Annotated in this window: 57 protein-coding genes, 1 tRNA gene and 1 pseudogene (2 of these 59 cut by a window edge); 37 read left to right on the top strand and 22 right to left on the bottom strand. The window is 63.2% G+C overall.

Going from position 1 to position 56,566, the window contains the following annotated elements; translation table 11 throughout:
- From ASR47_RS27570 to ASR47_RS27190, 13 genes are all read left to right on the top strand, one after another.
- Positions 1-87 carry the 3' portion of a hypothetical protein gene (locus tag ASR47_RS27570; RefSeq protein ID WP_171899013.1) on the top strand. It extends 57 nt beyond the left edge of the window, so only the last 87 of its 144 coding nucleotides appear in the window; its start codon lies beyond the left edge, outside the window; it ends in the stop codon at positions 85-87.
- Between the two features lie 112 nt (positions 88-199).
- Positions 200-388, top strand: coding sequence for a hypothetical protein (locus ASR47_RS21990; protein WP_065309912.1), 189 nt, complete (start codon positions 200-202; stop codon positions 386-388).
- A gap of 43 nt (positions 389-431) precedes the next feature.
- The gene (locus ASR47_RS21985) at positions 432-989 is read left to right on the top strand and encodes a PRTRC system protein E (RefSeq protein WP_065309911.1); all 558 of its coding nucleotides are present in this window, start codon (positions 432-434) and stop codon (positions 987-989) included.
- 13 nt (positions 990-1,002) lie between these two features.
- Positions 1,003-1,398 (top strand): PRTRC system protein C, encoded by a 396-nt coding sequence (locus tag ASR47_RS21980; protein WP_065309910.1) that lies wholly within the window; start codon positions 1,003-1,005, stop codon positions 1,396-1,398.
- 2 nt (positions 1,399-1,400) lie between these two features.
- A complete protein-coding gene (locus tag ASR47_RS21975) occupies positions 1,401-1,607 on the top strand; it encodes a hypothetical protein (RefSeq protein ID WP_065309909.1) in 207 nt (68 codons plus the stop codon).
- Complete coding sequence (locus ASR47_RS21970) at positions 1,604-2,662, top strand: PRTRC system protein F (RefSeq protein ID WP_150127918.1); 1,059 nt, start codon at positions 1,604-1,606, stop codon at positions 2,660-2,662. The genes ASR47_RS21975 and ASR47_RS21970 overlap by 4 nt, the downstream gene beginning before the upstream one ends.
- A complete protein-coding gene (locus ASR47_RS21965) occupies positions 2,659-3,408 on the top strand; it encodes a PRTRC system protein B (protein WP_065309907.1) in 750 nt (249 codons plus the stop codon). Before ASR47_RS21970 ends, ASR47_RS21965 begins: the two co-directional genes overlap by 4 nt.
- 14 nt (positions 3,409-3,422) lie before the next feature.
- Positions 3,423-4,214 carry a PRTRC system protein A gene (locus tag ASR47_RS21960; RefSeq protein ID WP_065309906.1) on the top strand — a complete coding sequence of 264 codons (792 nt, stop codon included), beginning with the start codon at positions 3,423-3,425 and terminating at the stop codon, positions 4,212-4,214.
- An 11-nt stretch (positions 4,215-4,225) separates the two neighbouring features.
- Positions 4,226-5,020 carry a PRTRC system ThiF family protein gene (locus ASR47_RS21955; protein WP_065309905.1) on the top strand — a complete coding sequence of 265 codons (795 nt, stop codon included), beginning with the start codon at positions 4,226-4,228 and terminating at the stop codon, positions 5,018-5,020.
- Positions 5,017-5,667, top strand: coding sequence for a carboxymuconolactone decarboxylase family protein (locus ASR47_RS21950; RefSeq protein WP_065309904.1), 651 nt, complete (start codon positions 5,017-5,019; stop codon positions 5,665-5,667). The genes ASR47_RS21955 and ASR47_RS21950 overlap by 4 nt, the downstream gene beginning before the upstream one ends.
- A 10-nt stretch (positions 5,668-5,677) precedes the next feature.
- Positions 5,678-5,920 carry a hypothetical protein gene (locus ASR47_RS21945; RefSeq protein WP_065309903.1) on the top strand — a complete coding sequence of 81 codons (243 nt, stop codon included), beginning with the start codon at positions 5,678-5,680 and terminating at the stop codon, positions 5,918-5,920.
- A 12-nt stretch (positions 5,921-5,932) separates the two neighbouring features.
- A complete protein-coding gene (locus ASR47_RS27645) occupies positions 5,933-6,952 on the top strand; it encodes a hypothetical protein (protein WP_065309902.1) in 1,020 nt (339 codons plus the stop codon).
- Positions 6,949-7,212, top strand: coding sequence for a hypothetical protein (locus ASR47_RS27190; RefSeq protein ID WP_150127917.1), 264 nt, complete (start codon positions 6,949-6,951; stop codon positions 7,210-7,212). The genes ASR47_RS27645 and ASR47_RS27190 overlap by 4 nt, the downstream gene beginning before the upstream one ends.
- A gap of 27 nt (positions 7,213-7,239) precedes the next feature.
- Here the strand turns inward: ASR47_RS27190 and ASR47_RS21935 are convergent, their stop codons facing one another.
- From ASR47_RS21935 to pepN, 5 genes are all read right to left on the bottom strand, one after another.
- Complete coding sequence (locus tag ASR47_RS21935) at positions 7,240-8,244, bottom strand: DUF4062 domain-containing protein (RefSeq protein ID WP_065309901.1); 1,005 nt, start codon at positions 8,242-8,244, stop codon at positions 7,240-7,242.
- A 30-nt stretch (positions 8,245-8,274) separates the two neighbouring features.
- Positions 8,275-9,237 carry a tyrosine-type recombinase/integrase gene (locus ASR47_RS21930; protein WP_065309900.1) on the bottom strand — a complete coding sequence of 321 codons (963 nt, stop codon included), beginning with the start codon at positions 9,235-9,237 and terminating at the stop codon, positions 8,275-8,277.
- 153 nt (positions 9,238-9,390) lie between these two features.
- Positions 9,391-9,466: transfer RNA gene (locus ASR47_RS21925), tRNA-Thr, on the bottom strand.
- A gap of 79 nt (positions 9,467-9,545) precedes the next feature.
- A complete protein-coding gene (locus ASR47_RS21920; protein ID WP_065309899.1) occupies positions 9,546-10,547 on the bottom strand; it encodes a class 1 fructose-bisphosphatase in 1,002 nt (333 codons plus the stop codon).
- Between the two features lie 140 nt (positions 10,548-10,687).
- Positions 10,688-13,342 (bottom strand): aminopeptidase N, encoded by a 2,655-nt coding sequence (pepN, locus tag ASR47_RS21915; protein ID WP_065309898.1) that lies wholly within the window; start codon positions 13,340-13,342, stop codon positions 10,688-10,690.
- Between the two features lie 256 nt (positions 13,343-13,598).
- Between pepN and ASR47_RS21910 the strand changes: the two genes are divergently transcribed.
- Entirely contained in the window at positions 13,599-14,204 is a 606-nt protein-coding gene (locus ASR47_RS21910; protein WP_245714441.1) for a DUF4136 domain-containing protein, read from the top strand.
- A 178-nt stretch (positions 14,205-14,382) separates the two neighbouring features.
- Here ASR47_RS21910 and ASR47_RS21905 read toward each other — a convergent pair whose 3' ends face one another.
- From ASR47_RS21905 to ASR47_RS21890, 4 genes are all read right to left on the bottom strand, one after another.
- Positions 14,383-15,372, bottom strand: coding sequence for a quinone oxidoreductase family protein (locus tag ASR47_RS21905; protein ID WP_065309896.1), 990 nt, complete (start codon positions 15,370-15,372; stop codon positions 14,383-14,385).
- Between the two features lie 20 nt (positions 15,373-15,392).
- Positions 15,393-15,788, bottom strand: coding sequence for a methylglyoxal synthase (locus ASR47_RS21900; protein ID WP_065309895.1), 396 nt, complete (start codon positions 15,786-15,788; stop codon positions 15,393-15,395).
- A 27-nt stretch (positions 15,789-15,815) separates the two neighbouring features.
- Positions 15,816-16,730 (bottom strand): DMT family transporter, encoded by a 915-nt coding sequence (locus tag ASR47_RS21895; protein ID WP_065309978.1) that lies wholly within the window; start codon positions 16,728-16,730, stop codon positions 15,816-15,818.
- 144 nt (positions 16,731-16,874) lie between these two features.
- Positions 16,875-19,352: an alkaline phosphatase D family protein gene (locus tag ASR47_RS21890; protein WP_065309894.1), complete on the bottom strand. Its 2,478-nt coding sequence runs from the start codon at positions 19,350-19,352 to the stop codon at positions 16,875-16,877.
- 144 nt (positions 19,353-19,496) lie between these two features.
- Between ASR47_RS21890 and ASR47_RS21885 the strand changes: the two genes are divergently transcribed.
- From ASR47_RS21885 to ASR47_RS21815, 15 genes are all read left to right on the top strand, one after another.
- On the top strand, positions 19,497-20,222 hold the full coding sequence (locus ASR47_RS21885; protein ID WP_065309893.1) for a YebC/PmpR family DNA-binding transcriptional regulator: 726 nt from the start codon (positions 19,497-19,499) through the stop codon (positions 20,220-20,222).
- 63 nt (positions 20,223-20,285) lie between these two features.
- Complete coding sequence (purD, locus tag ASR47_RS21880; RefSeq protein WP_065309892.1) at positions 20,286-21,554, top strand: phosphoribosylamine--glycine ligase; 1,269 nt, start codon at positions 20,286-20,288, stop codon at positions 21,552-21,554.
- 86 nt (positions 21,555-21,640) lie between these two features.
- Positions 21,641-22,387, top strand: a complete 747-nt coding sequence (locus tag ASR47_RS21875) for a hypothetical protein (protein ID WP_150127916.1) — start codon at positions 21,641-21,643, stop codon at positions 22,385-22,387.
- A 59-nt stretch (positions 22,388-22,446) separates the two neighbouring features.
- Positions 22,447-23,727 (top strand): hypothetical protein, encoded by a 1,281-nt coding sequence (locus tag ASR47_RS21870; RefSeq protein ID WP_065309890.1) that lies wholly within the window; start codon positions 22,447-22,449, stop codon positions 23,725-23,727.
- Between the two features lie 16 nt (positions 23,728-23,743).
- Positions 23,744-24,391, top strand: a complete 648-nt coding sequence (locus ASR47_RS21865) for a hypothetical protein (protein WP_065309889.1) — start codon at positions 23,744-23,746, stop codon at positions 24,389-24,391.
- A complete protein-coding gene (locus ASR47_RS21860; protein ID WP_065309888.1) occupies positions 24,388-25,182 on the top strand; it encodes a hypothetical protein in 795 nt (264 codons plus the stop codon). Before ASR47_RS21865 ends, ASR47_RS21860 begins: the two co-directional genes overlap by 4 nt.
- A 101-nt stretch (positions 25,183-25,283) precedes the next feature.
- On the top strand, positions 25,284-26,198 hold the full coding sequence (gene hemF / locus ASR47_RS21855; RefSeq protein WP_065309887.1) for an oxygen-dependent coproporphyrinogen oxidase: 915 nt from the start codon (positions 25,284-25,286) through the stop codon (positions 26,196-26,198).
- Positions 26,195-26,866, top strand: coding sequence for a nicotinate-nucleotide adenylyltransferase (locus ASR47_RS21850; RefSeq protein WP_065309886.1), 672 nt, complete (start codon positions 26,195-26,197; stop codon positions 26,864-26,866). The genes hemF and ASR47_RS21850 overlap by 4 nt, the downstream gene beginning before the upstream one ends.
- On the top strand, positions 26,867-27,553 hold the full coding sequence (gene rsfS / locus ASR47_RS21845; RefSeq protein WP_065309885.1) for a ribosome silencing factor: 687 nt from the start codon (positions 26,867-26,869) through the stop codon (positions 27,551-27,553).
- 6 nt (positions 27,554-27,559) lie between these two features.
- Positions 27,560-28,030, top strand: a complete 471-nt coding sequence (rlmH, locus tag ASR47_RS21840) for a 23S rRNA (pseudouridine(1915)-N(3))-methyltransferase RlmH (RefSeq protein ID WP_065309884.1) — start codon at positions 27,560-27,562, stop codon at positions 28,028-28,030.
- A gap of 15 nt (positions 28,031-28,045) precedes the next feature.
- The gene (locus tag ASR47_RS21835; protein WP_065309883.1) at positions 28,046-28,666 is read left to right on the top strand and encodes a Maf family protein; all 621 of its coding nucleotides are present in this window, start codon (positions 28,046-28,048) and stop codon (positions 28,664-28,666) included.
- 43 nt (positions 28,667-28,709) lie between these two features.
- Positions 28,710-30,173: a ribonuclease G gene (gene rng / locus ASR47_RS21830; protein ID WP_065309882.1), complete on the top strand. Its 1,464-nt coding sequence runs from the start codon at positions 28,710-28,712 to the stop codon at positions 30,171-30,173.
- A 2-nt stretch (positions 30,174-30,175) separates the two neighbouring features.
- On the top strand, positions 30,176-30,952 hold the full coding sequence (locus ASR47_RS21825; protein ID WP_065309881.1) for an AraC family transcriptional regulator: 777 nt from the start codon (positions 30,176-30,178) through the stop codon (positions 30,950-30,952).
- Between the two features lie 75 nt (positions 30,953-31,027).
- Positions 31,028-31,645, top strand: a complete 618-nt coding sequence (locus tag ASR47_RS21820) for a LysE family translocator (RefSeq protein ID WP_065309880.1) — start codon at positions 31,028-31,030, stop codon at positions 31,643-31,645.
- 103 nt (positions 31,646-31,748) lie between these two features.
- Entirely contained in the window at positions 31,749-33,485 is a 1,737-nt protein-coding gene (locus tag ASR47_RS21815) for a S41 family peptidase (protein WP_082989088.1), read from the top strand.
- Between the two features lie 57 nt (positions 33,486-33,542).
- On the opposite strand, the gene ASR47_RS21810 is transcribed toward ASR47_RS21815, so the two are convergent.
- The 8 genes from ASR47_RS21810 to ASR47_RS21780 form a co-directional block, all read right to left on the bottom strand.
- The gene (locus ASR47_RS21810) at positions 33,543-34,355 is read right to left on the bottom strand and encodes a c-type cytochrome (RefSeq protein ID WP_065309879.1); all 813 of its coding nucleotides are present in this window, start codon (positions 34,353-34,355) and stop codon (positions 33,543-33,545) included.
- On the bottom strand, positions 34,355-35,974 hold the full coding sequence (locus ASR47_RS21805; RefSeq protein ID WP_065309878.1) for a b(o/a)3-type cytochrome-c oxidase subunit 1: 1,620 nt from the start codon (positions 35,972-35,974) through the stop codon (positions 34,355-34,357). Before ASR47_RS21805 ends, ASR47_RS21810 begins: the two co-directional genes overlap by 1 nt.
- On the bottom strand, positions 35,961-36,518 hold the full coding sequence (locus ASR47_RS21800; protein ID WP_065309877.1) for a cupredoxin domain-containing protein: 558 nt from the start codon (positions 36,516-36,518) through the stop codon (positions 35,961-35,963). Before ASR47_RS21800 ends, ASR47_RS21805 begins: the two co-directional genes overlap by 14 nt.
- Positions 36,515-36,688 (bottom strand): hypothetical protein, encoded by a 174-nt coding sequence (locus ASR47_RS27565; RefSeq protein ID WP_171899012.1) that lies wholly within the window; start codon positions 36,686-36,688, stop codon positions 36,515-36,517. The genes ASR47_RS21800 and ASR47_RS27565 overlap by 4 nt, the downstream gene beginning before the upstream one ends.
- Positions 36,689-36,696: 8 nt before the next feature.
- A complete protein-coding gene (locus tag ASR47_RS21795) occupies positions 36,697-37,980 on the bottom strand; it encodes a c-type cytochrome (RefSeq protein WP_065309876.1) in 1,284 nt (427 codons plus the stop codon).
- An 8-nt stretch (positions 37,981-37,988) separates the two neighbouring features.
- A complete protein-coding gene (locus ASR47_RS21790; protein WP_065309875.1) occupies positions 37,989-38,723 on the bottom strand; it encodes a c-type cytochrome in 735 nt (244 codons plus the stop codon).
- Positions 38,724-38,955: 232 nt separating this feature from the next.
- Positions 38,956-39,495 carry a hypothetical protein gene (locus tag ASR47_RS21785; RefSeq protein WP_065309874.1) on the bottom strand — a complete coding sequence of 180 codons (540 nt, stop codon included), beginning with the start codon at positions 39,493-39,495 and terminating at the stop codon, positions 38,956-38,958.
- A 79-nt stretch (positions 39,496-39,574) separates the two neighbouring features.
- Positions 39,575-40,600, bottom strand: coding sequence for a LacI family DNA-binding transcriptional regulator (locus tag ASR47_RS21780; protein WP_065309873.1), 1,026 nt, complete (start codon positions 40,598-40,600; stop codon positions 39,575-39,577).
- A gap of 206 nt (positions 40,601-40,806) precedes the next feature.
- Here ASR47_RS21780 and ASR47_RS21775 point away from each other — a divergent pair.
- From ASR47_RS21775 to ASR47_RS21765, 3 genes and pseudogenes are all read left to right on the top strand, one after another.
- Positions 40,807-42,045, top strand: a pseudogene (locus ASR47_RS21775) (malic enzyme-like NAD(P)-binding protein); the annotation flags it as partial.
- A gap of 305 nt (positions 42,046-42,350) precedes the next feature.
- Positions 42,351-43,514, top strand: a complete 1,164-nt coding sequence (locus ASR47_RS21770; protein ID WP_171899011.1) for an O-antigen ligase family protein — start codon at positions 42,351-42,353, stop codon at positions 43,512-43,514.
- A gap of 144 nt (positions 43,515-43,658) precedes the next feature.
- The gene (locus ASR47_RS21765; RefSeq protein ID WP_082989086.1) at positions 43,659-44,759 is read left to right on the top strand and encodes a glycosyltransferase family 9 protein; all 1,101 of its coding nucleotides are present in this window, start codon (positions 43,659-43,661) and stop codon (positions 44,757-44,759) included.
- A 10-nt stretch (positions 44,760-44,769) separates the two neighbouring features.
- Here the strand turns inward: ASR47_RS21765 and ASR47_RS21760 are convergent, their stop codons facing one another.
- The 4 genes from ASR47_RS21760 to ASR47_RS21745 form a co-directional block, all read right to left on the bottom strand.
- Positions 44,770-45,378, bottom strand: a complete 609-nt coding sequence (locus tag ASR47_RS21760; RefSeq protein WP_065309869.1) for a response regulator transcription factor — start codon at positions 45,376-45,378, stop codon at positions 44,770-44,772.
- On the bottom strand, positions 45,375-46,964 hold the full coding sequence (locus tag ASR47_RS21755) for an ATP-binding protein (RefSeq protein WP_065309868.1): 1,590 nt from the start codon (positions 46,962-46,964) through the stop codon (positions 45,375-45,377). Before ASR47_RS21755 ends, ASR47_RS21760 begins: the two co-directional genes overlap by 4 nt.
- Positions 46,965-47,059: 95 nt before the next feature.
- A complete protein-coding gene (locus ASR47_RS21750; protein WP_065309867.1) occupies positions 47,060-48,472 on the bottom strand; it encodes a sensor histidine kinase in 1,413 nt (470 codons plus the stop codon).
- On the bottom strand, positions 48,469-49,134 hold the full coding sequence (locus tag ASR47_RS21745) for a response regulator (protein ID WP_065309866.1): 666 nt from the start codon (positions 49,132-49,134) through the stop codon (positions 48,469-48,471). Before ASR47_RS21745 ends, ASR47_RS21750 begins: the two co-directional genes overlap by 4 nt.
- Positions 49,135-49,301: 167 nt before the next feature.
- Between ASR47_RS21745 and ASR47_RS21740 the strand changes: the two genes are divergently transcribed.
- The 4 genes from ASR47_RS21740 to ASR47_RS21725 all read left to right on the top strand — a co-directional run bounded on the left by ASR47_RS21740 (position 49,302) and on the right by ASR47_RS21725 (position 52,216).
- Positions 49,302-50,120 (top strand): MipA/OmpV family protein, encoded by an 819-nt coding sequence (locus ASR47_RS21740; protein ID WP_065309865.1) that lies wholly within the window; start codon positions 49,302-49,304, stop codon positions 50,118-50,120.
- A 102-nt stretch (positions 50,121-50,222) separates the two neighbouring features.
- Positions 50,223-50,771, top strand: a complete 549-nt coding sequence (locus tag ASR47_RS21735) for a universal stress protein (RefSeq protein WP_150127915.1) — start codon at positions 50,223-50,225, stop codon at positions 50,769-50,771.
- A 41-nt stretch (positions 50,772-50,812) separates the two neighbouring features.
- On the top strand, positions 50,813-51,799 hold the full coding sequence (locus tag ASR47_RS21730; protein ID WP_065309863.1) for a DUF535 family protein: 987 nt from the start codon (positions 50,813-50,815) through the stop codon (positions 51,797-51,799).
- 186 nt (positions 51,800-51,985) lie between these two features.
- Entirely contained in the window at positions 51,986-52,216 is a 231-nt protein-coding gene (locus ASR47_RS21725) for a DUF6139 family protein (protein WP_065309862.1), read from the top strand.
- Positions 52,217-52,282: 66 nt separating this feature from the next.
- Here ASR47_RS21725 and dnaE read toward each other — a convergent pair whose 3' ends face one another.
- The gene (gene dnaE / locus ASR47_RS21720) at positions 52,283-55,831 is read right to left on the bottom strand and encodes a DNA polymerase III subunit alpha (RefSeq protein WP_065309861.1); all 3,549 of its coding nucleotides are present in this window, start codon (positions 55,829-55,831) and stop codon (positions 52,283-52,285) included.
- A gap of 125 nt (positions 55,832-55,956) precedes the next feature.
- Here dnaE and ASR47_RS21715 point away from each other — a divergent pair, with 125 nt between their 5' ends.
- On the top strand, positions 55,957-56,566 hold the 5' portion of the coding sequence (locus ASR47_RS21715) for a sulfurtransferase (RefSeq protein ID WP_150127913.1). The gene runs 281 nt beyond the window's last position; the window shows 610 of its 891 coding nt (coding positions 1-610); the start codon lies at positions 55,957-55,959; its stop codon lies off the right edge, out of view.

Raw genomic sequence — 56,566 nt, 5'->3', positions numbered from 1 at the left:
CCGGCCCTGGGCACCGACAGCGCCGCCGTGATCATGGCCGCCATCGACCGGTTTGGCCCGTGCGTCATTACCGCGAAACCGCGCTGAAAGCCCGGCATGCGCACCATTTTCAACCTGTTCAATTTTTACCGCCGCCGCGGCGCCGGCATCTACGTCGCCGCACGCCGTGCCCTGCACGTCTATCGAAACGGATTCTGACATGACCAAGATCGAACCCGACCGCGCCGCGCTGGAAATTGCCTACGGCCAGCTGCGCACCACCAGGCCGCTGGACGAGCTGCTGAAGGTGCCCAACCTGAAGGCCACGCTGTACGCGGTGGCGCGCCGCCACATGAAGCGCCGCGACCGGTTCGATCCGAAAAAAATGCAGGCGAACGACAACGATTAATTCGAGCAGTACCCACCTCTCCACCAACCACAGAAAGCACGCCATGTTTACAGCATTGCACGCGCTCGCCCAGAGCGCGACGCTGATGATCGTCATCACCGCCGAGGGCGACGATCTGCGCGTCAGCATCACTCCCACCCAGGCCGGCGACAAGACCAAGGCCCACAAATTGACGCCGCTGTCGCTGGTCGCCAGCCCGGCCGAACTGGACGACGGCTTCGCCGCCGCGATCGCCAGCTGGCAGGCGCCGAAACTGACGCTGCAGCAGCAGGTCGAGGCCGTGAACGCCGCAGGTGCTGAAGGCGGCGCGCCGGCCAGCAGCAAAGCCGCGCCGAAGGAATCGCCAGCCAGGCGCGCAGGCCCGGGCCGGCCGAAAAAGAACGACAGCGCAGCACCAGGTGGCGAAGGCGCAGCCGGCGCTGATAACGCCGGCCAGCAGGAAACCACACCACAGGGCGGCAGCGATGCCGGCGCCGCCGCGCCCAGCACGCCACCAACTGACGGCGCCGACGCCGAAGAGCCTGGAGAAATTGTGCCCGCGCCTACCGGCAACCCCGCCATCACCGCCGCCGTCGACACGGTAACCCTCGACCTGTTCTAAGAAAGCTACTGCCATGGCCTTGCAAATCGAAAAACTGATCCGCGAATTCCGCTACAACAGCGTGGTGCTGCCCGATCCGAACGGCACGTTCACGCTGGAGCAGGTGCGCGACTTCTATTCCACCGTGTACCCGGAAATCATCAGCGCCGACATCGAAGGCCCCGAGCAGCTGGGCGCCAAGTCGGTCTACGTCTTCCGCCGCGCCGTCGGCACCAAGGGCTGCGAACTGACCAGCCTGATCCGCGACGTCGGCGCGCTACTGCACGCCAACTGGCTCGACAGCGAAGACGCCGAATTCATCAAGGAACTGCAGGCGGCCGTGGGCCGCAACGAGGTAACGTACATCGACCACGATGCGCGCGTGCGCCTGGCCGAACTGCACGGCAAATACTGCAACGTGGCGGCCTGATCATGTTGACGCGCAAAACTGCAATCGAGCGCCTGCGCACGGTAGGCACGCTGCGTGACGGGCATGCGCCCGACAGCACGGTCAGCCTGGCCGACGCGACCGATCCGCTGGCGCGGCGCATTGCCACGGTGGTTATCAAGCGCTATCGCAATCCGGAACGCGGCCAGCGCATGCTGGCGCCGTCCACTGCCCATATGGTGCTGCCGTGATTTCGGCCGGAACACTCGCGCTGCCGTCCATGCATGCCGCTATTCCGGCAGCGCTGACGCTGCGCCAGTCCAGCCGTATCGACCAGCCGCTGGCCATCGCACTGCTCGAGGCCAACATCATCACCGACGCGATGCTGCAGCCTCGCCCGAATATGCCGCTGGTCGACGTGTTTCGCGGGCCGGACGAACGCGCCTTGTGCATAGAGGGCCTAAGCACCTGGTGGAATTCGCTGCAATATAAATCAATTTCAAGCATTTTCCACTGGAACCTGCACGTACAGGAACTGAATGACGGGGCTGGCACGTACCCGGAACTGGCAGGCCATCTGTGGTTTTGCATGACGCGTGACCAGAAAACGGAGATCCCGCGTTTTGAGCTGCACCAGCGCATCACGCAACTGGAAAACACCTTGCCCGGCTTTGGCCAGACGGTGATGGCGCTGCTGCGCGATGCCATCTTCCACCTGCCCACAGCGTTCGATCTGTGGTTTGCCGAAGATATCGCCCAGAATTGGCTTTGGCAGGACGCGACCTGTGACGAGGAACTACTGGAAAACGCGCGCGTCGAAGGCGGGTTCGAGACGGTGCAGGAGGTTATCGACAGCGGGCACGTCACCACCATGGCCGAATTTTTTCGCGACACCCCAGCCTGGGTGACGACGCCAGCACGTGCTTTATCCCGTAAAAAATTCCGGCGCGCCGCGAAAAGCGACTTCGAACTGGCCGTGGTTGCGGCGTGCAATGCAATTTCAGCTGTCACCAGCGCGCCCGGCTTCACGGTGAAATCGCATCAGGTCGGCTCCCATCAGGCCGATTGCGACAGCATTGATAGCTGCGCGGTCCTGCTGTGGCGCAAGGACAGCGAAGCCGTCCACGTTATTGATAATCACCTGGATGACATCGGCAATTCGGGCGAGTACACCGAATTTATCGACGCCGCACCTGTCGAGCCCAGCCACGCGGGCATTTTGGCCTACAAAACACGTACCGAAAACATCATGCGGTTGGCCCAAGCCACCGAACGCCTGCTCAATCTTGTAGGGGAACCATTTTGAAGACCGTTGATATCGTTTCCAGTGCCGATGCAACGCTGCACCTGACGCGCGCGATCCTGCTGTACCAGTCGTCGGGGGGCTACAACCACGTGTATGCCAGTACTCACCCGATCGATATCGATGCCAGCAATCCCACGCGTCGCGTCATTGGCGCCGGGGCACCGATGCAGCGCGCGGACCTGATCGACTTTGCCGCAGCCATCCACACCCAAACGGCGCACGCCGGGTTTGTTCCGGAGAACCTGCTTTATACCTCACCGAATTTAATGGCGTGGTGGGTGCCGGCTGCCGTCCGCATGACCTGGTTCAAAACGACATTGCCAGAAATCGGCACCGTCCACGGCCCGGCAGCGCACCCGGCCCTGATCTTTGTCGCTGGCCAGGGCGGCTGGCATGTGTTCGCGCTACGAGAATCCGCGCGGCCGACGCCAGATACCCCGCTGTATCACGCGCCTCACTTCAACGTTAACGACAGCGGTCGGATCTGCACCGGCAACGTCCAAATCCCCGACAACCTGGGCGCCGAGGCGATGGCGGGTTATGAAAATGCATTTTTCCGCAGCCACTTTACCCATACCAACCGCCAGAAACCAAGGGCGGTACGCAGCAAGGGTGGCCTTACCGCACTTTGGGTCAGCCAGCTGGCCAACCCCGATGCCGCCGCCATGCAGCGCGCGCTGGCGCCGGCAAAAGAAACGCTGCGCACGGTCATCAAGCGCATCACCCATTCCCACAACGACGATTAATTAAAAGGAAACATATGAACGGCCAAGAAATTACCATGAAATTCGATGAACTGCTGGACATCACCAAGCAGTCTTTTGCCACCTTCCTCGCGCACACCGAGCAGGCGATCCGCGAAGAGCGCCCGCTGCTGCTGGCCGTGGACGAGGAAGCCGTCGATCCAGACAAGCTGGCACTGGACGTCGCCCTGGTTCGCGCCGCGCCGGTGGCCGTGGTACCGATGCATAGCGAATTTCAGCCGCTGGAGCAAAGCGGCCACCGTTTCCTGATGGCGCGCGACGGCATGTACCTGGAGGTGCGCCGGCCTTGGCTGCACGTAATCCACCAGCTGGCCGCGCAGTCGGCGGTGCGCATGCCCTACGGCGCTATCGAGGCCAAGGTGGAATTCGGCTTCGGCAAGATCGGCACCTCGCTGGAGGAGTTGCGCGCCTTCGGCGAGATCGCGCGCCTCAAGTCGCCGATCGAGAGCGCGGCCAGCGTGATATGGAATGATGAAACGCGCGAATGGGCCATCCGCTACCCGCTACCGATCGGCGAGCCGACCACCGGCCACATCCAGTTTCAGCAGGTGCTGCTGGCCGAGCGCGAGCACCTGGCGATTGACCTGCACAGCCATGGCCAGGCGGCGGCATTCTTCAGCGACACCGATGACCAGGATGACGCCGGCGCCGTGAAAATCTCGGGCGTGTTCGGCAACTTGGACCAGCCGGTACCGACGGTGGCGTTCAGGCTTTGCCTGCTGGGGCTGTTTATTCCGATAACCGTGCCGGCCGCCAAGATTTTCGAAGCCGCACCTGCCACCGCTTAGGAGCCATCCACATGCCACATATCACCCCGGCCCGCTTCCTGGACCGAGTTGTCACCATCGCCCTGATCGGCTGTGGTGGCAACGGTTCGCAGATGCTTACAGGCCTGGCCCGCCTCAACCACGCGCTGTGCGCGCTGGGCCACCCCGGCCTGCACGTGTGCGCCTTCGATCCGGACACCGTCAGCGAGGCCAACATGGGCCGCCAGCTGTTCGGCGCCTTCGACGTCGGTTCGAGCAAGGCGCACGTGCTGGTCAACCGCATCAATGCCTTCTTCGGCCTGGAATGGCAGGCGCATTTCGGCCGCTGGGATACAGCCAAGGTACAGCCCGATATCCTGATCTGCTGCGTCGACAGCGCCAAGTCGCGCCACGAAATCATGCGCAGCTACGGCGACACCCGTGCCGCCTACATCATGGACATGGGCAACCGGGCGGCCGACGGCCAAGTGCTGTTCGGCGAGCCCGACGGCTACGGCTCGCGCGTGGTGGTGCCGCCCGGAAGCGCGCGCCTGCCAGATCCGTACCGCGTGCTGCCCGAACTGGTCGACCTGACGGCCATCGAGGACGACACGCCCAGCTGCGGCCTGGCCGAAGCGCTTGAGCGACAGGAATTATTCATCAACCAGGCCGTCGTCACGCCGGCGCTGTCGATCCTGTGGGAATTTTTCCGACACGGCCGCCTGACCTGGCACGGCGCCTTCGTCAACCTGCGCACCGGCAGCATGCGACCGCTGCTGGTGAAGGAGCCGGCGCCGGTACCGGAAGCGGCCGAAGTGGAAGAGCTGCGCGTGCGGGTGATGGCATGAAAGTAACTGGCATGCTCTTTAACGCTCCAATGGTGCGCGCGCTGCTGGCAGGCACCAAGACGCAGACGCGGCGCGTGATGAAGCCACAGCCTGCCCGCATCGGCACCACCACGATTCTCGAATATCGCGGCGGCCTGTATCAACCCGAAAAGCTGCCGGCCAACAGCAATTTGTTCAATCATTGCCCCTACGGCCAGCCCGGCGATCAAATTTGGGTGCGAGAAACACTCGGCCATGACGCCGATAAAGGCCACTACTACGCGGCCACCGGCATGCATGTCGGGCCGCTGCTCGACTACGAACTGGAGCCATCGCCATCGGTCGGCATTCCAGCAAGAACCATTCCGTCCATCCACATGCCGCGCTGGACCAGCCGCATCCTCTTGGAGATCGTGTCGGTGCGCGTCGAGCGCCTCAACGACTGCAGCGCTGCTGATACAAGGGCCGAGGGCGTAACACCTGACCAGGTGCGGCAAATTTCGGTGTTCGGCGCGAACGCTGTTGAGCGAGCAGCTATTTACCGGCTCGCCGCCATCAGGCCATACGAACGGCTTTGGGAATCCATCAACGGCGCCGGCAGCTGGGCCGCCAACCCGTGGGTTTGGGTCATCGAATTCAAGCGCGCATCACCGCAAAACCATGAGTAAAGGATAGGCCATGAACACCGACAACATCAAAATTTTCCAGATCGATGACTGGGCATACGTCGCCGCGGAAACCGAACAAGAGGCATGCGACTTTATTGCTATCGACGCGGCGCGACCGGACGATCCGGAGGACTGGGAGTGCAGCGAGATGACGCGGGGAACGCATGATGATCTTGAGAAACTCCTCGCGACGCACATCGAAAACGGCGGCACATTCCCCGACCTGATCGGCATTGACGCACATTACCAATAAGGGCATCCAATAATGACCACCTACCAAGAATTCTGCCGCCTGCGTGACCTCCATATCCCAGGCGTGAACGCCCCAAAACATACTGAGGCCGACGCCTTTTTTATGGCCGCTGCCCAGCTGGCCGTGCCCGACGGCTACAAGCTCGCACCGCTTGAGCCTACGCCGGAAATTATCGCCAGCGCTGCAGTGGCGATCTGGCCGACTGCCAGCCCGGCCGACATCGCGCTGGCACGCCTGGCGGCACCGATCGTCCTGATGCAGATGGATATGGCACCAGGAACGACGGCAGATGCGGTCGCCGGCATGCTGGCCACGATGGCGCCGGCATATCGGGCAATGCTGGCCGCGGCGCCGTTTCCGCCAGCGGCCGACCAGCACCCTGATGACGCCGCTGTCGATCGATTCGCCGCAGCGATGAAGGCGAAATTGGCCCTTGCCCGTGTTAAAGGCCGCAGCGGCTGGGACGATCCTGAGCAGTGCAGCGTCGATGACTTGACAGTCATGCTGCGCAACCAGGCGAACGGCGGAGATCCTGTCGACGCTGGTAACTTCGCAATGATGGTCCACCAGCGCGGTGGCAGCATCGCACGGCCGAGACATGCGCAGCTCGACGCCATTGAAGCTGCCGAGCTGCAAACGGTGTTGGCAGATACTTTTGCCCACTGCCGGCCTGAATACCCAGCCGGCATCACCGCCTGGGCCAAGGCTGCCTTGCTGGAAGTAAAGGATAGCATGCGCTACCCGGCCACGATGACGGCAGCGCTCGCCGACGTGCTGGGCCTGCCGAATTTTCGCACCGGCCCCATTGCCCATGTGTACCGCGCTGCCGGCGCCGAGATCCGCACCAAATGCGAGGACGAACAGGCTTTCGTGATCGACCGCTTCTTGCGCCTGGTGCTCGAGCATGATGACGACTGGCGCACGGCCGCCGAAGCCGATATCAAGGTGGCGTACACGCTGGCCGAGGCTAATAATGCGGTAGATTCGGCCAGTGACGCAAAAACGTTGGAAAAAACAGGAGAAAAAACATGACAGCCACCGAAACCGATATCCTGGTTAAGCTGGCCGAACTACTTGAGAAAATGCAGCGACCAGCGCACTCAATCTCAATTGCCCTGTGGGACACGAAAGAAATCGCGGCGTATTTACACCGGTCAGTTGACCGTGTGTACAGTGACATCGTGTGTCTTCCATCTTTCCCAAAACCTATTCGACTACCTGTTAAAGGACGTGCTCAGGCCCTTTACAAAGCTCGGGAAGTAATTACTTGGGCCGAAGATCTTCAGAAGTAAAGGATGATATTTACAAGAAGGGGTAGATCACTCAGCTACCCCTTTTAAAGGTTCGAGGTATGGATTGCAGTAAGATTCTTTAAGACTATTGAATCCAGAATGGAGATCATTGGAGCGACTCAAAAGACTAGTTAAAACGGGTGTGGGCACATTCGCACGCGTCATAAACTCTGAAGCGCTGTCACTAGCATCTAAGGCATGGTACAAATCCAGCGCGGTAGGAACAAAACCGCCCTCCATCACACGGCAACTATTTTGGATATATGTGATCATGGGCTCCTTCATGAATCGGAGCATTTTCCGGTTTAAATCGCGCTTAGATTCGATATCAATAGCAGCGCTGGCTGATTCAGGCGGCAATACCTTTTTCATAATTGTCTCAGTGTAAGACTTCATTGAGTTTGTCAGTTCGCTTAACTCCGCAAGTCTGTCTGCCATGCTTTTTATGGCGGCATGATCACGTCTACTCATCAACAAATCAGAATAAATACCGGCCCACTGCTCTTTAAGCCAGCTAGAAATGTCCTCAAATTTTTCAAATTCTTTAACGAAATTGTTATAGGATTGGTTAATAATATCATCCAACAAAAGAAATATGTTTACACTATCCACATGTGCATATCGGACCGTTTTGTTTTCACGATTTGATTTAAATGTCTCATATTCAGATCTAACATTTTTATCAACAAATATAAAAATTGGGATATTCTTATCTCTTGCGGTCTCGTATTCTCTCTTAGTTACCGAATTATAAGCGCTGTACATTTTCTCAATTACTTCTTCGGAAGCTTGCTCTTTGCGCTTTTCGTCAGCGCTCCCATATCGGCCACCTATGACCAAAACCAGCATATGGCAAGTCTGCACCTCGGCATAACATGCATCAGCCAGAGTCATGTCATGGTGAAACGCAATTCCGCCACTTTCAAATAGGACCGCTTCGTACCCCATTCCCTCCAAAAAGCTCTCCATACTGCTGCGAATATGCCGCAGATCGTAGTACGTCGAACTCACGAATATTCGAAGTCGGGCCATCAGGTACTCCTTGTTTTTAAGACAGTGTTTTTAGAGGCGAGCTGCTATATCCGCTGCCGTTTCATTGTAATACGTCTGAAGCTGTCGAATGTCGGAATGCCCGACCATCCTGGCCAAATCCAGCACGTGCAGCTTTTTGGCCAGCCGGGTGATCGCCTCGTGCCTGGTATCGTGAAAGGTCATCCCCTCGATGCCGGCTTTCTCCCTCGCTTTTCGGAACATGGCGTCGAGCGTCGCCGACGTCACGCCAAACCCCTCCGGCACCATCTGCCAAATTTCCAACGCCCGGGCCGACAGCGGTACATCGCGTGGCAATCCATTTTTGGTGATATGCAGCCTGGCCACCCGGCCGGTAACGTCGGCCTCCTGCAACGAGCATATCTCGCCAGCACGCATCGCGGTCTCGATCGCGAACAGGAACGCCAGGGCAATGCGCTGTTGTTTCGTAGTCGGCGCCACGCCAACCACATCATGCCGCCAGCCCAGGGCGACACAAATCGCTTCAATCTCTTTTTGCGAGACTAGCCGGTTACGCGCCGGCGGCGATTTCGGCCTGGCCACGTCGGTGGTGGGGCTTTCGGAAATCCACTTCCACTCCTTGCGCGCGACGGAGAACACGTGCGACAGCAGGTTCATCTCACGCGTCACCGACCCGGGCGCCACCTGGCGCAGGCGCTGGTCTCGCCAAGCCGCAACGTGGGTGGTACTGACGTCAGCCATCTTCACCTTGCCGAGGTCGGTCTCGGCCATGGCGGCCAGGCGCAGCGCTTCCCACCGGTACCCGCGCTTGGTCTTCGACACCTCCAACTCGTACTTTTCGAACGCGTCGGCGCAGGTCTTGGTGAGGCCGGCCTTGCCCTTGGGCGTGGTAACACGCTGCTCAGCCTCCCAGGCCAGCGCTGCCGCTTTGGTGTCGAAGGTGCCCGATACGCGCTTGCCGTCGACCTGAACCCGGTGAATCCACTTCGCGCCTAATTTTCTTGGTGCCGCCATTTATGCCATTTCCTATGCCATTTTCTGCCACATGGTATCAGGATAATGCAGGAAAACGCCGGTGCTTGCAAAATCGACGGACATAAAAAAACCGCCTCCCCTCTATGAAAACAGGGTAAGGCGGTTTTTGCCGGAACATGCCGGGATGTATCTTGGTGCCGCTTGCCGGAATCGAACTGGCGACCTTTTCATTACGAATGAACTGCTCTACCAACTGAGCTAAAGCGGCGAAGACCCACATTCTACAAACAATGCACAAAATTTGCTAGTGTCAACGCGAACTTTTTTGCAGAGTATGGGGAAAGCACTTACTCCTGGTGGTAGGCGGTCACGCGGGCCACTTCGTCTTTCGAGCCCAGGTAGACCGGCACGCGCTGGTGCAGCTTGTGCGGGGCGATGTCCATGATGCGCTGCTGGCCGTCGGTGGCGGCGCCGCCGGCCTGTTCGACGATAAAGGCCATCGGGTTCGCTTCGTACATCAGGCGCAGCTTGCCGGGCATGGAGGTGTCGCGCAGGTCGGCCGGGTACATGAAGATGCCGCCGCGGTTCAGGATGCGGTGCACGTCGGCGACCATCGAGGCGATCCAGCGCATGTTGAAGTTGGTGCCGCGCGGGCCGGTGTCGCCGGCCAGCAGTTCGTTGACGTAGCGCTGCACCGGCGGGTGCCAGTGGCGCGCGTTCGACATGTTGATGGCGAATTCCTTGGTGGTCGGCGGAATTTGCATATTGCTTTGCGTGAGCACCCACGAACCCATTTCGCGGTCCAGGGTGAAGCAGTTCACGCCATTGCCGAAGGTCAGCACCAGCATGGTTTGCGGGCCGTACACGGCGTAGCCGGCGGCGACCTGCTTGGTGCCGGCCTGCATGAAGTCCTGCTCGGTGGGCTGGGCCATGCCTTCCGGCGCTTTCAGTACCGAGAAAATGGTGCCGATCGAAACGTTGACGTCGATGTTCGACGAGCCGTCCAATGGATCGAACAGCAGCATGTATTCGCCCTTCGGATAGCGGTTCGGGATCGGGTGGATCGATTCCATTTCTTCCGACGCCATCGCCGCCAGGTGGCCGCCCCATTCGTTCGCTTCGAGCAGGATCTCGTTGGAGATGATGTCGAGTTTTTTCTGCACTTCGCCCTGCACGTTTTCCGTGTCTGCCGTGCCCAGCACCTCGCCCAGCGCGCCCTTGCCGACGGCGTGGCTGATGGTCTTGCAGGCGCGCGCGACGACTTCGATCAACAGGCGCAGTTCGGCCGGGATGCTGTTGTTCGAGCGCTGTTCTTCAACCAGGTATTGCGTAAGACTGATGCGTTTCATGACTTCCCTTTGGATGGTTATCTCGTTATTTTAAATATGTCTCGTGTGCTGTCGGCTTACGCGCCGTTGGCGCTAACCCGACCTACGAATCATCAGGCGCGTAGGTCGGATTAGCCCGCAGGGCGTAATCCGACACACCGTCAATTGGCCAGTGCCTTGGAAACAACTTCCATCACATCGTTCGACAAGCTGGCCTGGCCGGCGACCTGCTCCAGCGCGGCGCGCATCTGGGTTTGCAGGGCGGGCAGGTAGCGGCGCCAGCGGTCCATCGAGCGGGCCAGGCGGGCGGCCACTTGCGGGTTCAGGGCGTCGAGCGCGATGACTTGTTCTGCCCAGTAGGCGTAGCCGCTGCCGTCCGGCGCGTGGAACTGCGACGGATTGCCGTTGGTGAAATTGAAGATCAGGCTGCGCGCGCGGTTCGGGTTTTTCAGGGTGAAGGCCGGATGCGTCATCAGCTGGCGCACGGCCGCCAGGTCGGTGGTCGGTGCGGCCGCCTGCATGGCGAACCATTTGTCGACCACCAGCGCCTCGCCCTGGAAGTCGGTGTAGAAGCTGGCCAGCGCCGCTTGCGACGCTTGCTGCGCGCCCGAGTGTATCAGCGCACCCAGCGCGGCCGCGCGGTCGGTCATGTTGCCGGCGCTGTCGAACTGCTGCTGCGCCAGCGCCAGGTCGTCCGCTTCGGGCGCGATCAGCAGATAAGCGAGCGCCAGGTTTTTCAGCGCACGCTTGCCGGCCGACAGGGCGTCGGGGCTGTAGTCGCCCGGGGTTTGATTAGCGTGGTATTGCGCCAGCAGTTCCGGCTTCAGGGCGCTGGCAATCGTGCGGCGCATGAACTGGCGCGCCGCGTGGATCGCCTGCGGGTCGACCTGCGCCATGCGCTCGGCGATGATGGTCTCGGACGGCAAAATCAGGGCCAGCTCACGGAAGGCCGGGTCCAGCGTGTCATCGGCCAGCAGTACGCGCTGCGCTTCGATAAAGGTGTCGTCCAGCGCCAGCTCTTCGCCGGCGGCGACGGCGGACGTCAGTGTCAGCAGGCGCGCCATGGCCAGGCGCTGGCCCGCTTCCCAGCGGTTGACCGGGTCGCTGTCATGGCGGAACAGGTGCAGCAGTTCGGCGTCGGTGTAGGCGTATTCCAGCACCACCGGCGCGGAAAAGTCGCGCAGCAGCGACGGCACCGGCAGTTCTTCCACATTGATGAAGCGGAAGGTCTGCCAGCCTTCGGTCAGTTCCAGCACGGCGCTGGTACCGGCGAGTAGCTCGCCGCCTTCGAGCTGCAGCGGCAGGTCGCGGCCATCGGCGCCCAGCAACCCGACGGTGACGGGAATATGGAACGGCAGCTTGTGCGACTGCCCCGGCGTGGCCGGGCAGCTTTGCCGCAGGGTCAGCTCGAAGGTTTTTCCGGCGGCGTCGTAGCGCGTTTCGGCCTGCACGATGGGCGTGCCGGCCTGGCTGTACCAGCGTTCAAACTGGGTAAGGTCGCGGCCATTGGCGTCGGCCATGGCCGCGCGGAAGTCGTCGCACTGCACCGCCTGGCCATCGTGGCGTTCGAAATACAGGTCCATGCCCTTGCGGAAGCCCTCGCGGCCGACCAGGGTCTGATACATGCGCACCACTTCGGCGCCTTTTTCGTAGATGGTGACGGTGTAAAAATTGTTGATCTCGACGAAGGAGTCGGGACGCACCGGGTGCGCCATCGGGCCCGCGTCCTCGGGGAACTGCGCCTGGCGCAGGGTGCGCACCTGGTCGATGCGGGTGACGGCGCGGCCGGTGTCGGTGCCGATCATGTCGGCCGAGAATTCCTGGTCGCGGAACACGGTCAGGCCTTCTTTCAGCGACAGCTGGAACCAGTCGCGGCAGGTCACGCGGTTGCCGGTCCAGTTATGGAAATACTCATGGCCGACCACCGCTTCGATGCCGGCGTAATCGACGTCGGTGGCGACGCGCGCATTGGCCAGCACGTATTTGGTGTTGAAGATGTTCAGGCCCTTGTTTTCCATCGCGCCCATGTTGAAGTCGCCGACGGCGACGATCATGAAGCGGTCCAGGTCCAGCTCCAGGCCGAAGCGCTGTTCGTCCCAGCGGATCGAGTTTTTCAGCGACTGCATGGCGTAGTCGGTCTTGTCGAGGTTGCCGTCTTCGACCCATACCTGCAGCAGCACTTCGCGGCCCGATTGCAGGGTGTAGCGCTCTTCCTGGCAGACCAGGCGCGCGGCGACCAGCGCGAACAGGTAGGAAGGCTTCTTGAACGGGTCTTCCCACTTGGCGTAATGGCGGCCGTCGCCGAGGTCGCCCTCTTCGATCAGGTTGCCGTTCGAGAGCAGCACCGGATACTGCTGCTTGTCGGCGCGCAGCATGACGGTGTATTTGGCCATCACGTCCGGGCGGTCCGGGAAGTAGGTAATGCGGCGAAAACCCTCGGCTTCGCACTGGGTGAAGAAGTTATGGTTCGATACGTACAGGCCGGACAAGGACGTATTGTCCTGCGGCGCGAGGATGGTTTCGATATCGAGTTCGACCTCGTCGGGCGCCTTCGGGATCGTCAGCATGCCGGGCGTGAGCTTGTATTGCGAAGGCTTCAATACCTTGCCGTTCAGGCGTAGCTGTACCAGCTCGATATGCTCGCCATGCAGCTCGATGCTGCGGCTGGTGCTGTCGGGATTGTGGTGCATGCGGATCCGGCTCGCCACTATGGTGCGGGCGGGATCGAGATCGAAACCCAGTTCCACGGTGTCGACCAGATAGCTGGGCGGCGTGTAGTCCTGGCGGTAAATCGTCTGAGGGCTGTCTGTGCGCATAGGGATGGTTGGCGAGGGAAGGCAAAAGCCTATTTTACCAATACCAGCAGGCGCAGGGACTGATTTGGCTTGTATTTGCGCCAATTACGCCAATGAATATCGCTAACTGCGAGGCAGCGAACACACAGGGTAACAATCTGTAATAATAATCAGCACTATCGTGACGTAGTCTTAGACTGTAAAGCGATGCATTGCGTCCGCCACGTGGCGGCTCGCATATTGAGGAGATTCGGCAATGAGATACTTGGCCATATTCATGACTGCGCTGACGGTGCTGCTGACCGGCTGCGCCACCACCATTCGCAGCGACGTCACGGTTTTCCATGACTGGCCGGCCCAGCAACATGACAAATCGTATGTCTTCGTCGCGCCCCCTGCCGAGGAAGACACGCTGGAATACCGCAGCTACCAGAACCTGGTGCGCGCCGAACTGGCCAAGCACGGCTTTGGCGAGGCGTCGGGCCCGAACAGCGCCAAGCTGCGCGTGACGATGCGCTTTGGCACCGTGGATGTGCCTGAACGCGTGCTGCAGGCCACCGACCCGTTCTGGTATGGCCCCGGCTACTGGCCTGGCCGTTATGGCTACCGCTACGGCGCCTGGCCCGGTTATGGCCGCTTCGGCTACAGCCCGTTCTGGGGCGGTCCGATGGAAGTGGAAGAAAGCGTGCGCCATAAATTCGAACGCGAACTGCGCGTGACGATCAACGAAAACACGGGCAAGAAGCTGTACGACGTGACCGTCCATTCGACCAGCGGCAAGCGCGCCACGCCGCAAGTGATGCCGGCCATGGTGGCCAGCGCCTTTGCCGATTTCCCGGGCCGCAGCGGCGTGCCGCGCCAGGTGGAAATCCAGGTGCAATAAATCACCGGACCCAAAGAAAACCGGCTGGCGCGCACAAGCGGCCAGCCGGTTTTTTTACGTTCGCGTATTTACCTATAAAAGGCTTCGGTGGCGAACGTGATCGCGCCCACCAGCGCCACGGCCAGCAGCAGCACGATCAGCAGGCGGCCGAATTTCGGGTTGCCGTCGTCGCCCCCGCTCATGGCACGATGATGGTCGAGCCGGAGGTCTTGCGCCCTTCCAGGTCACGGTGGGCCTGGACGATGTCGGCCAGCTTGTAGCGCTGGCGCACTTCGACCTGCACTTCGCCGCTGCCGACCACGCCGAACAGCGAGGCGGCCATCTCTTCGAGCCTGGCGCGGTCCGAGGCATAACTGAACAGCGACGGGCGCGTGATGAACAGCGAGCCGCGCGACCCGAGTTCGGTCAGCGAAAACGGCGGCACCGGGCCGGAGGCGTTGCCGAAGCTGACCATCATGCCCAGCGGCGCCAGGCAGTCGAGCGAGCCCGTAAAGGTATCCTTGCCGATCGAGTCGTACACCACCGAGACGCCCTTGCCGCCGGTGATCTCGCGCACGCGCTCGACAAAGTTTTCGGTGTTGTAGTTGATGACATGGGCCGCGCCGTTGGCCAGCGCCAGCTGCGCCTTTTCGTCGGAGCCGACCGTGCCGATCAGGTTGACACCCATCACCTTGGCCCACTGGCAGGCGATCAGGCCGACGCCGCCGGCGGCCGCGTGGAACAAGATCGTGTCGCCCGCTTTCAGGGCCACCGTGCGGTGCAGCAGGTATTGCACCGTCAGGCCCTGCAGCATCATGGCGGCGGCCGTGTCGAAACCGATGCGCTCGGGCAGCGCCAGCAGGGCCGAGGCCGGGATATTGCGCTGCTCGGCATAGGCGCCATTGATGCGCGCGGCGTAGGCGACGCGGTCGCCCACTTTCACATCGCTCACGCCCTCGCCCACCGCCTCGACCACGCCCGCGCCTTCCACGCCCAGGCCGGCCGGCAGCAGCTGCGGATACAGGCCGGTGCGGAAATACACATCGATGAAATTGAGGCCGATCGCCTCGTGCCTGACGCGCGCTTCGCCGGGGCCGGGCGGCGCCAGCTCCATGTCGACATACTCCATCACTTCGGGGCCGCCGGTGCGCTGCATGCGGATGGCCTTGGTCGTTATCATGTCCGTCATCGTCATCTCCTGGGGGTGATTCAGGCCACCGCCGCGGCTTTGGCCTGGGTTTGCAGTTGCGACAGTACCAGATGGGCCGTCGCCAGATTGGTGGCGCACGCCACATTGTGCACGTCGCAGGCGCGCACCAGGGCGTTGATGTCCGGCTCGTGCGGCTGCGGCGTCATCGGGTCGCGCAGGAAGATCACGCAATCGATCAGGCCTTCGACCAGCAGGGAACCGATCTGCAGGTCGCCGCCGAACGGCCCGGAATGCTTGCGCTCGACGGCGAGGCCCAGCTCATTGATCAGCCGCCCGCCCGTGGTGCCGGTGGCCGTCAGCTCGCAGGTGGCAAGAAAGTCCCGGTATTCGCCCGCCAGGGTGATCATGTCGTCTTTTTTCTTGTCGTGGGCAATCAGGGCGATGCGTGTTTTCATGGTGAATCGTCTCGGTGGGTGGGTGGATTATTTTTTCTTTGACAGCAGGTAAATGCCGGCCAATACCAGGCCGGTGCCGGCCAGCTGCCAGCCGGTGATCGGTTCATCGAGGATCATGGCGCCCAAAAACAGGGTCGACACGGGGCCGATCATGCCGGCCTGCGAGGCGACGGGCGCGCCGATGCGCTCGACGGCAATCATGGTCATGAACACCGGCAGCACGGTGCAAAAAATGCCGTTGACCAGCGACCAGCCATACACGGGCGTCGGCTGTATCAGCATGCCGACCGGGCGCAGGATAAAGAACTGGGCGATGCAGGCCACGCTGGCCACACACATCGCGTAACTGACCAGTCGCGTGGCGCCGATGCGTTTCACCAGTTCGCCCGAGCCCAGCAGATAGACCGCATAGGAACAGGCCGAACCGAGCACCAGGGTCGAGCCGAGCACGATATTGCTGGCGCCCGATTGCAGGTCGTGCACGAACACCAGCACGATGCCGCAGTAAGAGGTCAGCAGCGCCAGCCACTGCAGGCGGCTGATGGCGTGCTTGAAATACACGGTGCTGATCAGGAGCACGAAGGTGGGCGTCAGGAACAAAATCAAGCGTTCGAGACCGACGGAGATATATTGCAGGCCCAGGAAATCGAAATAGCTGGACAGGTAATAACCGACCAGCCCCAGCCCCACCAGCTGCCAGCGGTCGCGCCACGACAATGGCGGCTCGGTGCGCATCTGCCAGCAGGCGATGACGGCAAACACGGGGAAGGAAAAGATCATGCGAAAAGCGATCACCGTCACCGCATCGACCGGGTATTGGTACAGCAGCTTGGCGACAATCGCCTTGGTGGAAAACAGCACCGCCCCGCCGACGGCGATGGCCAGGCCACCGAGGTAGACGGAGCGGGGGATGGTGGATGGGGCGGCGGGGCTGGTGCTCATCACCAGATTGTAATGGCAAAAGCAGAACATGGTTGATTGGGCCAACCATGTTGTCGGATTACGCCGTTCCGGCTAATCCGACCTGAGCCCCCTGCAAAGATCGTAGGTCGGGTTAGCCCGCAGGGCGTAACCCGACACGCCACCTTACGCCACCACCACCGCTGCCGTTCCCGCCGTCACGGTCGCCGTCGCCACCCGCGCAATCACAGTCGCCGGCGCGGCGTTCCCCACCAGCTTGTTGACCTGCTTGAACTGCGCCACCAGCTTGCCCGGCGTCAGGGTCACTACCGTATAGCCCTGGGCGTCGGTGTTCAGGTGCTTGAGCCACGGGTTGTTGCCAAGACCGGACAACTGCTGCGCCAGTCCCAGCAAGGTCACGCTGAAGTCGGTGCTGGCTTTCAGGCCGCCCTGCACCGCCGTCACGGTCGCGTCGAGCTGGGCTTCGGGCACGCCCTTGGCGGCCAGGGCGCCGCGCAGTTGCACGCGAAATTGCTCCAGCAGGCTGTCGACCGTCGGCGCGGCCTTGCCCATGGTGTAGTCGAGCAGGTTGATGGCGAGATTCACGGTGCCCACGCCCGGCACGGGGATGGCCAGCGGGTAGCTGACCAGGGTGCCGATATCGCCCTGCCCGGCCGCATTCATGTAGCTGAAGAAGGAGTCGGAACTCACGCCGGCCGACACCAGGTCCACCATCACTGGCGTGCCGCCGCCCGCCGCGTCGAAGTCGTCGTTGACGGTGCCGGCAAAGAAGGAGTGGATGTCGCCGGTGATCGCCACCACGTTGCCGATGGCATTCGTTTTCAGGTGCGCCATCAGCGCCTTGCGTTCGCTGTTGTAGCCGTCCCACTGGTCGCAATTGAGCAGGAAGCGGTTGAAGAACGGCGCCAGCGCGGCGGCCTGGCCGGAAGCGGTGACAAAGCTCGATGCCGCCTGTTTGGCCTGCACGTCGGGCTTGATCCAGCCAAAGGCGATCACCTGGGCGGCGGCCGTCGGCGAGCCGCTGTTGAACGCCGCCACCGCGATGCCGGCCTGCGCGGCGGAGAGGCCCGCGCCGACTGCCGCCGCGCCCTGCGCCGCGGTATTGCCGCCGGCGCCAGCAATCGCCATCGCCGCCGCCTGCGCCACGGAGGTGGTCGCGCCGGCCGTCGATGCGGCCACGATGGCGTTCGCCAGGGCCACATTGCCGCCGACCAGCGGTAACGTGGAGGCAATCGCCGCGCCGACCTTGCTCATGCCCGAGAGCGCCACCAGAGTAGCGATCGCGTCGATGCCATTCAGCCCCATGCGCAGCAAGGACACTTCATTGCCCCACAGTTTCCAGGTGGACGTCGCCGCTTTCATCTTGCCCTTCCACCATTCGCGCTGGGTCGTGCCCAGCATGCCGACGGCCGCCAGCGGGTCGGCGCCGGCCTTGGTCGCGGCCGCCATCTTTTGCGCTTCCACGCTGTCGAACAGCTGCTGCGGCACCAGGTAGCGGCTGCCGATGCTGCCCAGCGGCTTACCGGTGGCGGGGTTGACCGAGGCTTCGGGAATCGCGTGGTCGGCGCGGTACAGGCGCTCGTCCGTCATCACCAGCTGCATCAGTTTGCCGAACTGGAAATCGCGGTAGATCTGGATATTCTGGAAACTGGTGGCGGCGGCGTCGAAGGTGACGTCGGCCGGCATGTATTCGAACCAGGCCTGGTTGGCGCTGCGCCGGCGCGACGGCTGGTGCAAGTCGCTGCCATCGGCCGCGACGATGCCTTCGTAGGTCGACGCATCCTGCCAGGCGTCGTCGGTGAATTCATGGTCGTCCCAGATGGCGATAAAGGCAAAGCGCTCGTGCACGGCCTGCAGGCGCGTATCGGTGCGGTATTTCTTGTACAGATAGCGGTAGTCGGCGGTGGTGGTGGCGTATTTGGCGCCGCTGCTGCCGTTTTTATATGTGCCGTCCGGCAGTTTCAACTGGTCGTGGCGGCTTTCCACGGCGCCGGTCTGGAACGCTTCGCCCACCGTTTCATAGATGTAGTCGCCCAGGTGGACGATAAAGTCCAGCGATTCATTGGCGGCGATATGGCCCAGCGCGCCCCAGTGGTTGATGCTCCAGTCCTGGCAGGTGAGATAAGCGAACTGCAGCTGCGCCACATCGGCGGTGGCGGCCGGCGCCGTCTTGAAGCGGCCCACGTTGGAGCGCACGTCGCCGGCGATGAACTGGTAAAAATACGTCTGGCCCGGCTGCAGGCCGGTGACCTTGTGGCGCAGGGTGTTGTCGAAATCGCTTTTCAATGGCAACTTGGCGTCGACGATGGTGGTGCCGCTCAATGCCTTGTTGCTGCCCAGGGAGGAGGAATTGTCGCTGGCGCTGACGATCAGGCGCACGGCCACTTCGGTGGCGCTTGCCGGCGCCGGCGCCACGGCGTCCAGGCTGGCCGGCACCACGCGGGTCCACAGCAGGGCGCTGTCCGGGCGCGGATCGCCGGAGGCCACGCTTTGCGGGAACTTCCAGTCGCTGCCCGAAGCCAGCGGCACGCCGGCGTCGCTGTGGTCGCTGCCGCCGCAGGCGGCAAGACCGGCGGTGGCCACGGATACCGTGATAAAACCGCCCAATTTGAGGAATTGACGCCTGTTGATCTGACTTGCCATGATTTCTTACCCCGAAGTAACCCGAAAGCGCGTCACTTTAGCAACAGAATATGTCGGCTTCATGACGGCAGCGGCCGGCGGCGCAAGGTGCCACTATGCTAAAATGTCGGCCACAATTGAACACCCGTCTAAGGAAGATTCGACATGGCAGGACATAGCAAATGGGCCAACATCAAGCATAAAAAAGCTGCCACGGATGCCAAACGCGGCAAAATCTGGACCCGCCTGATCAAGGAAATCACGGTGGCGGCCCGCATGGGCGGCGCCGACGCCATCACCAATCCGCGCCTGCGCCTGGCGGTTGACAAGGCGGCCGACGCCAATATGCCGAAAGACAACGTCCAGCGCGCGATCAACCGCGGCAGCGGCGGCGTCGATGGCGCCAACTACGAAGAAGTGCGCTACGAAGGCTACGGCGTGGGCGGCGCGGCCGTCATCGTCGAATGCATGACCGACAATAAAGTACGCACGGTGGCCGAAGTACGCAACGCCTTCAACAAGAACGGCGGCAACATGGGCAACGAAGGCTCGGTCGCCTTCATGTTCCAGCACTGCGGCCAGCTGCTGTTCGCGCCGGGCACCGACGAAGACAAGCTGATGGAAGCGGCGCTGGAAGCGGGCGCCGACGACGTGATCGCCGACGAAGAAGGCGGCTTCGAAGTGCTCACGCCGGTGCACGATTTTGCCGCCGTCAAGGAAGCGCTGGAAGCGGCCGGCTTCAAGGCTGAAGTGGCCGAAGTGATCATGAAACCGGCCACCGAAACCGTGTATGCCGGCGACGACGCGATCAAGATGCAAAAGCTGATCGATGCGCTGGAGCTGCTGGACGATGTGCAGGAAGTCTTCACCAACGCACTCATTGAGAACTAATCATTCTACAAACAAGGGCGGCCTCCCCCGCCCTGCAAACCCCACACTGAACGAACGGTCCCTATGAAAATTCTGGTAGTCGGCTCTGGCGGCCGCGAACACGCCCTGGCCTGGAAACTGGCGCAGTCCGAACGCATACAGATGGTGTATGTCGCTCCGGGTAACGGCGGCACCGCGCGCGACGCGCGCCTGGTCAATCTCGATATCAGCGACCCGCAATTGCTGGCCGATTTCGTTCAGCAGGAACACATCAGCCTGACCGTGGTCGGCCCGGAAGTACCGCTGGCGGCAGGCATCGTCAACCTGTTCCGCTCGCGCGGCCTGAAGATCTTCGGCCCGACCAAAGAAGCGGCGCAGCTGGAATCGTCGAAAGACTTCGCCAAGGCCTTCATGCAGCGCCACGGCATTCCGACGGCCGCCTACCAGACGTTTTCGGAAGTGGCGCCAGCCCACGCCTATGTCGACAGCATGGGCGCGCCCATCGTCATCAAGGCCGACGGCCTGGCCGCCGGCAAGGGCGTGGTGGTGGCATTGACCCTGGAAGAAGCGCACCAGGCGGTCGACAATATGCTGGCCGATAACCAGTTCGGCGACGCCGGCGCGCGCATCGTCATCGAGGAATTTTTGGCCGGCGAAGAGGCCAGCTTTATCGTCATGTGCGACGGCAAGAACATCCTGCCGCTGGCCACCAGCCAGGATCACAAGCGCCTCAAGGACCACGACCAGGGCCCGAACACGGGCGGCATGGGCGCGTATTCGCCAGCGCCTATCGTCACGCCGGCCATGCATGCGCGCGTGATGCGCGAGATCATCGTGCCGACAATGCAAGGCATGGCGAAGGACGGCATCACCTTCACGGGATTTTTGTACGCCGGCCTGATGATCGACGACAAGGGCACGCCAAAAACGCTGGAATTCAACTGCCGCATGGGCGACCCGGAAACGCAACCGATCATGGCGCGCCTGAAAACCGACCTGGTCACCGTAATGGAACACGCCGTCAACGGCACCCTGGACGCGGTGGAACTGGAATGGGACCGCCGCACCGCCGTGGGCGTGGTGATGGCCGCCGCCGGCTATCCGGACGACACGCTCAAGGGCACGCCCATCGGCGATATCCCGGCCGAGACGATCGACTCGGTCACCTTCCATGCGGGCACCCGCATCGAGGGCGAGCGCCTGGTCACCAATGGCGGCCGTGTGCTGTGCGTGGTGGGCCTGGGCGACAGCATCAAGATGGCGCAGAAGCAGGCCTATGAGACCGTGGAAAAAATCCATTTCGACGGCGCGCAATACCGCCGCGATATCGGCTGGCGCGGCTTGAAGCATTGATCGCCGATTAACGATTACACGGCGGGCCGGCGCGGATTCATCCGCCCCGGCCCGTTTTCATTTGATTATCACCGCCATCCATTCCCATGACCGCTCCAACTGGCCTCGCCACGCCCGACAACAATGTTCCTCTCAGCCCTTTGGGCTGGCTGACTGTCTACGCCGTGCTGCTTGCCGGCCTGGCCTGGTACTGGTTCAGCAGCTATGCCGTACCGGGCTGTGACACCAGGGAAAACATGGACACGCTCACGGGCGGCAAATTCAGCCTGGACAAGATCAAGCAGGTCGGCTACTCCTGGTCGCAAAAGAGCCGCGGTTGTCTGGCCACTGTCACCCAGGACGGCAAGGCGCTGCAATTCGCCTGGACCATTACGCGCGTGCAAGGCCGCCGCAGAAGCCGCGTGGAGCATGACTACGCACACCCAGGCATCGTACAGGCGCGTTATGGCCACCTCGCCTGGTATGGCGGCTTTGCGGCGCAGGGCCAGCCCATCGGACGCGAGGCCTTGTTGACGGCCATGCTGGCCGGCATGGATGGCGTGCGCGGCAAGACGCTCTACTATGCTGGTCTCACTGCCCTGATGTCGCCCCAGCACCACCGCGAAATTGGCGATATCGAACCGCTGGGGCCATGCAGGGAGGTTAGGCCCGGCGTGCACTCCTGCCGCCTGCTGCTGGCACGTAACGACATGCTCTCCGCTGCCGACACGACGGTGCTGGCCATATCGGTGCTGCAGCAGGGCGACTTCACCTTTACGCGCGGCGCTGGCGGCAAGGGCTGGTCGGTGACACCACAATTTGCGGAAGAGCTGGCGCAGGCGCGCGTTCAATAGTGCGCAGTGGAAATACCGGTTTATTGTAAAGTTTGCCATCCTGACCAAAGCCGCTTCCGATGACAACCGACACTCACACCGCAATCGACACGCTGCATGCCTTGAAACTGCTCACACGCCGGCAGCGCGAGCAGGCGCTGGCCCATGCAGAATTGCCGCAGCTGGAAGCGAACACATCGCTGGCCGACGCCTTGATGTGGTTGTACCGGCGCCAGATCGTCACCTCGGATGACCTGACGGGCCTGTCGCAAAGCGTCTTGCGCAACTACAGCGGCACGGAACTGGAACAGCGCCTGGCCATCCTGAACCAGCTGGTGGCGACCTTGAACCTGGAGTCGCTCGATGTGCTGCGCGACGAGACGGTGATCACGCCCGAGCAGTACCAGCTCGCGCTGCAACACCTGCCCGGCGACGTGCTGCTGCCCACGCCAGGCGAGGCGCTGACCTGGATGGTGTATTCGGGCGTGCTGCCGCGCGCGCAGCTGAAAATGATCACGCAACGCGTGCGCGCCAGCGGCAGCGACGAGGCCAGGCGCATCGTCGAGCACACCATGGCGCGCGTGGAAAAACACAAGAAGGACGTGCGCGGCGTGATCCTCGAAGGCCTGTTTCCGGGTTCGCGCCTGGCCTGGCTGATCATCGCGCCACTGGCGCTGGCCGGCATGGTCTGGTATGTCGTCAGCGGTAATTCCGTGCCCGCCTGCGAGGCCCCCGATACGCAATCGGCGGTGACGCGCATGCTCAACTCGGCCAGGCTGGAAAATCCATCCAGGCTCAGCCTGCACGATGTGAAAGAAGCCGGTTACGCCTCGTCGCACAAGATACGCGGCTGCCTGGCGACAGTGGAACAGGATGGCGAAAAAATCGACTTTGCCTATACGGTCGCCCGCGACGACAGCGGCAGCAGCAGCCGCATCGCCTATACCGGTGCGCAGCCGCTGCTGGTCAAGGCGCGCTTTGGCACGATCAAGGATGGCGAATTGGCCCAGCAGGCCAATCCGATCGGGCGCGAAGCGCTGGAAAAGGCGTTCCGCGCCGGCATGGATGGCGCGCGCATCATGCCGCAGCCGCGGCCAGCGTTTTCGCTGACGCAGTCAGCGGAACGGCGCCGCGAAATCGCCGAAATCGAGCCGCTGGCGCCGTGCAAGGAAATCTCGCCCGGCGTCTATTCCTGCCGCCTGCTGATCGAACGCAATGACGCCCTGCTGGGCATGCTCACTGGCGGCTCGTCGATCATGCAGGAAGGCGATTTCACGTTCCAACGCGACGCCGCCGGCAATGGCTGGTCGGTGACGCCGCAGTTTGCCGGCGAACTGCGCCAGGCGCAATTGAAAGAGTAAATAAAAGAGCAAATTCATGCATATCGAACCACCGCACGCCTCGCTGCAGCAGCTGCACCAGCTGGGCCTGATCACCGCGCAGGAGCTGGACGAGGCCAACGCGGAACGCGACGTGGCCGGCCATGAACGCCTGCACCCGCCCGAGGACCCGGTCGACATGCCGGAACTGGCGCAAGACGCCGACCTGGTCAGCACCCTGTCCTGGCTGCTGCTGACCGATCTGCTGCCCAAGAATGACTTCGAGAAGCGCGTGGCCACATTGCCGCCCGAGCAGCAGGCGCTGGCGGCCGACGCCGTAAGGCATTACAACCGACGCGAAGTCGACGAGTTGTACCAGCACGATTTGCTCAACCAGTTCCAGCGCGACGCCGCACATGCGGCGGTGCCGGGCGACCGCATCTTCTATTCGCCATGGATCGTCATGCGCTGGCTGGTGGTCAACGACGTGCTGCCAACGCCGCAGTTCGAGGCGCTGGAAGAGCGCGTGCGCGCACACGGCAGCGTAGCGGCGCGCGAGATCATGGAAGCGGCCAGGCTGCGGCACGGCCACGACGTCATTCCGTACAAACGCCCGCCGGCCTGGAAAGGCGCGCTGATCGTGCTGGCCATGATCATGGTGATGTCGGTGATTTACGGCGCCGTGACAGGCTTCAAGGGCGCATGAACGCCGATCCGCGCCTGCTGCCGCTGGACGAACTGGTTCGCCTTGGCCTGGTCACGCCTGACGAATACGACGATGCGCTGGCCGAACTGGAGATCGTTGAAATCCAGCGCGCGCACAATGCCGCCGAAGGCATCGATGTGTCCGAACTGGCGTTCGATGCGGATCTGCAGCAAACCCTGGCATGGCTGCTGAGCGAAGAACTGGTGGATACGCAGCGCTTCTTCGCCATGCTGCAGGCGCTGGCGCCGCAGGACGAGCGCCGCCAGCTGGCCGCCAGCGCGCTGCAACTGGCGAATCGCCATGCCTTCGACACCTTGTACCAGGAAAACCTGATCAACCAGTGGCAGCGCGACGCCGCCATCGACCGCCTGCCGACAGACGTTTTGATCGCGTCGCCGGTGGCCGCCTTGCGCCAGATGCTGGCGCAGGGCGGCCTGTCGCCGCAGGACTACCAGGCTTTGAAAACGCGCACGCATACGCAGGGCTCGGAACTGGCGCGCATGATCGTCGACGCCGCCGGCAAGCGGCAGCAGCATGGCTGGCGCGCCTGGCGCCCGTCCACCTGGATGATACTGGTGATCGTGCTGGTATTCCTGGCCCTGGCAGCGCCCGGGTGGTTCGCCAAGCCGGTACCCGCCGCCATGCCGCCGCCGGTGCAAACGCTTGAACGCACAGACCTGCGGCAGCGCGCCCAGTCAGCCGTGGACAGCGCGCGCCAGCCCGGTGCCGACGGTGTGCAATATGACGTCCAGGTAGTGCAGGAAAAAGTTAAGGACGAGCCGCCCCGCTAAAGCATGGCCGGCAAGCCCATCGCCGGTTTTGCTATCACAAAAATCCGTTACAGGGTACAATCCGTCCTCACTTTTTTATTTCGGCCTCGTCGGCCCACGCGATGTCGTCCACTCCCTCCCCCTCGGCCGTCAAGGCCTATTTGCTCGATTTGCAAAGCCGTATCGTGCAGGCGCTCGAAGCGCAGGATGGCAAGCCCTTCCTGACCGACAGCTGGCAGCGGCCCGAAGGCGGTGGCGGCATTTCGCGCCTGATCGAGGAAGGCCATGTGTTCGAGCGGGGCGGCGTGAATTTTTCGCACGTCACCGGCGCCGCATTGCCGCCATCGGCGGCCGCCGCGCGCCCTGAACTGGGTGGCAAGCCGTGGGAAGCGATGGGCGTATCGCTGGTGCTCCATCCGCGCAACCCGTACGCGCCGACGGTGCACATGAATGTGCGCTTTTTCAGCACGGTGAACTCAGCCGACGAGCCGGTATGGTGGTTTGGCGGCGGCATGGACCTGACGCCGTATTACGGCAACGTCGACGATGTACGGCATTTTCACCAGGTCTGCCACGATGCGCTGGCGCCCTTTGGCAGCGAGCTGCATCCGAAGTTCAAGGCCTGGTGCGACGAGTATTTTTACCTGAAGCACCGCAAGGAGCCGCGCGGCGTGGGTGGCATCTTTTTCGATGACTTCAACGCCCTGGACTTTGACGACAGCTTCGCCATGATGCGCAGCGCCGGCGACGCTTTCATCGACGCCTACGTGCCGATTCTGGCGCGCCGCAAGGATGCGCCGTACGGCGAGCGTGAACGCGATTTCCAGGCCTACCGCCGCGGCCGCTATGTCGAGTTCAACCTGGTGTTCGACCGCGGCACGCACTTCGGCCTGCAATCGGGCGGACGCACCGAGGCGATCCTGATGTCGATGCCGCCCATCGTCAAATGGCGCTACGACTGGCATCCGGCCGAGGGTAGCCCGGAGGCGGCGCTGTACACCGATTTTCTCGTGCATCGCGACTGGCTGCAGGCGTGACGACAGAAGGCACGGCATGCGTGGCGCTGCTTGGCGGCAGCTACGATCCGGTGCATACGGGCCATGTGGCGCTGGGATCGTATTTTTCCCGTTTGCTGCAGGCCGATGCGCTGCGCGTGATCCCGGCCGGCGCGCCATGGCAAAAGGGCCGCCTGGGCGCGAGCTGCGAGCAGCGCGCCGAGATGACGCGGCTGGCGTTCTCAAGCCTGCCGCTGCCGGTGATGATCGACCTGCAGGAAATCGACCGCAGCGAACAGGGCCAGCCCAGCTACACCATCGATACCCTGCGCCAGGTACGCGCCGAGCTGGGACCGCAAGCGTCCATCGTGTTCCTGATGGGCGCCGACCAGCTGCAGCGCCTGGACACCTGGCGCGAATGGCGCCAGTTATTTGAATACGCCCATATCTGCGTCGCGGCCCGCCCCGGCTTCGCGCTCAATGGCACGGCGATGCCGCAGGCAGTAGCGCAGGAATTCACGCGCCGCCTGGGCACGCTCAGCAGCATCCGCAACACGCCGCACGGTCTGACTTATCTGGCACAGGACTTCGCGGTGGATATCTCCGCCACCGAAATACGTGCGGCATTACAACGGGGGTTTCCGGCAAACGAGCTTGTTTCCCCGCTAGTGCTAGACTATATTGAACAACATAATTTATACAAAAGCTAAATGGATATCAAAAAACTGCAAACCCTCGTCGTTGACGCCCTGGAAGACGTCAAAGGCCAAGACATCGCCGTATTCGACACGGTCCACCTGACCAGCCTGTTCGACCGCATCGCGATCGTCTCCGGCACCTCGAACCGCCAGACCAAGGCGCTGGCCGCCTCGGTGCGCGACAAGGTCAAGGAAGCCGGCGGCGAAATCGTCGGCATGGAAGGTGAAGACACCGGCGAATGGGTACTGGTCGACTTGGGCGACATGATCGTCCACATCATGCAGGCGCCGATCCGCGCCTACTACCGCCTGGAAGAAATCTGGGGCGACAAGCCGGTCAAGCTGGGCGCCGCCAAGCGCGCGCCTAAAAAAGCCACCGGCGACGAGCCGAAAAAAGTCAGCGGCCACCTGGCGGCGAGCAAGGCCAACGTGGAAGCGACGCCGGTAATCGAGAAAAAAGCGCCAGCGAAAAAAGCCGCCGCCACCACCGCCAAGAAAGCACCGGCCAAGAAGGCCGTCGCGTCCAAAGCTGTCGGCAAGACCGTGAAAGTCGCGCCAACCAAAACCGAAGCGGCCGCCGTCAAGGCTCTGAAAGCGCTGCCGGAGAAAAAGGTCCGTGCTCCGCGCGCGGCCAAGCCTGCGGCCGATGCGGCACCGGCGAAAACCGTCATCAAGCGTATCAAAAAAGTCGACGAGTAAGCGTCGATGCAGCTTATCATCGCTGCGGTCGGCCATAAAATGCCGGCCTGGATCGAGACGGGCTTCGCCGAATACGCGAAGCGCATGCCGCCGGAATTGCGCATCGTGCTGAAAGAAATCAAGCCCGTCGAGCGTTCCGGCAGCAAGACCGCCGCCACCGCGATGGCGCTGGAACGCGAACGCATCGAAGCAGCGCTCCCCAGGGGCGTGCGCATCATCGCCCTCGACGAACGCGGCAAGGACCTGACCAGCGTCGGCCTGTCGCAGCAGTTGATGGCGTGGCAGCAGGATGGCCGCGACACGGCCTTCCTGATCGGCGGCGCCGATGGTCTCGACCCTGCCCTGAAAGCGCGTGCCGAAGGCATGCTGCGCATTTCCAGCATGACCCTGCCGCACGGCGTGGTGCGCGTGATCCTGGCCGAGCAGCTCTATCGCGCCTGGTCGATCACGCAAAACCATCCCTATCACCGCGTCTGATTTTTTCATCCCCTCATGAAACTGGCTGACAACAAGATCTACCTGGCGTCCAAGAGCCCGCGCAGGCGCGAACTGCTGCGCCAGGTCGGCATCGAATTCGAGCTGCTGCTGCTGCGCAGCGACGGCCCGCGCGGCGCCGACGTTACCGAAGAAGTGCTGCCCGGCGAATCGCCGCTCGATTACGTGGCGCGCGTTGCCAATGAAAAGGCGGCCTTTGCCTGGAATATGGTGCGCCGCCGCCACCTGACACCGCGCCCGGTGCTGGCGGCCGACACCACCGTCACCATTGACGGCGCCATCCTCGGCAAACCGGCCGACCGCAAGGAAGCCATCGCCATGCTGGAGCAGTTGTCGGGCCGCACGCACCAGGTGCTGACTGCGATCGCCGTGCATGGCAATGGCATCGCCGAGCAGCGCACGCAGATCTCGCAGGTGCGCTTTGGCGTACTGTCCGCCGCCTCGATCGCGGCCTATTGCGCCACGCCCGAACCGTACGACAAGGCCGGCGCCTACGGCATCCAGGGCAGCGCCGCGCTGTTCGTCGAGCATATCGAAGGCAGCCATTCCGGCATCATGGGCCTGCCCCTGTACGAGACGGCGCAATTGCTGCGGAAAGCGGGTTTGCCCCTGCCCTGATACGGCGTATGATGTCATTCGTTGCCTCCACTTTTGCGCCTCCATGAACGAAGACATCCTGATCAATATCACGCCGCAAGAAACCCGCGTCGCCCTCATCCTGCAAGGCGCGGTGCAGGAATTGCACATCGAGCGCACGCTCACGCGCGGCCTGGCCGGCAATGTGTACTCCGGCAAAGTGGTGCGGGTATTGCCGGGCATGCAGTCGGCATTCATCGACATCGGCCTGGAACGCGCGGCATTCCTGCACGTGGCCGATATCTGGGAAGCGCGCGGCCACGACGGCCAGAACACGACGCCGGCGCCGATTGAAAAAATCCTCTTCGACGGCCAGGTGCTCACCGTACAAGTGATCAAGGACCCGATCGGCACCAAGGGCGCGCGCCTGTCGACGCAGATCTCGATCGCCGGGCGCATGCTGGTCTACCTGCCGCAAGACAAGCACATCGGCATCTCGCAAAAAATCGAAAAGGAATCCGAGCGCGAACTGCTGCGCACGCGCCTGCAAAGCCTGCTGCCGACGGACGAAAAAGGCGGCTACATCGTGCGCACCATGGCCGAAGACGCCTCCGACGCCGACCTGAAGGCGGACGTGGACTACCTGCGCAAGACCTGGAGCACCATCGTTCACGGCGCCCGCACGCGCCCCGCCACCAGCCTGCTGCACCAGGATCTGAACCTGGCCCAGCGCGTGCTGCGCGACTTCGTCGGGGACGAAACGGCCACCATCCAGGTCGACTCGCGCGAAAACTACGTCAAGCTGCGTGAATTCGCCGAAGTCTATACGCCGAGCGAACTGACGCGCCTGCAGCACTACACGGGCGAGCGCCCGCTGTTCGATCTGTACGGCGTGGAAGAAGAGATTTTGCGCGCCCTGGGCCGCCGGGTCGACCTCAAGTCCGGCGGCTACCTGATCGTCGACCAGACCGAAGCGATGACCACCATCGACGTCAACACGGGCGGCTTTGTGGGCGGACGCAACTTTGCCGACACCATCTTCAAGACCAACCTGGAAGCGGCCCACGCCATCGCCCGCCAGCTGCGCCTGCGCAACCTGGGCGGCATCATCATCCTCGACTTCATCGACATGGACAACGCCGAGCACCGCAACGCCGTGCTGGCCGAACTCAAACGCACGCTGTCGCGCGACCGCACCAAGGTCTCGGTCAGCAATTTTTCGCCCTTGGGCCTGGTCGAAATGACCCGCAAGCGCACCCGCGAATCGCTGGCCCATATCCTGTGCGAACCGTGCCCCGCCTGCGCCGGCAAGGGCCAAGTCAAGACCTCGCGCACCATCTGCTACGAAATTTTGCGTGAACTGCTGCGCGAAGCGAAGCAATTCAACCCGAGGGAATTTCGCATCCTGGCGTCGCAGGAAGTGGTCGATCTGTTCCTGGAAGAGGAATCGCAGCACCTGGCCATGCTGGGCGACTTTATCGGCAAGAAGATTTCGCTGCAGGTGGAAAATGCGTATCATCAGGAACAATACGACGTCATCCTGATGTAGCCATGCAAGCCACTGCCGATTTCTGGCGCGACCCCGCCCTGCCTCATCTCGAAACCCGTCGCGCCTGTCATAGCCGAGCCTGCTACAAGCCGCACAGCCACCCGACATTTTCGATCGGCGCCGTCGATGCCGGCGGCAGCATCTTTACGGGTAGCGGCGAGGCGGCAGTAACGCTCGCGCCAGGCAGCCTGGTATTGGTGCCCGCCGGCTGCGTCCATGCCTGCAACCCCCTGCCCGGCAGCGATTGGAGCTACCAGATGCTGCATCTCGATGCGCAGTGGCTGCGGGAACATGCGCCATCGCTAGATGGCGATACGGCGAGGGTGTTGCATGGGTCTGTGCTGTATGCGCAGTTCTGCGTCATGAATGAGATGCTGTTTTCAAGGGCCAGCACGGCAGAGAAAAATGCGGCGCTGCTGGCGTTGCTCGATGCCTGCGCCAGCGCCACGGCAGAGATCCTCCCGTCGGCATGCACACCGGTGCCGCCGCAACTGGCGCCCGTGCTGGAAGCCTTGCAGGCACAACCGCAGGCCAGCCTGGCGCAACTGGCGCAGTCAGCCGGCCTGAGCCGCTATCAATTGATCCGCGCGTTTCGCGCCGCCACCGGCATGACGCCGCATGCGTATCAACTCAATGCCAGCGTCAACCGCGCACGCAGCCGCCTGCAAGCGGGAATGGACCTGGCGCGGCTGGCGCATGAGCTGGGCTTTGCCGACCAGAGCCACTTCCAGCGCGTCTTCAAGGCTCATGCGGGCATCACGCCGGGACGCTACCGCTAGGCTGCAATTTTCTTCAATACACGCCACTCACGCACCCGCATACTCGCCTGCTCACCATTGCCGGAGCGCCTAGTCATGCAGGACTTTCTATTGATCGCGGGAGCCCACTTCCTGGCGCTGCTGTCGCCCGGTCCCGATTTCTTTCTCGTCGCGCGCAGCTCGCTGGCCCATGGCTGGCGCGGTGCCAGCGGCGCCTGCATCGGCATTGCGCTGGCCAATGGCGTGTTTATCGTGGCGGCGTTTGGCGGCCTGTCGGTGCTGCGACCGGGCAGCATGGCGTTCGTGCTGGTGCAGCTGGCCGGCTGCGTTTATCTGATGTATCTCGGCTGGCTGTTCCTGCGCCATGCGGGCAGCAGCGGCCTGGAGGCAACGCCGGCCAGCGGCCAGGCGCACTGGCGCGCCGGCTTGTTGACAGGCTTTGTGTCCGCCATCCTGAACCCGAAAAATGCGCTGTTCTATGTCAGCCTGGCAACTGTGCTGGCCAGCCGGCACACCAGCGCCGGGGCGATGGTGGCGTATGGTGCCTGGATGGCGTTTGCCGTGCTGGCCTGGGATATGGCGGTGGCGCTGGCGATCGGCAATGCGGCGCTGCGCCAGCGCTTTGCGCGTGCATTGCCGCTGCTGGAGCGCGCGTCGGGCGTGATGCTGATCGTGCTGGCGATCGCACTGCTGTGCAAGCTTGCCGCCCGGTGAAGCGCCGGCCATGCCAGCGTGACGCCAGCAGTGACAATGCGTGCTGATTGCGCATGCCAAAGCCACTACAATACGGGCACCTTTTCTCCCGCCAGGAGTGTCGATGCATGCCCGTTTGTTCTCTCTTTTGCTCTTGCCCTGCGCGTTCGCGCTGGCCACGGCGCCCCTCCCCGCCGCAGCTGGCCAGAGTGCCGCCGATGCAAGCTACGAGCGCATCCAGCTTGCCCGCCGACAGGCACGCGCCATGGCATCCGAGCATGCGACGCCGGCCGCATTGCAGGGCGCGGCCAGGCAACTGGAACAGGAGCTGGCCTATCTCGACACACCGGCGGTGCGTGAGCAAGCCGATGGCGACAAGCCGCTGTATTTCCGCGGCCATGATGTGCGCCTCGACCTCGCCGTCATCTATGCTCGCCTGGACATGCGCGAGCAGGCGCTGGCAATGCTGGAACAGATGCAGCATTATGCGTGGACGCCAATGATCGATCGGGCGCTGGCTGCCGATGGCGCGTTCGCCGCATTGCGCCATGAGCCGCGCTTCAAGCTGATACTGCAGCGTTCGGTATTGGCCAGCCGCCTGTGGAAGGGCCCGGCCAGCGACACGCCCTATCGCGAGAAGCTGACGGTCGAGGAGCGCATTGCGGGGCTGTCCCTGTTCTGGGCCGAGGCACGCGCCAACTTTGTCCATTTCGACCATGTGCCCGAACTCGACTGGAACCAGGTGTACCTCGACTATCTGCCAAAGGTGATGGCGGCCGACAAGACGGCGGACTATTACCGCGTGTTGATGCAGTTGGCGCCGCTGCTGCAAGACGGCCACAGCAATATTTATCCGCCCGAAGCACTGAACAGCACGTTCTTCGCACGGCCACCGTTGAACGCCGTACTGATCGACAACCGGGTCGTCATTGAAAAAGTGCACAGCCCCAGCCTGGCGCAGCGGGTGCGCGTGGGGGATGAAGTGCTGAGTATCGATGGCATGCCGGTGCGGCGGTACGCGCAGGAGAAAATCGCACCCTTCGTCAGCAGCTCGACGCCACAGGACAAGGCGGTGCGCCTGTATGCGTATCAGCTGTTCGCGGGCGACGCCAGAGAAAGCCTGACACTCGGCTTGCGCGACAGCGCGGGCGTCGAACGCGAAGAAGTCGTGGCGCGCGAAGGCTACGACGATATCGTCGCCAGCAAGCCGTTTGAAGTGCGCACCCTGCTTGATGGGATGGTCTATTTTGCTCTCGACCATTTCGCCAGCGATGCATCGGTACGCGCCTTTGAACAGGTGCTGCCGCAAGTGATGCAGGCGAAGGCGCTGATCATCGACGTGCGCAACAATGGCGGTGGCTCAACCGAGTTTGGCAACCGCATTCTGAAACACCTGACGCAGCAGCCGATCCCTGGTGCACGGAGTATTTTCCGCAGCGACGAGCCGTATCTGCGCGCGCAGGGCAACAGCGCCATCCTGTGGCGGCGCGGTGAGCAATCTCAAGGCATGCCGCGCAAGCCCGGTACGGTGTTTACCGGCAAAGTGGCGGTACTGACGGGGCCGAAGACGTTTTCAGCCGGGGAGGATTTCGTGCTCGCCTTTCACGCCTTGAAACGCGGCGTCACTGTCGGCGAAACCACCGCTGGCAGCAGCGGCCAGCCGCTGGGATTTGACCTGCCAGGCGGCGGCAGCGCCCGCATCTGCGTCAAGCGCGACATGCTGCCCGACGGCACGGATTTTGTGGGGATAGGCATCAGTCCATTGGTGCACGCCAGCGCGTCGCTGGAAGCGCTGCGCGCGGGCAAGGACCTCGTGCTGGAACGGGCCATGGCGGAACTGCGGCAAGCGCCGGCAAGGTAATCCTGCAATGTTGCTGATGTCTGCCAGCGCGCCACCGGCGCTGGCAAATTTTGCTGGCTAGTGGTGGCCGGGCAGCGCCTTCCTTGCATAAAAACCGGCCACGCTGTCGATTTCTTGCGCCGTCATCGGCCGCGCCACGTTGCGCATCTGCTGCTGGCCGTCGTTCTTGCGCTGGCCATGCTTGAAGTCTTCCAGCTGTTGCACCAGGTAGGGTTTGGGCATGCCTTCGAGCCAGGGAGCACCCAGCTTCTGGTCGATGCCGCCGTGGCAGGAAATGCAGGGGGCGATATTGCGCATCGGGTCGCCCACGCGCACCAGCGCCGGCAGGGTTTCATCGTAGGTGGTGGGGGCGGTGCGCGCTTTCGGCAGGCTGGCATAGTAGGCGGCCAGGTCGGCGATGTTTTCTTCGGTCAGGTTGCGCGCCAGCGCGGCCATGATGGCGCTGGTGCGTTTGCCGCTCTGGTAGTCGAGCATCTGCTTGCGGATCACTTCCGGGTACTGGCCGGCCAGGTTCGGTGCGTCGGAGCGGCTCAGGCCCAGCGCGCCGTGGCACATGGTGCAGTTCAGCGCCAGAGTGGCGCCGCGCCCGACCGACGCCGGCGACGCCGTTCTGGCCATGGCCGGCAGCAGCACCACATTGGTGGCGACGACATCGGCGCTGTCCTTGCGCGGGCTACCTTCCAGCCACCTGGCCGGCACGCCGGCGGCGCGGCAGATGCTGTCCCACAGTCCCTGCGCACGATAGTCGGCCTGCGCCGATGGCAGCCAGGCAAAGGCGACCAGCGCGGCGATGATGGTCAATAACGCCAGGCCTATGGCGCTGGTCCAGCCGACGCGGTTCGTCCTGGAAAAGAAGCCGTGCTCTCGCATTATCGCGCTCCTATCGGTACGATCGGGACCGACGCCTCGGGCGTGATGGCCAGCTGCAAAATGGGATAGCCGTAGTTCACCACGGTAAGCGCGATCATCATGCCCACCCACAGCGCGAAGCCGTTGAGGGCGGCGGGGACCCTGGCGTGCGGATGGACGGCCTGGCTGAAGGTAAAAACAGGCGCCTGCGTATCCTGCCGCTGCGGCGTGGCCAGGATATAGATGAACAGCGCCGCCGAGATCACCAGGATCAGTCCGCCGATGGTGGAGATGATCACCGTGATGGCCTGCGGCGCCAGCAGCGGGTGCGTGTAGTCGTAATAGGCCATGCGGCGCGGCGCGCCCAGCAGGCCCACCAGGTGCCACGGCATGGTCAATATCATCATGCCGATGAACCAGCTCCAGACCTGCGCATTGATCAGGCGTGGCGACAGCGGCTGGCAAGCGCACAGCTGGGGCCACAGTTCGTAGGCGACCATGAAATACATGATGACGATGGCGCCGGCGAAGATCAGGTGGAAGTGCCCCGTCACCCACTGCGTGTTGTGGATCGATTCGTTGAGCTGGTAGCTCATGTTGATGATGCCACCGGCGCCGCCAAAACCGAGCATGATAAAGGCCAGGGTGACGGCCAGCATCCACGGATTGGACCACGGCAGTGCTTTCACCCAGCCGATGGGGCCTTTGCCGCCGCGCAGCCGGCCGGCGATTTCGGCCGAGGCGACGATGGTAAATACCGTGAGCAGCGTCGGCACCGAGACCATCGCCGTCATCGCCGCATGGACGAACTTGAAGCCGGCGCCCACCTGCGGGTCGGCGAACAGGTGGTGGATGCCGATCGGCATCGAGAACACCAGGAACAGAGCGAACGCCACCCGGCCCATGGTGTCACTGTACAGGCGCGAGCCGATGGCGCGCGGGAACAGCGTGTAAAAGGCGATATACGCGGGCATCAGCCAGAAATAGACGATGGCGTGCAGGGTCCAGGAAAACAGCACACGCGCCAGGCCGACGTTGATGGTGTCGGCAAAGCCGGTCGACGCAGGCAGGATCAGCAGCAGGATTTCGGCGGCGGCGCCGACCGAGGTCCAGGCCCACAGATAAGCGCCGGCCACGTTGCCGAACATGGCCAGCGGCATGCTGGCGCCCGGATGGGCTTTTTTCCAGGCGCGCAGGTTGAGCGACATCAGCGCCACCCAGATCCACGAGCCGACCACTACCAGCACGATGCCCAGGTAATAGAAAGTGCTGCCGATCATCGGCGGGTAGAAGGTGTAGAGCACCGACGATTTTCCCGACGCGGTGGTGACCGCCGCCATCAGCGTGCCGGCGATCACCAACCAGAAACCGGCCCAGGCCCAGCGCAGCCCGATGAGCGGGCGCCCGAGGGCCAGTTCCGTGATCGCATAGCCGAAGCCCATGGCCACCAGGGTGGGCAGCACATAAGCCATCACGGTGCCGTGGGCGGTGACGGAACGGTAGTAATGTTCGGGGTTGTTGACCCAGGGCGACAGGGGGCTGCGCACGAACATCTGCCATTCACCGAGCACGATGGCGGCAAAAAAAGCGATGAAGGCGACCCAGAAGTGGGCCAGCACCAGTCGTTTAGCCAGGAACACAGCTGATCCTTTCCGCCGTTTTTGCCCTGGCAAAAAATTCGTCGGCCGGGATCACCTGGAAGCGCGCCCACATCGCCTCGTGCCCGGTGCCGCAGTATTCGTGGCAGGGCATCAGCTGTTCGCCCGCCTTGGGAAAGGTGGTGGTAAAGGTGGCAATGAAGCCGGGGATAAGCATCGTATTGGCGTTGGTGCGGCCCACTACGAAACCATGGATGGCGTCGCTGCTGGTGCCGCGAAACGTGACGGGCACGCCGGCCGGCACCACGATGCATTGCGGCACGAACGAGTATTGCTGGCCGACAAGGCGCACCACCACGCGGCCGTCTTTTTCCACCGCCGTGCCCAGGTTGTTTTCGACGAATTCGCCCTTCAGGTGCAAGGTCCTGACGTCCACGGTTTCCACGCGCGAGGGCGGCATCGCGGCCCAGTGCAAGCCGGTCCACACCATCATGGCCAGCAGCAGCACGATGATGGCGATGACGATGCAGGCCCAGCGCCGCTCGGCCGAGACGGCCACCGTTTCCGATGCGCAGTGAACGTTCATTGCACCGCTCCCCGTGGCAGGTAGACCAGCCAGTAGAACAGGAAAAACATGGCGACCACGATGGCGGTGGCGATGCCGGCCACGGCAAACGCACCCGACGGGCCGCGGCTGACGATCTCGTCGATGCGTTTGTCCATTTCTTCGGACTGCTGGTCTGCGGGCGTAGGCATGGACCTCCTTATTCGGGCAAGAGTTTGCGCAAGTCGCTGACCTGGGCGGTATCGACGGGCGTGCCGGTATTGCCCCAGGCGACACGGATGTAGGTCACCACGGCGGCCACCTCGTCGTCGTTCAATATGTGCGAGAACGGCGGCATGCCGTGCGGGCGCGGATTTTTTTTCGTCCCTGGCGGATAACCGCCGTTGAGCACCATGCGGATCGGATTGACGGGCGTGGCCATGGTAATCGAGCGGTTGCCGGCCAAAATCGGAAACGACGGCGGCTGGCCCTTGCCTTCGGCGCCGTGGCACATGGCGCACTGCGCCACATATACCTTGCGCCCCGTCTCCATCACTTCCGGCCCCACCAGGCGCGCCTGGCTGGTGGGCGGCGGCGTGTCGTCCTTTTGCGGCAGCGCCTTCAGATACACGGCCATCGCCCTGGCGTCTTCGTCCGTCATGTACTGCAGGCTGTTGTAGACCACTTCGGCCATCGGCCCGTAGACGGTGCCCCGGTGCGACACGCCGACCTGCAGCAGGTCGGCGATTTCGGACACCTTCCAGTCGCCCAGCCCCGCTTCGCGGTTCGATGTGAGCGAAGGCGCATACCAGTTCTGGTTCGGGATCATGCCGCCTTCGAAGGCCTGCGACTCCTTCGAGCCGCCCAGCGCATTGACGGCCGTATGGCACATGGCGCAGTGGCCCAGGCCCCGCACCAGGTAGGCGCCACGGTTCCATTCGGCTGATTGCGCCGGGTCGGGCTGGAACTCGCCCTGCCTGAAATACAGGGTGCGCCAGCCGATCAGCAGCTCGCGGTTATTGAACGGGAAGCGCAGCTCGTGCGCGCGGTTGGCCTGTTTGATGGGCGGCACCGACATCAGGTAGGCAAAGATGGCGTCGGAATCGGCGCGCGTCACCTGCGTATAGGAAGCGAACGGCATGGCCGGATACAGCAGGGTGCCGTCGCGCGAGACACCGGTGTGCATCATGCGGTAGAACTCTTCGGGCGTCCACAGGCCGATGCCGGTGTCGTCGTCGGGCGTGATATTGGGCACATACAGATTGCCGAACGGCGTGGCCATGGCGCGCCCGCCGGCGAACATGGGACCGTTGGGCTCCGTATGGCAGGCAACGCAGTCGCCGGCGCGCGCCAGGTATTCGCCCTTCGTGATCAGCTGCGTCGACGCGTTCGGTCCGGGCCGGCTCTGGTTCGGCAGCTGGCCGGGCCGCAGCAGATACCAGGCGCCGGCCGCCAGCAGCGCCAGCACGACCAGGGAAAACAGGATCTGCAAGGATTTGCGCATGGGGCCTCCTAGCGCTGGCTGCCGCAGGCCACCGGCATGCGTACCACATTCGACGGCTCGGGAGAGGCGCCGGCCGGCGGCGTTTGCCGCGCCAGCCAGCCAGCGACGGCGGCGATATCGGTGTCGGACAGGCGCGTGGCGATGCGCTTCATGCAGTCGGGTTCGGCGGCGCGGCGTTCGCCCACCCGCCAGCGCGTCAGCTGCGCCACGATATAGGCCGAGCGCAGGCCGGCCAGGCCGGGAATGCCCGGCTCCATGCCCGACAGGCTCTTGCCATGGCACGCGATACAAGCGGGTATTCCTTTGGCAGCGTCGCCAACGGTGGCCAGCACGTGGCCGCGTTCGGCAAGGGCCGGATTGGCCGGCGCCGCTTCGGGCGCCTGGAAGGCGGGGCGCAGCGCGGCGAAATGACCGGCCATTTCTTTCAGGTAAGCATCTGGCAGGTAGGCCACCAGGTAATTCATGGGCGGATAGCTGCGCGTGCCGTCGCGAAAGCCGATCAGCTGGTTGTACAGGTAGCCGGCCGGCTTGCCGGCGATGCGGGGGAAATAGCCGTTCGCCGTGCCCTGTCCCTGCTGGCCGTGGCAGGTGACACAGCCCTGCACCCTTGCTTCAATGGAATCGAGCTTGCTGAAAGCGGGGATGGCGTCGGCATTCGCTGGCGCATTGCCGGGCGCTTGTGCGCTGGCGGCGCACGCGCAACAAAGCAACAAGGCAGCCAGCGGTTTTGCGACCTCAGCCATCGCGCACTCTCCCCAGGAAAAGCATGGCCGCTCAGCGTTGATGCGCTGAGCAAGGTCATGCGATTAATGTGGCGTAATTAACAATAAAGGCAGTCTAGCACCGTTTGAGGTGCGCACAATTGAGGGCGAGAAAATTTTGAGTTTGCTTTACCGAGGTCAGATTCCGGTAGTGCAAGGATACGGCAGGACGTTGCCGCAAGCAGGTGTTGCGGCAACGCGGCAAGGCGAAAAATCAGGCAGCGGCCGGGTCCAGGTAGAACACGGCATAGACTTTCAATGGCGAGGTCTCGGTGGCTTTTTCGGAGCGCACCACCGAGCAGTCGTCGGCGGCCAGGCTGCGCCAGTTCTGGATGCCGGCCTTGGCGAACATGGCGTGGGCCGGGGCGTTGGCGGCCAGGTCCAGCACCAGGCAGGCGTTGCGCGGGCCGGCGCCGTAGTTGACGGCGCGGATCTCGATGCCGAAGGTGCTCATCCATGGCTCCCACAGGCCTTTTTCCTTGCCGGCGGCGATGCGATCGAGCATCTCGGCAAAGGTCAGCCCTTTCTTGACGGTATCGCGCAGTGCCTGCAGCGACGGCGCCAGGCGCGGGTCGGGCTGCTTGTTACCGGCGCGAATTTCGGCGATCGCTTTCAGTTCCTTGATGATGGCCGCGTCGCGTTCGGTGTAGTCGCGCATGCGCGCATAGAAGTCGGCGTCGAGGAAGGGATTGACGGTCAGCTTGGCAACGCCCTCTTCGCGGCGTTTCGGGGAAGGCGTGTTGGTTTTGGTCATGGCGATGAGGGCTAGGAAAACAGGGAGGGCCGCCAGTGTACCACCTTGCGGCCACACGCCGCCACCTCAAAGCCTGGGATCAAGATCGAGGCGCCGCCGTCGATTCGCGCACCACCAGTTCGGGTTTGAGGCGCACGTCGAGCACTGACGAATCGGGTGCGTCGATGGTTTGCAGGATCAGCCGCGCCGCTTCGGCGCCGATGCCGTGGTGGCGGATGCGGATGGTGGTCAGCGGCGGGCGGATCAGGTCCATATACGGCATGTCATTGTGGCCGACCACGGAAATGTCTTGCGGGCAGTTCAGGCCCAGCTCGCGGATGGCGTCGTAGCAGCCGATGGCGACCAGGTCGCTGCCGGTGACCACGGCGGTGGTCTGCGGCGACTGGCGCAGCAATTCGAGCAGGGCCGCCTTGCCGCATTCGCGCGAATAGCCGCTGCTTTCGAAGACAAAGGCCTGCGAGGCGTCGAGTTCGCTCGCCTCGATGGCCGCCAGAAAGCCCATGCGCCGCACATGGCCGGTGGACAGGTTTTCGGGACCGGCGATATGGGCGATATGGCGGTGGCCCAGCGCCAGCAAGTGGTTGACGGCCAGGCGCATGCCGACCACGTCGTCGCTGACCACGCAGGACGCGACGCCGTTTTCATCGCTGCGGTTGACGGTGACGACCGGCACGTTCTGGGCCTTGCACAGCTTGATGACGGGGTCGTCGCGCCGTGCCGTGGCAAGAATCAGGCCGTCCACCTGCTGGCCCAGCAGGCGGTTGATGACAAACAGCTGTTCTTCCTCGTCGGCGCCGACATTGGCGACGATGGCCAGGTAGCCATGCTTGCGCAGGCCTTCTTCGATGCCCAGCAAAATCGGCGGGAACACGGCATTGGTAATGTCGGGCAAGACCACGCCGATAATGCGCGACTTGCGCGTGACCAGGGTGGAGGCGGCGCGGTTCGGGCGGTAGCCGAGCCGGCTCGCTTCGGCCAGCACGCGCTTGGCGACCTCGGCGCTGACTTTTTGCCGCGTTTCGGGGTTCATCACGCGCGAGACGGTGGAAAAATGCACGCCGCTGGCCCGCGCAACGTCGCTTAAGGTGGGGTTCTTGTTTGTCATGGGCTTCCCGGATTGCAATGGCATGATTTTATCGCAGAAATGGCATGTCTCGTGGAAAACCGAGCAAACGCTTGCATTGACGTTTCCCCCTGATTCAAAGTGCTTTTCATGGAAATGTCACAAATGGAGGCTTGACAGCGTGCAAACGCTTGCATACCATGGCTCGGACTTACCACTCGGGCCTGCCTGGCCCTCCGAGAATTCTTATGTCTACTGCCCAAAGCAAGCACGCCGAACAGAACGGCGAAGCCTTCAACCTGAAAGAAGCCGCCCTCGCCTATCACGCCGAGCCGCGCGCCGGCAAGATTTCCGTCACCCCCACCAAACCGCTGGGCGACGCCCGCGCCCTGACCCTGGCGTATTCGCCGGGCGTGGCGTTTGCTTGCGAAGCCATCGTGGAAGATCCGCGTTCGGCCGGCATATACACCTCGCGCAGCAACCTGGTGGCCGTGATCACCAACGGCACCGCCGTGCTGGGCCTGGGCGATATCGGCCCGCTGGCCAGCAAACCGGTGATGGAAGGCAAGGCCTGCCTGTTCAAGCAGTTCGCCGATGTCGACGTGTTCGACATCGAACTGGCCGAGAACGACCCCGACCTGTTCATCGACACCGTGGTGCGCATGGAGCCGACCTTCGGCGGCATCAACCTGGAAGACATCAAGGCGCCGGACTGCTTTTATATCGAGCAGCAACTGCGCAAGCGCATGAACATCCCCGTCTTCCATGACGACCAGCACGGCACCGCCATCATCGTTGCCGCCGGCATCCTGAACGGCCTGGAACTGGTCGGCAAGGATATCGGCAACGTCAAGGTCGCCGTCTCGGGCGCCGGCGCGGCCTCGATCGCCTGCCTGGACCTGCTGGTCTCGCTGGGCCTGAACAAGTCGCTGCTGAAAGTGTGCGACAGCCAGGGCGTGATCTACCCGGGCCGCGACGCCAACATGGAAGAGAACAAGGCGCGCTACGCCAATGACACCAGCGACCGCGACCTGGCCGACGCCATGGTCGGCGCCGACATTTTCATTGGTGTGTCCAAAGGTGGCGTGGTCAGCGCGCAGATGGTCGAAGCGATGGCCGCCAGGCCCTTGATCTTCGCCCTGGCCAATCCGCATCCGGAAATCGCGCCGGAAAAAGTGCACGCCGTGCGCGACGACGCCATCGTCGCCACCGGCCGCTCGGATTACCCGAACCAGATCAACAACGTGCTGTGCTTCCCCTACATCTTCCGTGGCGCGCTCGACGTGGGCGCCACCACCATCAATGAAGAGATGAAGCTGGCCTGCGTGCGCGCCATCGCCGCGCTGGCCAAGGAGCCGCTGCCAGGCCACGAGAGCAGCGCCTTGAGCCCGCTGCAACTGATTCCGTCGCCATTCGACGAGCGCCTGCGCAGCTGGGTCGCGCCAGCCGTGTCCCAAGCGGCGATCGACAGCGGCGTGGCCACGCGCGCGCCGGCAAAATAAGCTGCTCTGACAGGGCGGCCAGCGGCCTGCCATGTCGGCATTGTGGCAGGTTACTATTGCTTACAAAAAAGAACCATGGTGCCCGCCATGGTTTTTTGCGTTCTGCCAGAGGGAAAACGTCAAATGGTAGCGCTTTGGCAAGCTGCGCACGCCGTTTCAACGCAGCGCTTTCGTCTACAATGGCGCCTCCCGTGTTGTTGTTACAGTAACCACCTTTTCACCCGGATGTCCAGGAACTTGCGATGCTGCGTTTAACTTCTGTCTGCGTTTTTCTTTTTTCAGCCTTGTCGGTGTCCGTTGACAGCGGCTATTCGTTCGGTGCGGTTGGATTGCTGCTGAGCAGTGCCTGCCTGTCGTGGAAACGTCCCCGGCTGGGATTGCAACGCCAGGACTGGACGCTGATCGCCGTGCTGCTGGCGTATTTCTCGGTGCTGGTCGCCAACATGGCGTATCACGGCGATCCGGGGCGCGAATTCGACATGCCGCTGCGCGCCCTGCTGGTGGTGCCGGTGCTGCTGCTGCTGCTGGCGTATCCGCCGCGGCCGGCAGCCTGGTGGGGCGGCGTGGCGGTGGGCGCGATCGCCGGCGCCGCGCTGGCGCTGTGGCAATTCACAATGCAGGACATGGTGCGCCCGCAAGGCTCGACCAGCAATGCCATTCATTACGGCAATGTCAGCATGCTGCTGGGCATGTTGTCGCTGGCCGGCCTGGAGTGGGCCAGGACCCAGCGGCGCGCCCTGGCCTGGTGCGCCTTGCTGCTGGCCGGCTGCCTGGCCGGCGTGTTCGGTTCCATCCTCAGCGGCAGCCGCGGCGGCTGGATCGCCTTGCCGGTGTGCGTGCTGATCATCGCCATGCACAATGCCCGCGCGCATGGCAAGCGCTACCTGGTCATCACCTTGTCAACCATGGCCTTGCTGATGGTCACTGCCTATTACGTGCCGCATTCGCCGATCCGCGAACGCGCCGCCATGGCCGTGACGGAAGTGGAAAAAATGAACGACCCCGCCAATGCCACCACCTCGATCGGCCAGCGCTTCGAAGCGTGGCACACGGCACTGCTGCTGTCGACCGAGCATCCCTTGCTGGGCATCGGGCGCAACGGTTACCTGGACGAGAAGAAGCAATGGGTCAGGGAGGGCAAGATGGGGCCCGACACCAGCGAAGCCACGAATGCCCACAACGACTATCTCGACGTGCTCGTCAAGCGCGGCGTGATCGGCCTGCTGGCGCTGTTCGGCCTGTTCCTGCTGCCCTTGTACCTGTTTGGCCGCGCGCTGCGCCATGGCGCGGCCACCGCCCACCCATATGCGCTGGGCGGCGTGGTGCTGTGCGTCTGCTATATCATCTTCGGCATGACCACCAGTTCGCTCACCCTGAATATCGGCATCATCATGCTGGTGTTTCCGATGGCCATGCAGTGGGCGCTGCTGCGCCATGCCCAGCGCGGCGCCTGATGAGTGGGGCGCATCGGCGCTTCCCCCATTGAGTGTGCGCACCGAGTCGTGGTATTGTCCCATCGGCAATACCGCCAGTTACAGCCATCGCATGACGCCAGCGGCATGGCTTGCCCGATTCACTCCATCACACCGCACCGCACCATGACCCCACTGATCCCCGCCGCACTGCTCGCCAAGTCGGACAAGATCCTCTTTGTCGCCCACCTGGCGCTGGGAGACTATACCTATATGCAGAACGGCTTTCGCGCCTTTGCCGCCGCCTACCCGCACCTGAAGATCCACCTGTGGATCGATGAAGTGCGGCGCACCGACGACGCGGCGCAATGGGAAAGCCTGCGCACCTATTCGCTGTATGACTGGGTCGAGCAATCGGGCCTGTTCGCCAAGGTCTACCGCAAGACCTACAGCCCGGCGCTGTACCAGGAAAGCGTGCGCGAGGCGCAGGCCGAACATTACCCGGTGGTGGTGTCGCTGGCGCATATCCGCCCGCAGCGCTACGCCCACCTGGCGCGCGACATCAGCCCGGACGGCCTGGTGATCGGCATGCGCAAGCGCGTGACCATCCTGCGGCCGATGCACTATTTTGCCTACCGCAAGCTCGACGCCCTGCTCACGCCCTACGCGGGCCAGGATGCGGGCGAACACCATATCAGCGCCGTCTATGCGGACTGGTTCCGCCAGCTGACGGGGCTGGAGATAGCCCTGGCCGACCGCTACCCCTATGTGCACCTGCCGGAAGAGGCCTTGCAACAGGCACGGCAGCAGCTGGCCGCCTGGGGCTTCGACCAGCGCCAGGGGCCGCTGGTGCTGCTCAACCCGTTTGCCAAGTCGCACAAGCGCGGCTGGCCCCTGGAGCGCATCAGCGAACTGATCAAGCGCATGCAGCAGCAGCCCAAATGGGCCGGCGCCTGTTTCCTGATCAACGCCATGCCGCATGACCTGGCCAAGGTCAACGCCGCCGTGGCCGCCGCCGGCCTGGCCCGCACGCACGCTTTCAGCGCGGTCGACAATTTCTTCCAGCTGCCGGCCATGCTGGCGCAATGCGACCTGATCATTTCGGTGGAGACGTCGATCATGCACCTGGCCAATGCCGTGCATGTGCCGGTGGTGGCGCTGATGCGCAAGAAGAACCCGGAATGGGCGCCATTCGACAGCGCCAACAGCACCGTGCTGACAGTGGCCAGACGCAACGACTGGGTCGATGCGATCACGGTCGAGCAAGTGTTGCAGGCGATACGGTAAAACCGCAGGATTAGCCGCTGCCCAGCATGCTGATGCGTACCAGGTCGGCCACATTGTCGACCGCCAGCTTGTCCATCAGGCGCGCCTTGTGCACTTCCACGGTCCGCACCGAGATGCCCAGCGCCGGGGCGATATCGCGGTTATGGCGGCCGGTCACCACCAGTTGCATCACTTCGCGTTCGCGCGGCGTCAGGGTGGCCAGGGCGTCCAGCCCTTCCTGCCGGCGCCGCAACTGGCCGCGCGTGGCCGCCTCGCGCGAAAACGCTTCCTCGATGGCCACCATCAGCTTGTCGTGGTCGAACGGCTTTTCCAGGAAATCGCTCGCCTGCGCCTTGAAGGCCTGGCGCGCCAGCGCCACGTCGCCGTGGCCGGTAACGATAATCACCGGCAGCAGGCAGCCCAGTTCCAGCAGCCGGCGCTGCAGCGAAAGGCCGTCCATGCCCGACATGCGGATATCGATCAGCACGCAACCGGCCCAGGCGCGCTGCCAGCCTTGCAAAAAATCCTCGGCGCAGGAAAACAGCGCGGTACGAAAGCCGCGCACGCCCAGCAGCAGGCCCAGCGCATCGCGCACGGCGGGATCGTCATCGACGATAAAGACGGTCAGGCTGCTGCTCATTGCTGCTCTCCGGGCGATGTCGCGGCGGCGCGCGCCAGCGGCAGGACAAAACGAAAAATACCGTGGCTGCCGACCTCGGCCCACAGCTGGCCGCCATGCGCCTCGACAATACTGCGGCTCAGCACCAGTCCCAGGCCCAGGCCACTGGCCTTGCTCGATACAAACGGCTCGAACAGGCGCGACGCCAGGCTGCTGGAAATGCCGGGTCCGCTGTCTTCCACCGACAGGCGCAGCCGGCCGCCATCGAGGCGCTCGGCGCGCAAGGTAATGCGGCGCCGGCCGCGCGGCTGGCCCAGTACCGCATCCTGGGCATTGGCCAGCAGGTTGCGCAGCACCAGTTCCAGTTGCAGCCGGTCGGCGTTGATGGCCAGCGGCTGCGGTGGCGCCAGCACCAGTTCGATGCCGTGTTCGTGAAACTGCGGCGTGAACTGGCGCGCAATGCCGGCGATCAGCGCGCTGGCCTCGACCACTTCAAGCTGCATCGCGCCGGTACGGAAAAAGTCGCGCAGGCGGCGCACCACTTCGGCCGCGCGGCCCGATTCGACGATCATGTGGCCGATGGCGTTTTGCAGCAGCGGGCCGCTTTCGCCGCGTTCCAGCAGGTATTCGCAGGCCTTGCCATAGGTCGACAGCGCCGTCAGCGGCTGGTTCAGTTCGTGCGCCAGGGCGGCCGCCATTTCACCGGCGGCGGCCAGGCGCATCGTGTGCTTGAGTTCATGCGACACCTGGCGCACTTCGTCGACCACGATGCCGATAAAAAAGCCCACCAGCGCCAGCATGGCGTCGAGCAATTGCAATTCATAAAACTGGATATGTACCGCATGCGACCATTTCACAAGGGTAATGATGCACAGCTGCAAGGCAAACACGGCCAGCACGGCGCCCTGCAGGCCCTGGCGCGAGGCGGCCCAGATCACCGGCAGGAACAGGAAATAGAAATGCTTGTAGTCGCAGCGCAGGATGGAGCCGAACACGCTCCACAGCACGAAGCCACCCAGCGCCAGGTAAGCCAGGGTTTCCCAGCGCCAGACAGCGTTGCGCAGGCGTTCTCGGCCACGCTCGCTGACCAGCACCCAGATCAGCGGCATCGATACCAGCATGCCCACCGTGTCGCCGACGCCGAAGCGCAGCAGCGCCGTCGCCCATTCGCCGTCCGGGATGCGCCCCGTCAGCGACAGCAGCGACATGTAGCCGACGGCATTGAACAGGGTGCCGGCCATGACGATGGCGGCCCAGGTCAGCAAGCGGCGCCGGTTGTCGAACATATTGCTGCTGCTGAAACGGCGGCGCAGCGCCGCGCCGATGGCGCCATAGCCAAGCACCAGCCAGGCCGAACAGAGCAGGGTCAGGGACAGGCCGGCCGGCATGCCGCGCACCAGCACTTCGGCGCTCATCAGGGCGACAAACCAGGGCAGCGCCGCCTTGCGGCCGTGGATCAGCCAGAACACCAGGCCCAGCGCGGGATCGGGATTCCAGGGCGTGATGTTCAGGCCATACATCGGATCGATGTAGGTGGCCCAGTCAAACAGCAGGTACAGGCCGACAAAGGCGGGATACTGCAGATAGCGGGACAGGGATGGACGCATGACGGTGTTTTTTAACGTTCCGCATTATGCATCGGGATGGCGTGCAGCGCCATAAAATGTTGCATTTCAAGCATAAACAATGCATCTTGTGCAATTCATGCCGGCCTTGCGGCCAGTGGCAGGCACACTTCCACCAGCAAGCCCTGGCCGCCGTCAGCCTGGTGCAGCGCAATGCTGCCGCCATGCCGCGCCACCACCGTGGCCACGATGGACAAGCCCAGACCGCTACCAGGCTGGTTTTGCTGGGGGGCACGAAAGAAACGGTCGAACACCCGCCCATGCAGGGCGGTGGGAATGCCCGGCCCCTGGTCGGCCACATGCAGCACCGCCTGCCCGCCCTGCGCATGCAGCGACACCGTCACGCTGGCGCCGCGCGGACTGTACTTGATGGCGTTTTCGACCAGGTTGTCGATCAGCGACACCAGGCTCTCGCGCTGGCCCGGCACGCACAAGGGCACGGCGGCCTGCAATTCGAGTTCGATGCCGTTCGCCTGGGCCAGGCCGGACAGGGCCGCCAGCCGGTCTTGCAACAAAGCATCGAGTGCCTGCGAAGTGGCTTGCTGGCCCGCTTCGGCCTGGACTTCGCTGCGCGTGAGCTGCAGCAACTGCCCCACCAGGCGCGCCGCACGGCTGTTGCTGTTCAGGATGCCGTCGAGCAGTTCCTGCTGGCGCGGATCGTGCGCCTGCCGCTGCAGGGCCTCGACATTGATGCGCATCGCCGCCAGCGGCGTGCGCAACTCGTGCGTGGCGTCGGCGATAAAGCTGCGTTCGCGCGCGGCGCTGGTGTCGACCCGCTGCAGCAAGGCGTTGATGCTGTCGACCAGCGACGCCAGTTCGCCATGCGGCGGCTTGAAAACCAGCGGGCGCAGGTCGCGCGGACCGCGCGCCGATACTTCCTGCGCCACCTTGCGCCAAGGCCGCATGGCCAGGCGGATCGACAGCCAGGCCGGCAACAGCAGGAATGGCAGGCCGATCAACAAGGGCAGCAGATAATAGCCGCGCGAATTGATGGTGATGAAAAACTGCCACGGCCCAGCCGCTTCCAGGATGGTGACGCGCGTGGCGCCCTCGACCACGGTGCGCGTACGCCACACCTGGCCCTTGATGTCGAGCATTTCGGCGTCGACCGGACCGGCGCTGCGGATGCCTGCCGGCGCATCGACCGAGCGGTAAATCAGCTGGCCGTCGCGCCAGACCAGGGTGCGCGGCGCCAGCTCGGGCATGTCGCCCGATGCAAAGTCTTCGCGCAGCGCCTCGTCCATCGCGCGCAGGCTGTCATGCTGGCGCTGCGGCTGGTCGGCCAGGTTGTCGGCCACGGTGGCGATCGCGCGCAGCACGCCATGGCTGATGCTGCTGTCTTCGTCGGTGCCGTCGATCATCACGAAAGCCACCGCCAGGCTCCACACCACGCTCAGCATCAGCGCCTGCGCCAGCATCAGGCGGCGTACCAGGGTCGGCCGGCTGATCATCTGCCAGCAGCGCCGCAACAGCTCGCTTGCCGGCGTCATGGCGCCTCGCCCTGCTGGTCGATTACATAGCCGACCCCGCGCACGGTGCGGATATAGCCCTCGCCTATCTTGCGGCGCAAGTTACCCATATGCACGTCGAGCGTATTGCTGGCATTGGCCAGGCCGCCGGGCAGGATATGCTCTTCCAGCACGCGGCGCGTGATGACGCGGTTGGCGCGCATCAGCAAGGTTTTCAGCAAGGCGTATTCGCTGGCCGTCAGTTCCACCGGGCGCCCCTGCACGCTGACCCTGCGCGTGGGCACCTGCAGCAGCAGGCCGCGCAGCTCGATGGTGTCGCCGTCAAAGCCGTAGCTGCGGCGCGCCAGCGCGCGCACGCGCGACAGCAGCTCGGCCAGCACGAACGGTTTCACCAGGTAATCGTCGGCGCCGCCGTCGAGGCCGCGCAAGCGTTGCTCGACAGTATCACGCGCGCTGAGGATCAGTACCGGCAGGCGCGCCGCGCGCAGCCGGGCCAGCAGATCGAGGCCGTCGCCATCGGGCAGGCCCAGGTCCAGCAGCACCAGTTCGCAGCTGTCGTGCTCGATGCTGCGCGCCGCATCGTCAAGGGTGCGCACCCACACCACCTGCATGCCCTGGTCGCGCAAGGCGATGCGCACACCATTGCCCAGGTCCATGTCGTCTTCAATCAGCAATATTTTCATGCTGCGTATTAAACCACCGCAAGCTGAAGAACAGGTAAAGAAAGGCGGTTCATGCAATCTTCATGCAATCCTCAGGCAAGGCTTAGCTTTACTTCGAGGCAATGTTACATACTAAACACTGTCAATCGAGCCATACGGGACTCGGTTCTCCACCTGAAGGAAACACCATGCAATCATCCACCCTGCTGGCCATGGCCGGCCTGCTGTGCCTGCCCCTGTCCGCGCTGGCGGCCGACGATAGTGCCGGCAATACCAGCGGCAACGTACTGACCGTCGGCGCCGGCGTCGCCGCCGGCAGCCCCTACGCGGGCGACGACAGGACAAAGGCCATGCCCATCGTCGTGCTCGACTACAACATGGCAAACGGCTTTTTTGCCAGCACCATGCGCGGCCTCGGCTATGGCGGCCAGGCCGGCCCGCTCAGCTACAGCGCCGCGCTGGGCTACCGTGGCGAGCGGGCCGACCACCAGCGCAGCGGCTTGCGCGGCCTGGCCGGCAGCGACTATCTGAAGGGCATGGGCAAGGTCGAAAGCAATGCCAGCGCCTTGCTGAACCTCGGCTATTCGCCCGTGCCCGGCGTGCAGCTGAGCGTGGCCAGCGATATCCCGCTCAACCACCGCGAGAACGGCGCCACCGTGCAGCTGGGCGCCAGCGGCCAGGTCTACAGCCGCAACGACAGCCGGGGCGTGCCGCAGGACAGCGTCAGCCTGGGCGTGCAAACGAGCTGGGGCGAAAAGAAATACCTGCAGACCATGTATGGCGTGACACAGGCCCAGGCGGCCAGGACGGCATTTCGCCAGTACACACCCAAGGGCGGCTTTTATGAAGCGCAGGCCAGCGTCAGCTGGGAACACCGCATCGACGCGCACTGGGGCGTCAATACGGTGCTGGGCGTGGAACGGCGCCTGGGCGACGCCGCCAAAAGCCCCATCGTGCAGCGCAGGAATGCGCCGATCGGTGCTATTTACGCCACCTACCGCTACTGAAAATCTCTTTTTATAAGGGAAACCCGTACGCCATTTCGCCAATTTACAGCGGTCATGGCGCTGGCTAAGATGGGGTCGTTTTCCTGACAACGGCCCCCATCCATGCAAGCTGCACATCCTGTTTTCCCACGCCATGCGCATGGCGGCGAGCGCGGCGGCGAGCGGGCAACGAGTACGGCTCGGGCGCCAGGCACGGAGCAGGCGGCGACTTTGCAACTGCTGCTGCCGGTCAAGCGCGTCAGCGATATCGTCTACGGCGCGCGCTACGCCAGGCGCTTGCGCGAATGGGGCATCGAAGTCCATGTCAACCTGCTGCATGTGACGCCGCCGCTGGCGCAGCATGCCGACGGCACCGTCCACCAGGTCGACAGCGGCGCAGCCGCCGCGCAACTGATGTGCGAAGCGGGCCTGTACCTGAGCCGCTCGGGTCTTTCGTTCAGCACCCATATTTTCTCCGGTGAACGCCTGTTTACCATCCTCGATACGGCCGAACTGCTGGGCTGCCATGAAATCGTCTTGCCGGCGCTCAAAACCAGCCCCTGGCAGCGTCACTTTGCCGACCGCCTGGCGCACAAGCTGGCGCGTGCCACGCGCAGCGCCACCGTGCTGCTGGCCGACGCCGATGGCTTCGGCGTCCCGGCCGTGGCCTGACACTTTCCTGCCGTTCTCTACCCTTTACCCACGGACTGTCCATGACACCAGCAATTACCCTCTATGCCGGCCTGACCAATATGCCGCCCGGACTGGCGCGCCTGCGCGAGCTGCTCAAGCTGAAACTGCGGGCCAGCCTGCAGCGGCGCGAGACGCGCGTCTGGCTGCAACTGCTCAATTCCCATCCCGTGTTCCCGGAATTGCTGCGGGCCTATCCACGCATGATGCACAAGGTGTACCGCCACTACCTGAGCAAAACCCTGTCCTGCAGTCAGCGCGTGGCCTTGCTGGTGGACCATTACCGCTTTATCCTGCAACAGGGCTGGGGCAAGCTGATGGTGGACGCGGCCCACCAGCCGGTGCTGCTGGGATCGGTTCCGGGCAAGTCCGGCGAGCTGTACCACCTGCATCTGACGTCGCTGTCGCGCATGGACCGCGAAGGCGAAATGGTGCTGCAACTGGTGCACGGCGGCGAGATGCTGTATGCGGTGGTGTTTACCTTTTTCGGCTGCCGCACGCGCGCACCGATGGAATTGGGCGTACGCATCGGCTGTCTGCAAGGCCCCAAGGGCGAGGAAAGCTTGCGCCGCGTGCGCGAGGCCACGCGCGACCTGCACGGCATGCGCCCCAAGTTCCTGATGCTGCGACTGGTGCGCCAGCTGGCCTGGGAACACGGCTGCCGCAACATGATTTTGGTCGGCAATGACAATCGCACGGTGCACCATTCGGCAAAGAAATATGGCCGCCTGATGGCCGACTACGACAGTGTCTGGCAAGAACTGGGCGCCCGGCAGCGCGGCGATGGCGATTTCGACCTGCCATGCGAAAACCTGCCACCGCTGATGCTTGAAGAGATCGCCTCGAAAAAGCGCTCGGAGGCGCGCAAGCGCCATGAACTGACCGTGGCCATGAGCGCCAGCCTGTGTAGCGGCCTCGACAACCACAGCGTAGCGTCTGCCCTGCCCGGCGTCGCCCCCGCCGCCAACGATTCTCTGCACCAACTCGCGCCGGCCGCCGCCGTCGCCTGAGTCCCTTCCCCGGCCAGCCCGGCGCCCCGCCCCCGCGCCCAGCAACGCCACCAGCTTCGCCCACAGGCCACCGTGCCCGCCGCAGCACGCAGACAAAAAGCATGCTCCCTGCATTCCTGTTACGCTAACAATATCGGCTGGCACGCAGGTGCGCCGTTTTTCCCCAACGCTTACAAGGAGGCAGTTATGCGCGTCGATATCTACCGTCGAGCCGAACACGATGGCATTTTTTCCTATCTCGCCGTACCGGAAGGAAAGATCATTCCCGAAGAAGTCACGAGCACCGACTGGCAACTGGAAACCCGGGCCAGCGAAGTCGCCGACGATGCCCAGGCTTTGCCCGACTACCATATCGAACATCCGCTGCAGCAGATCGCCGCCAAGGGCTACGCGATCACCAGCCTCAAGGACATGTAAAGTTTCGCTGTAGAAAAAAGCCAGGCCTGCGGCCTGGCTTTTTTTCGTCCAAGGCTCAAGAGCGCCTCAGTATTCCACTTCCACTTCCTTCGCCCCCAGCTCCCGCACCAGCGCCGTCTGCAATTCGTCCGATGGCGCGACCCGCCACTCGTCGCCAAACTGCAGCACGCAACTGACGCCTTGCGGGCTGACCTTGGCGGCGATCGGCAGGCCGTCCTGGGTACGGTACGGCGTCAGGACGTCGCGGATGCGGCGCGCGTCGAGCGTGGTCGGCAGGCTCAAGCCCAGCTGGCGGCCATATTGCACGCGCGCCGAGATAATGTCGAAAGCGCTCTCGGCCATGATGCGCAAGCCGCCCGAAAAACGGTCTTCCGACACCTTGCCCACCACCGCCAGGAACTCATCTTCCTTGAAGATCTTCTTGTTCTGCTCAAACAATTCGCTGTACACCGTCACCTCCACCGTGGCGCTCTTGTCGTCCAGCGTGACAATGACGATCTTGCCGCGCTGCGTCATCTGCGTGCGCAGTCCCGTGATGACGCCGGCCATCATGCGCGGCTCGCGCGACGGCGACAGGTCCGACAATTTGGTGCGGGCAAAGCGGCGCGCTTCGGGCGCGTAGGAATCGAACAGGTGGCCGGACAAATAGAAGCCCAGTGCGATCTTTTCTTCCGTCAGGCGCTGCTTGTCGGTCCACGGCTGCGCCTTGACGTACTCGGGCGGCGCCACCATGTCGCTGTCGTCGCCACCGAACAGGCTGACCTGGTTGGCCGCCTTCGCGGCCTGGTCGGCGCATTCCATGGCGAACGCCACCGAGGCGAGCAGAATGGCGCGGTCGACCTTCAGGCAGTCGAAGGCGCCGCTGCGGATCAGGGACTCGATGGTGCGGCGGTTGATCTGCTTTTTATCGACCCGCTTGCAGAAATCGAACAGGCTGGTAAACGGCCCGCCGGCCGTGCGCGCGGCGATGATCGCCTCGATCGCATTCTGGCCCGAGCCTTTCACGGCGCCCAGGCCATAGCGGATCTGCGTGACCTTCTTGCCGCTCACCGACGGCGCTTCGCCGCTCGGCGTAAAACGGTAATCGGATTCATTGATATCGGGCGGCAACAAGGTCAGCTTGCAGATGTCCAGCGAGTCTTCCACCAGGATCTTGATCTTGTCGGTGTCGTCCATCGCCAGCGACAAGTTGGCGGCCATGAAGGCGGCCGTATGGTGCGCCTTCAGGTAAGCCGTGTGGTAGGACAGCAAGGCGTAGGCGGCGGCGTGCGATTTGTTGAAACCGTAGCCGGCGAACTTTTCCATCAAGTCGAAGATCTCGTCGGCTTTTTCGGCCGTCAAGCCGTCTTTCGCCGCACCGGCGCGGAAGATCTCGCGGTGCTCGGCCATCTCCTCGGCCTTCTTTTTACCCATCGCGCGGCGCAACATGTCGGCGCCGCCCAGCGAGTAGCCGCCGACGATCTGCGCCATCTGCATCACCTGCTCCTGGTACACCATGATGCCGTAGGTTTCGGACAGAATCGATTCGGTGCGCGGATCGGGATAGTCGAAGCGCTCGCCGTGCTTGCGCTTGCAGAAGTCGGGAATCAGGTCCATCGGACCCGGACGATACAGGGCGACGAGCGCGATAATGTCTTCGAAACGGTCGGGACGCGCGTCTTTCAGCATGCCCTGCATGCCGCGCGACTCGAGCTGGAACACGGCCACGGTCTTGGCCTTGGTCAGCAAATCGTAGGACGGCTTGTCGTTCAGCGGCAAGGTCGCCAGGTCGAAGTTGGCCTGGGCCGGATCGAGCTGCTTGATATAGCGCACCGCGCGGTCAAGAATGGTCAACGTGGTCAGGCCCAGAAAATCGAACTTGACCAGGCCGACGGCCTCGACGTCATCCTTGTCGTACTGCGACACCACGCCCGAGTCGCCGCCCTGCGTGTACAGCGGGCAGAAGTCGGTCAGTTTTCCAGGGGCAATGAGCACGCCGCCGGCGTGCATGCCGATATTGCGCGTGATGCCCTCGACCTGCTGGGCCAGCTCCAGCAGCTGCTTGACCTCTTCCTCGTTTTCCTGGCGCTCCTTGAGCAGTGGTTCCTCTTCGATGGCGTCGGCGATGCTGACCGGTTTGCCCGGCTTGAACGGAATCAATTTCGAGATGCCGTCGCAGAAGTTATAGCCGAAGTCCATCACGCGGCCGACGTCGCGGATCGCGCCCTTGGCCGCCATGGTACCGAAGGTGGCGATCTGCGAGACCGCCTCCTTGCCGTACAAGTCCTTGACGTGCTGGATGACGCGGTCGCGCCCTTCCTGGCAAAAGTCGATATCGAAGTCGGGCATCGAGACGCGTTCGGGATTCAGGAAGCGTTCGAACAGCAGGTTGTACTGCAATGGGTCGAGGTCGGTAATCAACAGCGAATAGGCGACCAGGGAACCGGCGCCCGAACCGCGGCCAGGGCCCACCGGCACGCCGTTTTCCTTGGCCCATTGAATGAACTCGGCCACGATCAGAAAGTAGCCGGGGAACTTCATGTTGCAGATGGTATCGGTCTCGAATTTCAGCCGCGCCTCGTAGCGCGGGCGTTCCTTCTCGCGCCGCTCTTCGTTCGGATACAGCTGCAGCAGGCGCTTTTCCAGGCCCGCCTGCGATTCGGCGACCAAAAATTCGTCGATCGTCATGCCTGGCGGCGTGGGGAAATTCGGCAGTTGCGGCTTGCCCAGGGTTAGGGTCAGGTTGCAGCGCTTGGCGATCTCGACCGAGTTGGCCAGCGCGGCCGGCAGGTCGGCGAACAGTTCGGCCATTTCGGCCTGCGACATGAAGCGCTGGCTGTCGTTGAAGCGTTTCACGCGCTTGGCGTTGGCCAGCATCTCGCCTTCGGCGATACAGGTACGTGCTTCGTGGGCAATGAATTCTTCGGGCGAAATGAACTGCACCGGATGCGTGGCCACCACCGGCAAGCCCAGCTTGGACGCCAGCGCCACCGCATGGCGCACCTGCGCTTCCTGGTTGGCCTGGCCGCCGCGCTGGATTTCGATATAAAAATGGCCAGGAAAAATCTCGGCCCAGCGCTGGGCGTTGCGTTCCGCCAACGCCAGGTTGCCGTTTTCAATCGCGATGCCGACGTCGCCAAAATGCGCGCCCGACAACACGATCAGGCCGTTGGCCGCGCTTTCACCCGGGTATAAGTCATACGTATTGCTGGCCAGCGCCTGCAGCCATTCGATGCGCACTTCGGCGCGGCCCTTGTACTGATTGGTCAGCCAGGCGGTCGACAGCAGTTCGCACAGCTGCAGATAGCCCATGCGATTTTTTGCCAGCAGCAGCAGGCGCGACGGCTTTTCACGGTTGTCGTCGTTGCTAATCCACACATCGACGCCGATCACGGGCTTGATGCCCTTGCCGCGCGCGGCCTTGTAGAACTTCACCATGCCGAACAGGTTCGACAGGTCGGTGACGGCCAGCGCCGCCTGCTTGTCCCTGGCGGCGGCGCCCACCATGTCGTCGATACGCACCAGGCCGTCGACGATCGAGTACTCCGAGTGCACGCGCAAATGGACAAATCCGGGGCCTCGCGCGGCCGGACGCGACACTGCCGCAGTAGCGGCCTCTTGCATTACCATTTCCATCTTTGTGTACCCATCGTGCAAAATTCAATGGGGTCTATTCTACCGCGTCGCGGCCATCGGCCGGGTATCGTGGCTGGCCCGGCGGGCTTATAATATCGGCTGTTCAGTTCAAGCCGATCGCCATCATGCACGCCACACCAGTCGCTCCAACCGCCGCCAGCCCGCTGGCCGCCACGCCCGCTGTCACTTTTGTCAATATCGCAGCGTATAAATTCATCACGCTCGACAACACGGAAGCCATGCGCCCCTTGTACCAGGAGCAATGCCTGGCGCTGTCGCTGAAGGGCACCATCCTGCTGACACCGGAAGGCATCAATATGTTCCTGTCAGGCACGCGCGAGCATATCGACACGTTTCTCGCCTGGGTGCGCAGCGACGCACGGCTGGCGGACCTGGAGTGGAAGGAAAGCTTGTCGAACGAACAATCGCACAAGCGCATGCTGGTGAAACTGAAAAAAGAAATCATCACCATGCGCATGCCCCTGATCAAGCCGGAACTGGGCCGCGCGCCGTCGGTCGACGCGCACACGCTCAAGCGCTGGCTCGATGCCGGCGTCGACGACGCGGGCAAACCGGTGGTGATGATGGAAACGCGCAACGCGTTCGAAGTGGACGTCGGCACCTTCAACAACACCCTGGACTACCGTATCGACAAGTTCACGCAATTCCCGGCGGTGGCCGCCGCGCACAAGGAGGAGCTCGAAGGCAAGACCGTGGTGACCTTCTGCACCGGCG

This window comes from Janthinobacterium psychrotolerans (assembly GCF_001677885.1).
Lineage (GTDB): Bacteria > Pseudomonadota > Gammaproteobacteria > Burkholderiales > Burkholderiaceae_D > Janthinobacterium > Janthinobacterium psychrotolerans.
This window is presented reverse-complemented; position numbering and strand designations above follow the sequence as displayed.

Coding starts and splice junctions, on each gene's coding strand:
- ASR47_RS21790 (WP_065309875.1), bottom strand. CDS start 38,723: ATGGCTGAGGTCGCAAAACCGCTGGCTGCCTTGTTGCTTTGTTGCGCG.
- ASR47_RS21760 (WP_065309869.1), bottom strand. CDS start 45,378: ATGAGCAGCAGCCTGACCGTCTTTATCGTCGATGACGATCCCGCCGTG.
- ASR47_RS21935 (WP_065309901.1), bottom strand. CDS start 8,244: ATGGCCCGACTTCGAATATTCGTGAGTTCGACGTACTACGATCTGCGG.
- ASR47_RS21890 (WP_065309894.1), bottom strand. CDS start 19,352: ATGGCAAGTCAGATCAACAGGCGTCAATTCCTCAAATTGGGCGGTTTT.
- ASR47_RS21990 (WP_065309912.1), top strand. CDS start 200: ATGACCAAGATCGAACCCGACCGCGCCGCGCTGGAAATTGCCTACGGC.
- ASR47_RS21930 (WP_065309900.1), bottom strand. CDS start 9,237: ATGGCGGCACCAAGAAAATTAGGCGCGAAGTGGATTCACCGGGTTCAG.
- ASR47_RS21820 (WP_065309880.1), top strand. CDS start 31,028: ATGCAGGACTTTCTATTGATCGCGGGAGCCCACTTCCTGGCGCTGCTG.
- ASR47_RS21865 (WP_065309889.1), top strand. CDS start 23,744: ATGCATATCGAACCACCGCACGCCTCGCTGCAGCAGCTGCACCAGCTG.
- ASR47_RS21955 (WP_065309905.1), top strand. CDS start 4,226: ATGCCACATATCACCCCGGCCCGCTTCCTGGACCGAGTTGTCACCATC.
- ASR47_RS21740 (WP_065309865.1), top strand. CDS start 49,302: ATGCAATCATCCACCCTGCTGGCCATGGCCGGCCTGCTGTGCCTGCCC.
- ASR47_RS21985 (WP_065309911.1), top strand. CDS start 432: ATGTTTACAGCATTGCACGCGCTCGCCCAGAGCGCGACGCTGATGATC.
- ASR47_RS21895 (WP_065309978.1), bottom strand. CDS start 16,730: ATGAGCACCAGCCCCGCCGCCCCATCCACCATCCCCCGCTCCGTCTAC.
- ASR47_RS21960 (WP_065309906.1), top strand. CDS start 3,423: ATGAACGGCCAAGAAATTACCATGAAATTCGATGAACTGCTGGACATC.
- ASR47_RS21735 (WP_150127915.1), top strand. CDS start 50,223: ATGCAAGCTGCACATCCTGTTTTCCCACGCCATGCGCATGGCGGCGAG.
- ASR47_RS21745 (WP_065309866.1), bottom strand. CDS start 49,134: ATGAAAATATTGCTGATTGAAGACGACATGGACCTGGGCAATGGTGTG.
- ASR47_RS21920 (WP_065309899.1), bottom strand. CDS start 10,547: ATGAAACGCATCAGTCTTACGCAATACCTGGTTGAAGAACAGCGCTCG.
- ASR47_RS21885 (WP_065309893.1), top strand. CDS start 19,497: ATGGCAGGACATAGCAAATGGGCCAACATCAAGCATAAAAAAGCTGCC.
- ASR47_RS21835 (WP_065309883.1), top strand. CDS start 28,046: ATGAAACTGGCTGACAACAAGATCTACCTGGCGTCCAAGAGCCCGCGC.
- rsfS (WP_065309885.1), top strand. CDS start 26,867: ATGGATATCAAAAAACTGCAAACCCTCGTCGTTGACGCCCTGGAAGAC.
- ASR47_RS21795 (WP_065309876.1), bottom strand. CDS start 37,980: ATGCGCAAATCCTTGCAGATCCTGTTTTCCCTGGTCGTGCTGGCGCTG.
- ASR47_RS21750 (WP_065309867.1), bottom strand. CDS start 48,472: ATGACGCCGGCAAGCGAGCTGTTGCGGCGCTGCTGGCAGATGATCAGC.
- ASR47_RS21945 (WP_065309903.1), top strand. CDS start 5,678: ATGAACACCGACAACATCAAAATTTTCCAGATCGATGACTGGGCATAC.
- ASR47_RS21875 (WP_150127916.1), top strand. CDS start 21,641: ATGACCGCTCCAACTGGCCTCGCCACGCCCGACAACAATGTTCCTCTC.
- ASR47_RS21900 (WP_065309895.1), bottom strand. CDS start 15,788: ATGAAAACACGCATCGCCCTGATTGCCCACGACAAGAAAAAAGACGAC.
- ASR47_RS21730 (WP_065309863.1), top strand. CDS start 50,813: ATGACACCAGCAATTACCCTCTATGCCGGCCTGACCAATATGCCGCCC.
- ASR47_RS21785 (WP_065309874.1), bottom strand. CDS start 39,495: ATGACCAAAACCAACACGCCTTCCCCGAAACGCCGCGAAGAGGGCGTT.
- ASR47_RS27565 (WP_171899012.1), bottom strand. CDS start 36,688: ATGCCTACGCCCGCAGACCAGCAGTCCGAAGAAATGGACAAACGCATC.
- rng (WP_065309882.1), top strand. CDS start 28,710: ATGAACGAAGACATCCTGATCAATATCACGCCGCAAGAAACCCGCGTC.
- ASR47_RS27645 (WP_065309902.1), top strand. CDS start 5,933: ATGACCACCTACCAAGAATTCTGCCGCCTGCGTGACCTCCATATCCCA.
- ASR47_RS21980 (WP_065309910.1), top strand. CDS start 1,003: ATGGCCTTGCAAATCGAAAAACTGATCCGCGAATTCCGCTACAACAGC.
- ASR47_RS21870 (WP_065309890.1), top strand. CDS start 22,447: ATGACAACCGACACTCACACCGCAATCGACACGCTGCATGCCTTGAAA.
- ASR47_RS21975 (WP_065309909.1), top strand. CDS start 1,401: ATGTTGACGCGCAAAACTGCAATCGAGCGCCTGCGCACGGTAGGCACG.
- ASR47_RS21950 (WP_065309904.1), top strand. CDS start 5,017: ATGAAAGTAACTGGCATGCTCTTTAACGCTCCAATGGTGCGCGCGCTG.
- pepN (WP_065309898.1), bottom strand. CDS start 13,342: ATGCGCACAGACAGCCCTCAGACGATTTACCGCCAGGACTACACGCCG.
- ASR47_RS21765 (WP_082989086.1), top strand. CDS start 43,659: ATGACCCCACTGATCCCCGCCGCACTGCTCGCCAAGTCGGACAAGATC.
- ASR47_RS21815 (WP_082989088.1), top strand. CDS start 31,749: ATGCATGCCCGTTTGTTCTCTCTTTTGCTCTTGCCCTGCGCGTTCGCG.
- ASR47_RS21825 (WP_065309881.1), top strand. CDS start 30,176: ATGCAAGCCACTGCCGATTTCTGGCGCGACCCCGCCCTGCCTCATCTC.
- ASR47_RS21810 (WP_065309879.1), bottom strand. CDS start 34,355: ATGCGAGAGCACGGCTTCTTTTCCAGGACGAACCGCGTCGGCTGGACC.
- ASR47_RS21780 (WP_065309873.1), bottom strand. CDS start 40,600: ATGACAAACAAGAACCCCACCTTAAGCGACGTTGCGCGGGCCAGCGGC.
- ASR47_RS21800 (WP_065309877.1), bottom strand. CDS start 36,518: ATGAACGTTCACTGCGCATCGGAAACGGTGGCCGTCTCGGCCGAGCGG.
- dnaE (WP_065309861.1), bottom strand. CDS start 55,831: ATGGAAATGGTAATGCAAGAGGCCGCTACTGCGGCAGTGTCGCGTCCG.
- purD (WP_065309892.1), top strand. CDS start 20,286: ATGAAAATTCTGGTAGTCGGCTCTGGCGGCCGCGAACACGCCCTGGCC.
- ASR47_RS21725 (WP_065309862.1), top strand. CDS start 51,986: ATGCGCGTCGATATCTACCGTCGAGCCGAACACGATGGCATTTTTTCC.
- ASR47_RS21910 (WP_245714441.1), top strand. CDS start 13,599: ATGACTGCGCTGACGGTGCTGCTGACCGGCTGCGCCACCACCATTCGC.
- ASR47_RS21860 (WP_065309888.1), top strand. CDS start 24,388: ATGAACGCCGATCCGCGCCTGCTGCCGCTGGACGAACTGGTTCGCCTT.
- hemF (WP_065309887.1), top strand. CDS start 25,284: ATGTCGTCCACTCCCTCCCCCTCGGCCGTCAAGGCCTATTTGCTCGAT.
- ASR47_RS27190 (WP_150127917.1), top strand. CDS start 6,949: ATGACAGCCACCGAAACCGATATCCTGGTTAAGCTGGCCGAACTACTT.
- rlmH (WP_065309884.1), top strand. CDS start 27,560: ATGCAGCTTATCATCGCTGCGGTCGGCCATAAAATGCCGGCCTGGATC.
- ASR47_RS21905 (WP_065309896.1), bottom strand. CDS start 15,372: ATGACGGACATGATAACGACCAAGGCCATCCGCATGCAGCGCACCGGC.
- ASR47_RS21755 (WP_065309868.1), bottom strand. CDS start 46,964: ATGCGTCCATCCCTGTCCCGCTATCTGCAGTATCCCGCCTTTGTCGGC.